This window comes from Ruminococcoides intestinihominis (genome assembly GCF_040096285.1).
Classification (GTDB): domain Bacteria; phylum Bacillota; class Clostridia; order Oscillospirales; family Acutalibacteraceae; genus Ruminococcoides; species Ruminococcoides intestinihominis.
Genome location: NZ_JBBMEY010000015.1, coordinates 1 through 51,194, shown reverse-complemented (window position 1 = coordinate 51,194; position 51,194 = coordinate 1). Strand labels below are relative to the sequence as shown.

The window sequence follows — 51,194 nt, the reverse complement described above, 5'->3', positions numbered from 1 at the left end:
TCATCCTAACAGGCACACAAAAAGAGAAGAAAGACAAATTAGAAATTCTTTCAAAAAGTGCTATGAAAGATATGGATTGGATGGAGTATACAGTGATTTAAAGAGAAAAGGATATACAAGAAGCTACTCAGGAATGATATATGCAGCTAAAAGAATGGGCTTAGTAAAATATAAAAAGGCCAAGAAAAAGAGCCGTAAGCATAGAAGATATCCGGAACTGTTAATACCTGGAGAAAAGGTGCAGATAGATGTAAAAGAAGTGCCATATAATTGCTTAAGAGGTAAGGCTTTAAGGGACGGAAAGCATTTTTATCAATAGATGAATGTACAAGGATGAGATTTGTATATGGGTTTGAAGAACACACACCTGAAAACTCAACCAAATTTTTGAAAATGTTATTGAAAGAATTTCCGTTTAAAATACAGACTATTTAAACAGATAACGGAAGAGAGTTCACATATAAATATCAGAGCAGTGAAGTGAAAAGTCCTTTTGAAATAGAATTAAACAAACTAGGTATAAATCATAAATTAATACCACCACGAACACCTTGGCACAACGGAAAGGTAGAAAAAAGTCATAGAAACGACCAAAGATATTTCTATGATTGGGAAACATTCAGAAATATTGAAGAATTAAACACAAAATTAAAAGGACATTTAGAATGGAGTAATAACAAAACAATGAGAACACTTGATTACAAGAGTCCAATGCAGTTATTGAGTGAAAAGTTAGAATTGAAATCCATTCATTAATTAATATTCATAATCAAAAGTCAGTAAAACAAGCGAAATATTAAATCGTATTTTATTTTTACCATAAAATGGGTTATATCTATTTACAACACAGAATTTAGTTCTTTAACATTTAGCAAAAGTGTTGACGAATTTAGAGGTGCGCCTTATAATTTAAACGAGTATAGCGCAATTATACAAACATTGAAAGATTTTGAGAAGTTATTTGAAATTTATTGGAGTGAGCGTTTATGATTCATGAAAAGGTGAATTTTGAACATTATTATAATGGTCATTATATTGATTCTGGCAAATCTCGAGAGCAAAGAGAAGAAGATTTAAAGTTATCACTTGAAGAAGATAAAAAATTGAAAAGTTGGTCAGAAGTAGATTGTTAACTGACATATTAGCACTAACAGAGATAATAGCTGAATTTTTTATATTTCTGAAAATGAATATGCAAAAGATTTAATCAAATTGGTTTGTGAAAAAATCTGATGATACTTCCTACAAAAGAAGAAGTTAAACTTTGTAATATAATTGATTCAAGTGATAGTACCGAAGAAGAAAAGAAAATAGCAGAAAAAAGTTCATTTGAAATAAGAAAAGAAAATCTAAAAGAAATGGATGAAGCTGGTCTTGAACTGTTCTCAAAACAGTATAATTTAGAATTTTCTTGGGAGGATAAAATATGAAAATAGATATTTCAACTATTCCGGAGAATAAAACTTTTGATGATTACCCAAAAGGTACGACTTTTGTTCATAAAGAGCATTCTCCTAGATATATTTTGGAACCATTTGAAATAATATCCCCAAAAGACCCAAGGTATGAAACTGCATTAACTAGAGGACAGGTTGAGAAATTGATTAGTAACGGTAAATAATTTAATATAATAGGCTCTATGTCAATAGTTGGGGTAAATCCACTAAAATGAAATAGATTAGATAGACAAGTGATAGTATTAAGGTAATTCTAAAAATTAATATTAAACAAACTAAAACGGCCGGTACTTATGTATCAGCCGTTTATTAGTTTAGTATTCATTTTAGTGTATTAATATTTATTTTGTACTGTTATCGGTAATGGAATTTGCGTTAGTGGTATCTTTGAAAAGCAAGGTAATGCACCAAATTGCACATAGACAAATAATGATGTAAATAATTCTACTGATAACACCGGTCTGACCACCACACAAAAAAGCTACAAGGTCAAATTTAAAAATGCCCACAAGACCCCAGTTAATACCACCAATAATTAAAAGGGTCAAAGCTATTTTATCAATCATATATATACCTCCATAAATGATTTCAAAATTAGTTTTGACCTAAAAATAAGAAATATTCAGTTTTATTGATTTTTAGAACATTACAAAAATGCCTATAATTGCAATTAAAATAAGTATCAATGCAAAAATTCTACACATAAGTATTGCTTTTTTGATTTGATGTTTTCTAATCATACTTTCTGTCGGGAAAGGAAGTAGCAGTAGCATAATTCCTAAACCACCAAAACCAATAACTATCAGACTGTCACCAATAGCACCAAAAAGTGAACCTGCCATAATTCCGATAGGAATTAAAAATACAAATATAGCATCTAAAAATGCAAATAGTTTGCCGTATTTATCTCTTAAATCATAAAATTTGTTGGCATTTTCTTGACATTCATCCTGACAGTACATATCAAAATAAGAAATTTCTTTGCCACAAAATTCACATTTCTTCATAATATCACCTATTTCCTTTAGAATACTATAACATTTTCACAATATAAAGTCAATCGACAAAAGATGTGTTGTGTGTATCAATTAATCCCCTACATATTCAATTATATCTTGAACATTGCAATGTAGTTCTTTACAAATGGACGCAAGAACATAAAGGTCAACTCTGCTAATATTACCGTTATAGTAACCTTGTACAGTTTCAAATCTTAAATTGCAGTTTACACATAGTTTGTTTTTTGAATAGCCTTTTTCTTTCATAACCTTGTCCAATTTAAATATAATTCCGGATTCATTTTGATTTGGTCTTTTATTCATTATTAACACCTCTATATTGAGAATAACAAAGAAAAAACCTCTTGACACTCTACATTAGAATGTAGTATATTATAGTAAAGACTACATTCTAATGTAGAATAGGAGGTACAATATATGAAAGAAAAAAGTGGTTGTAGTGGGGTATTATTTATTCTTGCCGGTATTGGAAGTTTTATTTGTGCTTATATTGCTCATCGTGGTGAGGAAAGTGCAAAACCATCTCGTGTAACTAGTTATATCAATGGTCAAATTAACGATGTTGGTGCTATTGGTGGTAATTCAAATGCAGTTGATTTTTATTCAATCGCTTTTTATGTTGCCATTGTTGTAGGTATTTTATTAATTATTATAGGTATTGCCTTGTTAAGTATTGGTGGAAAAGATACAAGTAATAATACTGAAAATAATGAAAATTCAATATTTATTATTTGCCCTAATTGTGGAGAACATAACGGAAAAAATAATGTGCGATGTTTTAAGTGTCATACTCCACTAACTAATAAAGCAAATAATCAAAATAAAACATATAACCAAACTTTAAATACAAATGAGTGGATATGTCCAAAGTGTGGGAGAACAAATCAAAATTATGTTGGTACTTGTGGATGTGGGGAGGTGAAACCAAAATGAAAAAATTAATAACTCTTACAATGATTTTAGCAATACTATTTTCTATTTGTGGTTGTTCAAGTAATGGTGATAATACAGAAAATGTTGAATTGTCCCAAGCAGATAAACAGAATATAGAATTAATAAACAATTCTATAAAGAAGTGGGATGTTACAGTTCGTGATGGCTCAGAAGATATTTCAATAAATAAAATTGGCTTTAATAAAGTTGAATTATCTGATATGGGTGTGTCCGGTGTAGGCTTTTTTGTGAACTATCCTATCGGTGGATATTATGGTAGTTGTATTATTATTGATTCATCAAATAAAAAAATTGAGAGATTGGATATTAATAAACTATCTACAAATGAAAAAACTTATATTGACGGATACTTTATGCAAACTTCAATTAACGGTATTGATTGGGATAGTAATGCTACTGATGAACAAAAACATTCTACTCTTGAAGAGGCTTACAAAAAGTATTTAGAAAGTGAAAATTCAGCAGAATAATAAAATTAATATTAAAGTTTTAAGGGTTGTCATTGTGTTATATGGCAACCCTTTTTATAGTAATACAAATTATTTATAAACAAGGGGATAATTCTTGACAAAATACTACTATAATCTTATAATAATTTAGTATGTGTAAGTATGATTTTTACTTAGGTTAGTAGAAATTTTACTTTGATTAGTTAGTAATTTAAAAAGAAAAATTTTAGAGTTTGTGGTGATAATATGGATTACAATAAGTTAGCTGAACTTTTACTACCTGATAGTAAAATGACTAGGGAAGAAGTTTTTGCAAAATTCCCTAAGAGAAATTTAAAGGAAGGTGCTCAGGTTACTCGTATAGCACCGTCACCAACAGGTTTTATTCACCTTGGTAACCTATATTCTGCAGTAGCAGATGAAAGAATTGCTCACCTATCAGATGGTGTGTTTTATTTAAGAATTGAAGATACTGACCTAAAGCGTAAAGTTGATGGTGCAGTTGATATTATTATCAATGTTATGAAGTATTTTGGCATTGAATTTGATGAGGGTGCAGGTCAAGAAGATAAGGGTAACAATAACTATGGTCCTTATTATCAGCGTCAGAGAGTAGAGTACTACCATGTATTTGCTAAAGAGCTTATTAAGAAAGGCTTAGCTTATCCTTGTTTCTGTACTGAAGAAGATAATGCACAACTTAGAGAGGCTCAACAGGCAGAAAATGCTACTCCGGGTTATTATGGTAAGTGGGCAAAGTGTCGTTCACTTACACTTGAAGAAATTGAAGAAAACCTAAAGGCAGGAAAGCCTTGGGTTCTAAGACTAAAGTCCCCAGGCAGTGAAGATAAAGAAATTACAATTGAAGATAAGATTATGGGCAAAATCTCATTCCCTGAAAATACTCATGATATTGTTATTCTAAAGAGTGACGGTGTTCCAACATACCACTTTGCTCATGTAGTTGACGATACATTAATGGGTACAACACTTGTAATTCGTGGTAATGAATGGCTAAGTTCAGTACCAACTCACTTCCAGCTAAATCAAGTATTAGGATTTAGACAGTTTAAGTATGCTCATACTGCTCACCTAATGAAGATTGATGAAGAAACAGGTAAGAAGAGAAAGCTATCTAAGAGAAAAGACCCTGAACTTTCTCTAGACTTCTACCGTCAAGACGGTTACCACCCATATACTGTTAAGATTTATCTACTAACACTACTTAACAGTAACTTTGAAGAATGGCATGACAAAAACCCTGATAAGGATATTAATGAATTCCCATTCTCAGTAAAGAAAATGTCACAGAGTGGTGCATTGTTTGATTTACAGAAGTTCCACGATATTTGTAAGAAAGAATTTGCAAAAATGTCACTTGAAGAAGTTTATTCTTTCCTAGAGCAATGGACTAAGGAATATGATGCTGAAAATTACGATATGTACTTTGGTGACAAAGAATATATGGAAAAGGTTCTAACTCTTTGTATGGGTCTTAACCAGAAGAGAAGAAGAAAAGACTTTGCCTATGCAAAACAGATTATGGAAAGCCTATCATACTTCTTTAAAGATAAGTTTGTTCCAAATAACGATTATGACTTTGATAATGAAACTGTAAAGGCTATCTTAGCAAAGTATCTTGAATCTTATGATGAAAATGATGACAACTCAACATGGTTCAATAAGGTAAAGACACTTTCAGAAGAACTTGGCTTTACTACTGATATGAAAGCATACAAGAAGTCACCTGAAAGTTTCAAGGGTAATGTTGCTCAGGTTTCCGAGGCAATTCGTGTTGCTATTACAGGACAGAGAAATACTCCTGACCTATGTACTATTTGCCAGATTATTGGTAAAGATAATGTTAAGGAAAGAATTGAAAACACTATAAATTCACTTTAAGCTGAATATAGCCACCAAGTAATTTGGTGGCTTGTTTTCCGTAATAATGAATAGATTGGATTGTGTTTTATGAAAAGTTTGTCTTATTTAAAGGATTATAAGGTGCAGTCGATTTTAGCACCTTTGTTTAAGCTATTGGAGGCTTCCTTTGAACTTTTAGTTCCACTTGTGGTAGCTGATATTATTGATAACGGTATCAATAGTGGTGACAAAGCCTATATTTTTCACCGTTGTTTACTGTTAGTTTTACTTGCAGTTGTAGGTCTTATCTCTGCTGTATCTGCTCAGTTTTTCGCAGCAAAGTCAGCTACAGGTGCTACAACTAAATTAAGAAGTGCATTGTTTAAGAAAATACAGTCACTTTCATTTAGTCAGCTTGATTCTATTGGTTCTGCAACACTTATTACAAGAATGACAAGTGATGTTAACCAAATTCAAACCGGTATTAATATGTTCCTAAGACTGTTACTTCGTTCACCGTTTATAGTTTTTGGTGCAACAATAATGGCATTTTATGTTGATGTTAAGGGTGCTTTGGTTTTTGCAGTAGTAGTACCGGTTCTTGCAATTATAGTTGCTGTGATTATGTCACTGACTATTCCTAGATTTAAGGGTGTACAGAATAAGCTGGATTCTGTTTTACTTAGAACAAAAGAAAATGTTAAAGGTGTAAGAGTTATCAGAGCCTTTACAAGAGAAGATAAAGAAATTGCTGAATTTGAAGAAGAAAATCAAAGCCTTGTAAAGTTGCAGAATGTTGCAAGTTGGATTTCTTCAATTATGAACCCTGCAACATTTGTTGTAATTAACCTTGGTGTAATTTTCCTAATTTATATCGGTGCAATCAGAGTTGATGTTGGTGTTATCAGTCAGGGTGCAGTTGTTGCCCTTTATAACTATATGTCACAGATTCTTGTTGAACTTATTAAACTAGCTAACCTAATTATCACAGAAATGAAAGCTATTGCAAGTAAGAACAGAGTTGATGCTATTCTTACTATGGAGGAATATAAGAAACCTAAGGGTAAAGACAAAAAGTGTGACCACTATATTACATTTGAAAATGTTTCTCTAAGCTACAACAAGAACAATGAATATAGCTTAAATAACATTAGCTTTACAGTTGATAAGGGCGATACTGTTGGTATTATCGGTGGTACAGGCAGTGGTAAAACAAGTGTTATGAACTTACTTTGTGGTTTCTATGAACCTACAAGTGGTGATATTATTCTTAATGACAAGAATATTCTTAATTATTCTGATGAAGAATTAAACGATAATATTTCTGTTGTAATGCAAAAGGCTACTATGTTTAGTGGTACTGTTAAAGACAATATTACTTTCGGTGCTAAGAATGCTACAGCAGAAGACATTGAAAAGGCTATTGAGATTTCTCAGTCAAAAGAAATTATCAGTAACAAAAGTAAAGGCCTTGATGAAGTTATCCTTGAACAAGGTAAGAACCTTTCAGGTGGTCAAAAGCAAAGACTTTCTATTGCAAGAGGTATTGTAAGAAATACTCCTATACTTATTCTTGATGACAGTTTCTCAGCACTTGACTATAAGACAGACAAAACTTTGCGTCAAGCCCTTGCTGACTCAAAGGGTGACAGAACAACATTTATTATTTCACAGAGAACATCAACTATTGAACATTGTGACAAAATCCTTGTACTAAATGACGGTGCTCTTGAGGGTGTAGGTACTCATGAAGAATTACTTAAAAGCTCAGAAACATATAAGGATATTTATGAGTCTTGTAACAAGGAGGCATCATAATGAAAAGTTCTTATGTAATTAAAAGAGTTTTAAAGTACATTGGTAAGTACAAGTTTTCTTTTATAATTTCACTTGTATTAACTTTATTTTCAACAGTATGTACACTATATATTCCTGTACTTGCCGGTGAAGCTATTGATATGATTGTTAGTAAAGGTAATGTTAACTTTGCCGGACTAACTAAGATTTTAATTCTTATTTTAGTGGCAATTATTATTGGTGGTATTTCTCAGTATTTTACAAATACCTTAAACAACAGAATGGCTAACAATACTGTTAAGGATATGCGTACCGATGCATTTAATAATTTGCAATATGTTCCTGTTTCTTATATCGACAGCAGAAATACCGGTGACATTGTAAGTAGAGTTATTGCAGATGCAGAACAGTTTTCTGACGGTTTAATTCTTGGTTTCCAAAACTTATTCTCAGGTGTTATTACTATTTTGGGTACACTGTTCTTTATGTTTACAATCAATATTTGGTTGGCACTTATTGTGTTGGTATTAACTCCACTTTCACTTTTTGTTTCTAAGTTTATTTCAAAGAAAACTTATAAATACTTTAAGAAACAAAGTGAACAAAGAGGTAAGGAAACTTCCTATATTGAAGAAATGTTAAGTAACATTAAGGTGGTAAAGTCCTATCATAGAGAAAATGAAAATTCTGAAAACTTTGATGTTATCAATGAAGAACTTGGTAAGGACTCACTAAATGCAACTTTCTTTTCATCACTGACTAACCCTTGTACAAGATTTGTTAACTCTATTGTATATGCAGTAGTTGGTTTAAGTGGCGCATTGTTTGCAATTAACGGCATTATTACAGTAGGTAACTTGTCAGCATCTTTAGCTTATGCAAACCAATACACAAAACCATTTAACGATATTACAGGTGTTATTACCGAACTACAAAACGCCATTGCTTGTGCAGGTAGATTGCTTGAAGTTATTGATGCTAAAAGAGAAAGTGATGCAAAAGGTCAATTGCCTAGTAATGTTAAAGGTGACTTTACTGTTAGTGATGTGGCGTTTTCTTATGATAAAAATAAAGAACTTATTAAGAACCTATCCTTTGAACTAAAGAGTGGTCAGCGACTTGCAGTAGTAGGTCCTACAGGTTGTGGTAAAACAACTTTAATCAACTTATTAATGCATTTCTACGATATTGACAGTGGTTCAATTAAGGTTGACAGTGTTGATATTAATACAGTTAGTAGAAAGTCACTAAGACAAAATGTTGGTATGGTGCTACAGGATACATGGCTGAAAAGTGGTACAATTAAAGAAAACATTGTTTTCGGCAATGAAAATGTAACTGATGAACAGGTTATTGAAGCAGCAAAGAAAAGCCATGCACATTCATTTATAAAGAAACTTCACAACGGTTATGATACATTTATCGGTGAAGACGGTGGTTCATTGTCAACAGGTCAAAAGCAGTTAATCTGTATTACAAGACTAATGCTTAACCCACCACCAATTCTGATTCTTGATGAAGCTACTTCATCAATTGACTTATTAACAGAACAGAGAATTACAAGGTCATTTATGAAACTTATGAAGGACAGAACAAGTTTTGTTGTTGCTCATAGATTAAAGACTATTGTGGAAAGTGACCTTATTCTTGTTATGAAAGACGGTAAAGTTATTGAAAGTGGTACTCATAAGTCACTTATGGAGCAAAACGGTTTCTACAAAGAACTATATCAAAGCCAGTTTGACTAAGTATATATTGCAAATTTAATGAAATATATTGCAATAAATAGGTTTTATATGATATAATCATATGCATACAGGAGGGTATGAAATGAATTTCTGTGGATTTTTAAATGAATTTTCTGATAAGAATGAGAAAGAGATTATAATTAAAGGCACAGTTTCTGCTGAGATTATAAGCTGTAGTTCTAATTCTATTACTATAAATGTGCCACAGCAAGATTCTAACTTGGATTCAATTATTGGCTTTGCAGCTTTGGATTATGATAATAAATTTCTTTGGTATAATGAAGCAGAAGTTACTGAAGGTAATAACACCATTGCTTTTGACGGGTTTGATTATTTTGTAGCAGAAAGAGCACCTATAAGATATAAGCTATATGCAGTTTTTGAAGAAGAGGGTGTTCTTCATTTTTGTAGATTCTACAATCAAGAAATCAAGGAAAAGTATAAAGCAACATATGACAGAAATTTACTTTATTATGATGTAATAGCTGAAGGTAGATTTGAAGATGAAGATTATTGTACTTGCTTAAGTGTTACCAGAGGTGGCTACTTTGCCTTATTAGTATTTAATAAAAAGGATATTTACAACTTTAGATTTACTAATACTGTTGATGATGTGGAAGTTGTTGATGGTAAATGGACTTTTGATGTTAAGGTTAACAAGGTTAAGGAAGCATCGGAATGGACACTTGTAGGTGTGGATAAATCAGGTGAAGAACCTGTTTATTATGATTTACCACCACAACCCTTTGATGATGAGGGTGACTGCTTTATCAGCCATTGCAGTTTAACAAGAGATTTTATTAAACTGCCTAAGCCAACTACACTAAGCCTTTACACAAAGTATGTTGTAGACGGCAAGCCTTATTACACAAGAGTAGCTGTATCATCTCCAAAGGTTTCTAAAAAAATTCGTAAAATTTCTTATGAAGAATTTTTACAGTTAAATGATGACCTAAAGGCTTTTACAATTCGTTCACTTGATAATGATATTCAGTTTGTTTCTGTAGCACCTTCTACCGGTTACGAACTTGTAAATAATAGTGTTAAGGATACTATTTTATCTGAGGACTTTAATGTTTCCAGAGTTTTATTCTGTACTCAAAGTGTGTCAGAAAAAGGTGAATATAAACTTCACCTAAACCCTGATATGAGTGAAGTTGAGGAAATGTGGGCTTATTGCTATTTCCCTAAAACAAAGGAAAAGGTTATTGTTGATGTAGTAAGTTGGGACAAAGATACAGGGGACTTGTCCCTTAATCTTTCAAACCTTAAGAAATCTTGTAAGGACTTTACTGCAAGGTCATATATGCTATGTATAGCATTTTTATATGAAGGTCTTGTATATCCTACTAAGCTTAAGAATCCTAACTACCACGGAAAGTTGACTGCTCCTGAACTTTTACCACTTGAAAAAAGATTATTTCCGGTTGTTGAGAGATTTGATATTAACGGTGTTGAAGTGTCACTTGCACCAATCTACTTTGTTTCCGGTAATATATATATTAGAATCAGAGAGAACTTACTTTCTCAAAAGGACCTTGTATTTGTTGATTACAAGAATTTGAATTTTCATGATAACTTTATGGATGTTACTGTAAAGATACCTAAGGAAGATAACCGTAAATATACAGGTTTTGCTTTCACATACAGATACAAGAAAAGTGATGATAGATGTGCTTATTTCATTGAAGGAAAAGTCACCAAGAAACTTTTTGGCACATATTTATCAGCAAGTATTGATATGTCAAAACTTGATTTAAAGAGAGTTATCTGGGACTTATATGCTACCTTTGAAGAAGATGGCAGAAGATATGGTGCCAGCATTTCTATTACAGATAAGCAGATAGAAAAGGTACTTTACGACAAAAAGAGAGCTAAAAAGCAAGTTGATTGTACAATCAAAACAGATGAAGGTGAGGATGTTATTTTCCCTTATCACACATCTATCAATACAGTTGCTTTTAATATGAGAGAAAAGTCAAACATTGACTCCAGTGAGTTTAGAGCTAAAGAGTTTGAGGCTCTAAAAATCTTTAAAAGAAATAAAAAGAAACTATTAAGTCAAAATATTATTCTTATTTATGAGAAGTTCTGTGCTTGTGCTCAAGATAACGGCTACTGTTTCTTTAAGCATTGTATGGAACATAATGTTGAAAAAATCTTAAATGCTAAGATTTATTATATTATCGACAAGAGTGTTTCTGACTATGAAAGAGTAAAGAAGTATGATGACCATGTACTTGATTTCCTTTCAATTGAGCATATGGTTTATTTGTTGGCATCAAAGTTACTAGTTTCTTCCGACTCAAAGCCACATAGCTATGCTTGGCGACCAAACAACTCATTTGTTTCAGAAATGCTAAAGCAAAAACAGATTTTCTTCTTGCAGCATGGTGTTATTGCACTAAAGAGAGTTGACGGTATCTTTGGCAAAAATGGTGGTAATCCAGTTAACAAGTTTGTTGTTTCTACTCCACTTGAAAGGTCAATTATCATTAACAAGTTTGGATATAAGAGTACAGAGGTTTGTATGACAGGCCTTGCAAGATGGGATGAACTTGTTGATAAATCTAAGGATTATAACGAAGTTTTGATTATGCCAACATGGCGTAATTGGCTGGATGAAGCTGAGAACAGCACTTTCTTGCACAGTGATTATTACAAGAATTACTCAAAACTTCTTGAAAGTAAAAGACTAAATAAGTTACTTGAAGATAATAACCTTATGGTTAACTTCTATATTCACCCTAAGTTTAAGGACTATATCGGTAACTTTGATGTTACAAGTAAGAGAATGAGACTTATTCCTTACGGTGAAGAACCTCTAAACGAACTTATGATGAGATGTAAACTTCTGATTACCGACTATAGCTCAGTATGTTGGGATGTTTACTATATGAATAAGCCTATTCTTTTCTATCAGTTTGACTATGATTTATATAACAAGGTTCATGGTTCATACATTAATATGGAGAAAGATTTGTTTGGTTATCGTAGCTTAACTATGGATAAGCTTCTTGATGACTTTGAAAATGCTATTAAAAATAATTTCAAACAACCTAAGGAATTTGATGAAATGAGAGAAAGCACTTTTGCTTTTACTGACAAAAATAATTCCTCAAGAATTGTTCTTGAAATTAAGAAAATGAAAATCTTTGACTAAAAGTTATAAGCACCTCAATAAGGTGCTTTTCTTTTTGGAAAAATTCACTTAAAATGCAAATTTTATATTGTATAAAAAGGTATTATAAATAAACTGCCTATTTATGTAGAATGTATAAAATTGCAAAAAACTAATTTATCCACTATATTTCATTATTTTTTTGTGCTATAATTTTCAAGAGAGGAGGCAAAAGCTGTGAAATATTTTGGTTTGCTGGATGAATTTTCTGATAAAGAAATAATAATACAAGATCGTATAAAGGCAGAGTTAATCGGTGAAGGAGAAAACAAGGTAACTATTAGATTTCCTCATCAAGATGTTAACTATAAAGATGCAGTTGCTTTTGCACTTCTTGATTCTCACAACAAATATTTATGGTATAAGGACATCAAGATAAACAGTGACCTTTGTACTATTAATTTTGATGGTTTTGATTATTTACAGATTGATTATGTACCACTAAGGTTTAAACTTTACCTTGTATTTCAGGGTAACGGTCATCTTACTTTTTGTAGATTGTATTCAAAGAGTATTAAGGACGAATATAGACTAACTAAAGATAAAAGATTATTATATTACAGTTCAATTTCTTCTGCTGAATATAGAAAAGAAGAAGTTAACTTGATTACAAATATTACAACATCAGGCTATTTCGGATTTATTTTAATTAATAAATCCAGCAGAGTTGATTATATTGTCAGCAATACTGTTGATAATTTTAAGATATTTCAAGATGACTTTTGCTTTGATGTTACATTAGAGAAAATTTCCAACTACACTAACTTTGGTGTCAGCTTTAAATCAGCCTTGCCAAATGTAAAGACTGTTTATGATTTTAAGCCATATTTAATTCGTGATATGGGTGATAAATATGTGTTGGAATGTAGATTGCCAAGAACATATTTTCAGGGAATAAAGCCTGATGTGTTTAACCTTCATACATATTATGATATTGACGGTGAAAGATATTATTCTTCTGTACAAATTAAGGATAAAGAAAATTATGAAAATATTCTTGAATTATCTGCTACAGATAAACTTCAGCATAGAACTTTAATTGATGAAATAACTTTTACAGCAACAGAAAGTTATAAGCTACAGTTCTCTACTATTTTACCTTACAATGGTGTTGAGATTACACCGGAAAATACTGCAAAGAGAATTTTATTCTCACCAAACTTTGTTGCTACAAGAGTATTTTACGGTGCACAGTCAGTTGACCAGTTAGGACAGTATCGTATTTCTCTATACACAGACCTTAGTGGCATAAGTGATTTAAGTGTATTTGCCCATTGTACTTCAATTAAAGAAAAAATTATTCTTGATGTTACAGAATTTAACCCTAAGAAAAATGAATTTATAGTTGACTTTTCAGCTTTTAAAGAAGCTATGGAGGATATAACTTCCCGTACATATTCAATTTGCGTTGCATTTTCCTATAACGGTTATATGTATTGTGGAAAAGTTTCTGCACCTGATTATAAAGAAGACGAAAGCAAAAAATACCTTCAAGAGGTAGAAACTTTAACTATCAAAGATACTATTGCAGTTGTTGAACCTATGTATGGCAGTAACGGTACTTTCTATGTTAGAGTAAAGGACAGACTTTCTTTATTTAAGGATAAAGTTTCTGTTTCTTACCAAAAGGCATATTTTAAGGATAAGTACCTTTATATTGTAACTGATATTACAAATAACAAAGAACATTTCACAGGCTATGCTTTGTCATATAGATTTAAAGACAGTGAAGACAGAAGAATTTACTATACAAGTGCAGAGCTTATTCCTAGTGGTGACAACACTCATCTTAAAGGTAGATTTGATTTATCTAAGATTGAATTACAAAAGTCTGTATGGGATGTTTATGCAGTATTTAATGATGGTAGAACTGCATATTTTGCCAATGTGTATGTAGATAAAAGACAAATGTATGACTATCTGTATCACAAGTCAATGAGTGAAAATTTCTACAGATTTTCTAATAAGAAAGATACCGATATTCTGTTCCCTTACTTTACTACAAGGGATACACTTGCCTTTATGATTAGACAGATTAGCCCTTGTGACTCAAGAAAATTTAAGATGAAAGAAATTTTAGCAGTATGTTGTCACAAGGTTCTTAAGTGGTACTATAACCACAAGAACATTACCTTAGTGTATGAAAGAAAGTCACAAACTGCTCAGGATAACGGTTACTATTTCTTTAAACATTGTATGGAACACAGAGTAGGAAAAAGGTTAAAGTCAAAGATTTGTTATGTTATTGACCCATCATCACCTGACTATAAAAATGTTGAACCATACAAGGGTAATGTGCTTAACTTTATGTCGTTTAAGCATATGATTTATTTGCTAGGTGCAAAGAACTTAGTATATACTCATTCCAAGAATGACTGTTATATTTGGCGACCAAACAACTCTGTAATTGCCGAGAGAATAAGATTTAAGAAACATATTTTTTTACAACACGGTGTAACCTCGCTAAAGAGAATTGATAAATTCTACGGTAAAGGTAAAGCCGGTGATACTGATGTATTTGTTGTTTCTTCTAAGAAAGAAAGAGAAATTGTAAACAAATGGTTAGGCTATTCAAAGGAACAAACTCCTATTACCGGTTTAGCAAGATGGGATGCATTAAAAGATAAGTCAAATGGTTCTAACGAAATTGCCTTAGTACCAACAACAAGAAATTGGCTTGATGATGTACCTAGTGAAAAGTTCCTTGACAGTGACTTCTATAATAGATATATTGAACTGCTAAACTCAGCAGAACTAAAGACAGTTTTGGCTAATAATGACCTAGAACTAAACTTCTGTATCAACAGTAAATATAAAGATTACTTTACAAGTGATAAGATTGATAACAAGAGAATCCACATTTCAGTTATTGGAGAAAAACCTCTGAATGAAATTCTAATGAAAAGCAAGTTGCTTATTACCGACTACAGTTCAGTATGTTACGATATGCTTTATATGTGTAAGCCTGTACTGTTCTATCAGTTCGACTATGAAAAGTTCATTAACTCAGTAGGCACATATATTAATATGGATAAAGACTTAATGGGTGACAGAAGTATCAGTGCAATTGACTTGTGTAATGATATAAATAAGATGGCAAAGAGTAATTTTAGACTTCCTTATGAATATAAATTAATGAGGGACAATAGTTTTACTTATTTTGACAGAAATAACTCTCTGAGAATTATTCAAGAACTTAAAAAGGTTATGGAATAATCCCGGAATATAAATAGTAAACATTAACATAAAACAGTATGTAAACTTGTGATATGTTACAATATTAATGTTTACTCGTTGACCATATATTTGTACTATGGTAATATATAAGCAACAATTATTAGGAGGTCTATGTTATGATAACTAAAAGAAATATAGGATTAGCAATCCTATTCACAGTTATTACTTGTGGTATCTACGGTATCTACTGGATGGTAGTTGTTACTGATGATACTAACAAATCAGTAAACGATATTAACGGTACTTCCGGTGGTATTGCTGTATTACTATCAATCGTTACTTGTGGTATTTACGGAATTTATTGGGCTTATAAAGAAGGTGAAAAGCTGGATAATGCAAAGAATATGCGTGGTATTCCATCATCAAATTCTAATATTCTATACTTAGTTCTTGATATTTTAGGTCTAAGCATTATCGCTATTGCATTAATGCAGGATTCTCTAAATAAAATTTCTGATTACGATAACTTTAACGGTCAGAATTTCTATAACGGTTATAACAATGGTTATAATAATGGCTACAACAACGGTTATACAAATCAGAACGGCCAAGGTTACAACAATGTTCATCAGAATAACACAGGTTATAATGGTGTTAACTATAACGGCAATGGTCAAGAAAATTCTCAGGCAAATTACAACAATAACCAGAATAACAACCAAAATAATAACGGACAGATGTAATTTTTATGAAAGAAAGATTGTATAAAACTCTAAAGCCTATATTTTTACTGCTAATTGTTGGTGGTATATATGTAGTGCTAATATACACAACAGGCTTCAAGATTCCTTGTCCAATTAAATTTGCAACAGGTTTTGATTGTCCCGGTTGTGGTATTAGTAGGGTTCTTCTTTCTTATCTGCGACTTGATTTCAAAACTGCATTTTTCACCAATCCGGTAATAACAGTTATTTTACCAATAATGTTTGGCGATTATGTTTATCACAAATATCATTATGTGGTTCATAATAACAAAAAGCCTTTTAACAAACTAGAGAATATTTCTATGTATGTTATGATAGGTTCATTAATCTTGTACGCAGTAATTAAAAATATTTATGTTCATATAAACTAAAAAATAGAGGATACTTGGTTTCAAGTATCCTCGTTTTTTATTATTTATTTTTAATGTTGTTTAGCATTACATTTACCATAAATTTATTATCATTATTGATAATCTCAGCAATGCCATTATATTTTTCTGCTACACTTTCCATTGAAAAAATTCCAACACCACTTTTTACTTTTTTAGTGGATATATATTTGTTATTTTCTTTTTCAATATAACCGTCAAAATTGTTGCTGGAAACTATGTACAATCTGTTGTTTAGAAAATCAACCTTTAGGTTAAAGTATTTTTCATTTTCTTCAGAATTACTGCCTCTTATTGCATTGTCACAAATATTACCCAGTAAATTACATAAATCAAAGTCAGATATTAAAATATCTTTAGGTATATTTATCTTCCAGTTAGTTTTAATGTTTTCGTTATTAGCAATATTGTTGTAGTAGTTTAGTAGTGCATTTATAGAACTTTGGAAACAATATTTTTTCGGTGATTGAATATTTAACTTTTCTTCATATAAACTAAGATGTTTTTTTATTTCATCAATATTGCCTTCATTTGCAAGTATGTTCATCATATGTATTGAATGTTTAAAGTCGTGTCTTAGTTTTGAGGTTTCTTCCATATAGTGCTGAAGATTTTTGTATTGGCTATTATGAATTTCAAGAATATGATTTTTTTCTTCAATCTTGTTTGTTTCCGTAATATTTTTACTGATGGTGTAGAATAGCCATAATATTGCTATGTACAATATAAATGCTACAATAAACATAGCAATTGCAATAGGAAACACCCTACCTACATGCATAGTTTTGTAATATTTAGGAACTGAATATATAGTTAATGCAGTCAATAGAATAGGAAATATAATTGCAGTATTCCATACTTTTGGAATGTCAATGTTGTCAATCATCCATGAATATTGATTAGACATAAAATATAGTAACATCAATCCAAATAAGAAGGTAAATCCCAGCTGAAACAAATCATATTCTATTGTGTTGTATTCAGGGGAAAGAGTAGGATTTAATACACAGTCACACATATAAGCAAAGAAACTTGCAAATGAACACAAACAACATATGCTTGTTACTACAAATATTTTTTTAGATAAACTTGTTGTAGTTGTAAAGTGGAAAATTATATAACACACTATTATTGCCGGAAGTAAAACAATATTTAAATTTGTTATGTTAAATAAACAAGTAACAATAGAAGAAAGAGTAATAATAATGAAATTTCCTAAAAGAACTATCAAAGTCGTTTCTTTAACCGAAAATTTAAGTTTATTTTTCATTGGCAAATAGCACATTATTGATGAAGGTAAAAGTATTATGTAATATAGTATTCCTCGTAAAAAAGATTCAATAGTCAAAGTACCACTCCTTATATATTTGATTGCTTTCGTAATTTACAGAAAATGTACTGATTTATTTTATTTTCAATACTTTTCTTTTCTCTGACTTTAATGGGAAAGACAGTACCATTTGTAAGGTGACAGTTTGAATTATCAATCTTGTCTAGATAATCAATATTGATTATAATACCTCTGTTAATTTGGATTAATTCTTCATAATTCTTTGTTTCTTCTATAAATTTATTTAGTGTCATTCTAACTCTTAGTTCAGCATTATCACTTGTTGTAAGCAGTAGATAGTGTGCATCGGACTCACAAGAAACAAGGTCTTTGATTTTTAATTTAATATTTTTCTTGTCACACACAATTTGTATATAGTGTGAAACATCAGGTAGTATAGCTATACTGTCAGTTAATACCTGAAAAATTTTTTCTTTTTCATATGGCTTTGTAATGTAGTGAAAAGCATGTACAGAAAAAGCCTCTGCCATAAAGTCACTGCTTGTTGTAACAAACACAATAACAATATCTTTGTTTATTTCTCTTAGCTTTTTTGCTAAGTCAATACCATTAATTGCAGACATATAAATATCAATAAAGCAGATACTGTAATTATTATTAAGATGATTTAAGAACACATTTCCATCTTCATAATAATCAGTATCTATTTTTATATTATTGTTATTGCCATACTCAGTACAAGTATCTTTAAGAATATCAAATTGATATTTTTCATCATCAATTATAGCAATTTTCATTTTTATCCCTCATACTTATTCCTAATATTATGTTTATAAGTTAATTGTATCATAAAAAAATACTTTTTTATAGTCCCCAAAATTGCGTTTATGCCAGAAATTTGACGATTATGCCATTATGTTGATTTATATATGATTGCTATGTATAATAAAAATATAAAATTAAAGGAGGCAAACAATATGTCAAAAACAGCAGCAATTTTACTTACATTTTTCCTAGGAGGACTTGGAGTACACAGATTTTTAGCCGGCAAAATTGGTACCGGTGTTTTATGGTTAATCACCGGTGGAGTATTCGGTATCGGCTGGTTAGTTGATTTTATTAAAGTTTGTATGGGTACTTTTCAGGATAAGAACGGAAATAATTGGGTTGTAGAAGATACAAATTATAATACAACTGCTAACTAATAGTGAGAGGTAACGCTTTATGAAAAAGAATATTAGTATTAAAGGTTTAGTTCTTTTATTAGCACTATGTCTTGTTGGTTCATTTGCAATGTACGGTTGTGGTAGTGATGATAAGTCTAGTTCAAAGGCAGATTCAAGTGCATCAGATACAGCAGATAAGAGTTCTGATGATTCAAAAAATAGTGATGAAAATAGTGATGATGATACACAGGTAGCAGATATTACAGGTGAATGGGTACTTGATCAAATTGTTGACGCAGATGGTAATTCTCAGACATTAGAAGAATATTGTGCAGCTCAGGGTGTAGATTCTTCAGGCGTTGATGTTACATATACATTTAGTGAAGACGGCACATTAGTTGGTGCTGTTGGTGGTGTAGGTGTAGAAGGTACATATGAATTTGACGGTTCAACTGTTTCTTGTACAATCAGCGATGCAACTTCTAATTTTGATTACAATGCCGATGATGATACAATCAGCTATTCTGATGAAAACACAGGACTTTCTAGCGTATTAGTAAGAAAGTAAATTACAGTTAGTAATTTTCCATTTTAATATTAAAGTTTTCAAACTAAATCCCTTTAATGTAGATAACACCACAGCCAAATGGTTGTGGTGTTTCTCTTTGTGTTTTATTGCAAGTAAAAGCTCATTTTGTCATCACTGATTATTACAACTATCTTTTTATCAATTTCACTAAAGAACTTTTTAATAGCTGTATAAACCTCATCACTTGGCTTTTCATCAAAATTAAAATATTGACCACCACAACTGTCGTGAAAATGTAAATAAAGGTCAAAATCATTAGAAACTATGTCCTTTATCCTTTTTGCAACATCATATGTTATTATCATAAAATCACCTCAGAAAAAATTTTTTTTAAAATTTTTATAAATTTATGTAACCTTTTTGACTTTTGAAAAGTGTTATATATGAAAGCAGTTAAATTATAAAAGAATTCTTTATAAACACTTTCTAATTATTATTATATGTTTGATAAAGATTATGTCAAACAAATTTTATTCGGAAGGGAATATTATTATGAAAAAGATAATCTCAATTTTAATGGCAATCCTTTGCCTAGTGTCAGCAAGTATCTGCACAACATCATGTTTTGCAGAAGAAAAAGAAGTAAAATCTACTTCATCAAAAAGTCAGTATCTACAAACCCGTAGATACAATGTAGGCAGTACAGTAGGTAGTTGGCTTGATGAAGAGGGCGTCACAAGACTTGTCTTTGGTTCAAGTTCTGTTGTAAAATCAAAGAAAGATAAGTACGGTGACAAAGTTTATTATGCAGCTAAGAAAGGCACTTGTATTGCTAAAGCATATCGAGGCGAAAAGTATGTTGGCAAGGTAAAGATTATTGTTGGTGACTTTAAGACAGTTCTAAAAAAAAATTCAAAGAAACTTAACCTTTCATACAATAAGTATGTATCATTCAACAATAGTGAGTATTATACTAAGTATCAGTCATACAAAAAGTTAAGAACTATGATTTCTTTCCCAAAGAAAGGTGCTATGTATTCTATCAAGACTACAGGTAAGTCAATCCTAAAAATGGCTAATAATGAAATTTATACTGTTGGTGTAGGTACTTCTACATACACTCTTTATCAAAAGGTTGGCAATAACAAGGCTACTAAGGTAGGTAACTTTACTGCAACAGTAAAGAATGTCAATATTAAAACTGCTACAGCAGTAAAGATAAATAATGTAACTAGTGGCTATGATAACTTTTATGTAGGCGACATTGAAGATTTATCTGTTAAAGAAAAGTATAACTTTACAAATAGAGTAGTTAAGGAAAAACTAACAAGCAAAAATTGTGGTGTTTATGTTGCTCCTAAGAACTACAAGGTTACTTATACTATTAAGAATACAAAGGTTGCTACTGTCAGCAAGTCAGGTGTTGTAACAGGTAAGAAGAAAGGTGTAACAAAGCTTACTTTCAAAATCACCTTTGCCGATAAGTCAGTTTACACAAATAGTGTAAATGTTTTAGTTATATAATTCCTAAAATTTCGATATAACCAAATCTCAATTTTCTCCCAAAAGGCTCTGACTTTTTAGTCAGAGTCTTTTACCTTTTGTATAGTTTTAAAAATGAAAATATTATTTTGTCTATTAGTTGTTATTTAAAGATATATTTGATATAATGAAATTAATTTACATAAAGGGTGATTTTATGCCAATTTTATATTGCAGAATAGGATATATGAAATACTATAAAGGTCAACAGATTGGTGTTGATGAAATTCGTGATGGTGGTTCATATAACGAGAAAAACATAGGACATGAAGTATATAATTTTGAAAATTATGATGGTAAGTACTATGGTTATGTGCAACATAAAGGGAATATGAATATAGAATATTATGGGGCAAATAAAAGTGATAAATATGCAGATGGTATAACTATTGTTTGGATTGCTAGAAAAAGAAAAAACGAAAATGTAATTGTAGGCTGGTATGAGAATGCTAGACTATTTAGAAAAATACAAAAAATCCCTGAAACTGTACTAGATAAAAGAGATGATAAAAGTAAATGTGAATTTTTTATTAGTACAGATAAAGCAGTACTTGTTTCTGAAAATAAGAGAACTTTTGTTATAAATAAAAAATTTCATAACACATGGCGTAATCCTAAAAATGAAAAATTACCTAATGGGAAATATTTAAATGATGAGGTTTTAGAATATATTAAAAACTATGATAGTGAACGAAATGATTTTATATCTAAAATTTCTTCTGATAATATTGAAGGTAAAGAAAAAGATGTACTTGTAAAAGCAAGAGTAAATCAAAGTGTATTTAGAGAAAAACTTCTTAAAAAGTATAATAATCAATGTTGTTTATGCCAATTATCAATACCTGATTTACTTGTTGCCAGTCATATTAAGCCTTGGAGTGTATCGGATAGTAATGAAAAGATAGATGTAAATAATGGATTATTGCTTTGTGCAAATCACGATAAATTATTTGATAAAGGTTTAATTTCTTTTGATGAAAATGGCAATATTATAATTTCTTCAAAGTTAAGTAATATGGATAAAATACTATCCAATATTCAAAATGATAACAAAATAGAATTAGATTATAATATGAATAATTTTATGAAATACCATAGAAGATATATATTTAAGAAATAGAAATATCATTTATGTTTTTGTGGTTTTTTATTGAATTATATAGATATTGTGATTATTAAGCCCGTTATCGCTTTGCTTGTTTGAATAATAGAAAAAGAGAAGTACGGTTGTACTTCTCTTTTTCTATGGTGCGAGTAACGGTGTTTGCACTAGCAAAAGTGCCTATCTCGCTTATTAAGCACAAATGCGAAAGTAAAGAGGCATCTACGCCCTCCCTAAAAACAGTCCACCGGACTGTTTTCTTAACTCCAAGTACAACATGGTCGTTTATCGTTGTGCATAAATGCACTTCCTCAAACTCCCTGTTGTAGCTCTTCCTCGAACTCCTTTCATCTGCCACCGGCAGCAGTCGTTCTCGTCACACCTCAAGTCCCGTTATCGCATTGCTTGTAGTGGTGTGAGTAACGGTGATTGTACTAGCCAAAGTACCTACCTCGCTTATTAAGCACAAATGCGTTAGGAAAGAGGCATCAACGCCCTCCCTAAAAACAGTCCACCGGACTGTTTTCTTAACTCCAAGTACAACATGGTCGTTTATCGTTGTGCATAAATGCACTTCCTCAAACTCCCTGTTGTAGCTCTTCCTCGAACTCCTTTCATCTGCCACCGGCAGCAGTCGTTCTCGTCACACCTCAAGTCCCGTTATCGCATTGCTTGTAGTGGTGTGAGTAACGGTGATTGTACTAGCCAAAGTACCTACCTCGCTTATTAAGCACAAATGCGTTAGGAAAGAGGCATCAACGCCCTCCCTAAAAACAGTCCACCGGACTGTTTTCTTAACGGTCGTCTTCAAGTCCCGTTATCGTTTGATTGTTTGAATAATAGAAAAAGAGAAGTACGGTTGTACTTCTCTTTTTCTATGGTGCGAGTAACGGGACTTGAACCCGTACGTCAAAGACACACGCCCCTCAAACGTGCCTGTCTGCCTATTCCAGCACACTCGCATATTAACTTTTTGCAACAGTAATTATAGCATTACATATTACATATGTCAACCTAAAATATATTTTCCCAAAATACTTTTATAATTCCTATCACTATGGTATAATAATCTTGATAATGTGTATTAGGAGGAATTATATGGATTCCATAAATAGATTAGAAATAGCTAAGGGTGTCTATTTCAATTCAATAAAGGACAATCGTTTCAAAACATCAAAGATTAGTGTGTCATTTATTGTTCCACTAAAGGAAGAAACTGCATCAGTCAATGCTTTACTTTCAGGGGTTATGACTCGTACAACTAGTAAGTATCCGGATTTTACTTTACTTTCTAAGAAACTTTCCGACCTATATGGTGCTCATTTAGGTGGTTTTGTTCGTAAAACCGGTGATAATCAGATTGTAACTTTCTCTATCAGTGGCATTGATGATAAATATGCCTTTGAGGGAGATAATATTTCAAAGGATATGACAGATTTACTTTGCAATATTATTTTCAATCCTAAGTTAGATGGAAATTCTTTCTGTGAAGAAGAAATTACTCAAGAAAAGCGTCAGCTAAAGGAAGTTATTGACTCTGAATTTAATGATAAGAGAACATATTCTATTAATCAAGCAGTTAAGATTATCTGTAAGTATGAACCTTATAGCCTATCAAGATTCGGTACAAAAGAAGATATTGACACGGTAACAGGTGAAGACCTATATAACGGTTGGGTGTCATTGCTAAATAATTCCAGAGTAGAAATTTTCTATGTAGGAGACAGTTCATCTGATGCAGTTATTGATGAACTAAAAGCTCAGTTTAGCAAGTATGACCGTACAGAATGTGAAATTAACAACATTGTTTCAGGTGAAGTTACAGAAGTTAAGACTGTAAAGGAAGAAATGGAACTTTCTCAAAGCAAAATGATTCTTGCTTTCCGTACAGATATTTCCGATAACAAGGACAACACAATGCCAATGCGTCTTGCAGTTGCAATGTTAGGTGGTACTGCTCACAGTAAGCTATTTAACAATGTTCGTGAAAAGCTTAGCCTATGTTACTACTGCTCATCAAGATTTATTAAGAACAAAGGCTTAATGTTTATTGAGTCAGGTGTAGAAAAGAAAAATATCGAGGAAGCTAAGAATGCTATCCTAAAGGAACTTGATGACCTAGCAAATGGCAATTTTACCGACTTTGAAATTAATGCCACAAAGTTATCAATGTGCAATAGCTTTATTACAATTGCCGATAATGAATTTGGACTGGAAACATGGTATTTTTCTCAGGTTCTTTCCAACAAAATTTCTTCTGTTGAAGATGCTTGTAAGGAAGTAAATTCTGTTACAAGAGAAGAAATTATTGAAATGGCTAAGAAACTAAAACTAGATACAGTTTATACATTGGAGAGTAAAGAATGAGTGTACAAGAAATAAAATCCCAACTGACAAGGGACAAGTATTATAAGGTTAAGCATAAATCTGGCCTTAACATTTATGTATATGAAAAAGAGGGCTACAACAGTACCTATGCAGTTTTTGGTACAAGATATGGCTCAATCAACACAACTTTCAGTTCAAATGGTGGAGAGAAAATGACAGTACCGGATGGTATTGCTCATTATCTTGAACATAAACTATTTGAATGTGAAGATGGAGATGCCTTTGCAAAGTACGCAAAGACAGGTGCAAACGCTAATGCATTTACAAGTTTTGATAAAACTTGCTACCTTTTCTCAACAACAGATAATTTTAAGGAAAGTCTGGAAATTCTTTTGGATTTTGTACAAAGACCTTATTTTACTGAAGAAACAGTAGCAAAGGAACAAGGTATTATCGGTCAAGAAATCAAAATGTATGATGATTCTCCTGAATGGAGAGTAATGTTCAATTTGCTTGAAGTTATGTACCATAATCATCCTGTAAAGATTGATATTGCAGGTACAGTTGAAAGTATTGCCAAAATCACACCTGAACTTTTGTACAAATGCTACAACACTTTCTATAACCTAAACAATATGGCACTTTGTGTTTGTGGTAAAGCAAAGTTAGATGAAGTTCTTGAAGTAGCAGATAGACTTCTAAAACCTGCTGAAGATGTTACAATTCAAAATTATTTTGAAGATGAACCATATGAAGTGGTTAAGGACTATGTAGAATGTAACCTACCTGTTGCAGTACCACTGTTTAATATCGGTTTCAAGAACAAATACACAGGTCTTTCTACTAGCAAGGATATGGCTTCAGTTGATGTGCTACTTGCAATGCTGTTTAGTTCAACAAGTAAAATCTATAGAGATATGCTTGACAAAGGCCTTATTAATCAGTCCTTTAGTTATGAATATTTTGAAACTGAGGGTTGTTCCTGTGTACTTCTTGACGGTGAAAGTCAAAAGCCTAAGGAAGTTTATGACACTATCATTGACTATATTAAAGAGTTAAGAGAAAAGGGCCTTTCTAAAGAAGACTATGAAATTTCTAAAAAGGCAGTTTATGGTGATGCAATTTCTTCACTAAATTCAGTAAATTCTATTGGTAACGGTTTGATGGAAAGCCACTTTACAAACAGAGAATTTTTCTCTTATGTTGATGAAATTTATAATTTACAGTTTAGTGATGTAGAAAGTAAGTTTAACGAAATTCTTGACTACAACAATTCTGCTTTGTCAGTAGTAAAGTAGGAGGTAGCTATGGAAGTAACCTTTCCGGGTTTAGGATTAGAGTTTAATATTAACAGAGAGGCTTTTAGCATAGGCAGTTTAAGTGTCTATTGGTATGGCATTATTATTGCATCAGGTCTTGTTTTGGCTTGTATCTATGCATTTGTAAGAGCTGATTATTTTAAGATTGATAAAAATAAATTATTAAATACAGTTATTGTAGGTATCATTTGTGCTATAATCGGTGCAAGACTTTACTATGTACTGTTTAGTTGGGACGATTACAAAAACAACCTTATGAATATTTTCTATATAAATAAGGGAGGACTTGCTATCTATGGTGGTCTTATCGGTGCTATCTTAGGTGGTGGCATTACTTGTAAACTTCAAAAGCAAGAACTGTTACCTGTACTTGATATTGCTTCAATCGGTTTCTTAATCGGTCAAGGTATCGGCAGATGGGGTAATTTCTTTAACCAAGAGGCCTTTGGTTCACAAACGGATTTACCATGGAGAATGGTAAGTGAAAACACAGGCAATGTTGGTGTTCATCCTTGCTTTTTGTATGAGTCAATATGGTGCTTATTAGGTGTACTTGTACTCCATATTTTAAGTAAAAAGTGGTATCACTTTAAAGGTCAAATCTTCCTATGCTATATGGTATGGTATGGATTTGAAAGAATGATTGTAGAGGGACTTCGTACAGACAGTCTTTATATGACCTTCTCAATTTTTGGATATACTCCAAGAGTAAGTCAGGTGCTTTCAGCTTGTATTTTTGTAACAGGCATTGTTCTGTTAATAATATTTAGAAAAAAGAGGAATGTAAAAAATGACGATAATAATTGACGGTAAAAAAGTTTCTGCCCAAGTAAAGGAACAAGTAAGAATTGAAACAGAAGAACTAGTTAAAAAAGGCATTAGGCCCGGTCTTGCAGTTATCATTGTCGGTGATGACCCAGCATCAAGAGTTTATGTAAACAACAAGAAAAAGGCTTGTGAAAAGGTAGGTTTCTTGTCAAAAGAATTTGCACTACCTGCAACAACTACTCAGGAAGAACTACTTTCATTAGTAAAAGAACTTAACGAAGATAAAGAAATCAACGGTATTCTTTGTCAATTACCTTTACCAAAGGGTCTTGATGAAAAGGCTGTTATTGAAGCAATTTCACCACTAAAAGATGTTGATGCTTTCCATGCATCAAATGTTGGTAAGATTATGATTGGTGACTATGACTTTTTACCATGTACACCTGCCGGTGTTATGGAAATGCTACATAGCTACAATATTCCGGTAGAAGGTAAGGAATGTGTAGTTATCGGCAGAAGTAATATTGTAGGTAAGCCTATGGCAATGCTACTACTTCACGAAAACGGTACAGTTACAATCACTCATAGCCGTACAAAGAACCTAAAAGAAGTTACTAAGAGAGCTGATATTCTTGTTGCTGCTATCGGTAAACCAAAGTTTGTTACTGCCGATATGGTTAAAGAAGGTGCAGTTGTAATTGATGTTGGTATGGACAGAGATGAAAACGGCAAACTTTGTGGTGATGTTGACTTTGAAAATGTAAAGGAAAAGTGTTCTGCAATCACTCCTGTACCGGGTGGTGTAGGTCCTATGACTATTGCAGTGTTAATGAAAAATACACTAAAGGCTTGTAAAATCCAAAATAACCTATAATTCAAGAATATTTCAAGATATTTTCAAATATACATTGACAAATACTATACTTTGTGATATAGTATAGAAACCGCATATTGTGGGTTATAAGTAAACTTAGGTTTCACCTAACGGTAGCGAGTCTAAATAAAGGAATGGTACTTAATTATGTACGCTATTATCAAAACAGGTGGTAAGCAGTATAAGGTTACTGAAGGTCAGGAAATCTTCATCGAAAAGCTTACAGCTGAAGAAAACGAAACAGTAGAAATCCCGGTAGTTGCAGTAGGTAACGAAGATGGTACTCTTGATTTTGCTGAAGGCAAGACAGTTTCAGCAAAGGTTCTAAAGAACGGCAAGGGCAAGAAGATCACAGTTTTCACTTATAAGCCAAAGAAGGGCGAAAAGAGAAAAATGGGTCATAGACAGCCATATACAAAGGTTACAATCGAAAAGATTAACTAATGACGAAAGTTGATTTCTTACTTCACGATGGCTTAATTACAGGTTTTACCATTACGGATCATGCTGAATATGGCGAAGAAGGTTCAGACATTCTTTGTGCTGCAATTAGTTCAGCAGCTTATATGACAGTAAATACTATTACAGATATTCTTGGTATAGTAGTTGGTGTTGAGGTCAAGGATGGTTATATGGAAGTTAAGCTGGAGGAAGAAGATGCACCGAAAGCTAAAGCAATTTTAGATGGCTTTCAACTTCATATTCAAGGACTTAAAGAAGAATATGATGAATTTATTAAGATAAAAATTTCGGAGGTATAACATGCTAAAGATTAACATTCAGTTATTTGCTCATAAAAAAGGTATGGGTTCTACAAAGAACGGTAGAGATAGCGAATCAAAGCGTCTAGGCGTTAAGAGAGCAGACGGTCAGTTTGTTCTTGCAGGTAATATCCTAGTAAAGCAGAGAGGCACACATATTCATCCAGGTGAAAATGTAGGCAGAGGTTCTGACGATACACTATTTGCTAAGATTGATGGTGTTGTTCGTTTTGAAAGAGTAGGCAAGGACAGAAAGCGTGCTTGCGTATATCCTGTTGAACAGTAATTAATGTATTTGGGTGGTATATAGTTACCACCCTTTTCTTTTATCCAAGGAGTCATTTTTATGAATTATGATGTAAACAAAGGCGATAAGAAGATAATGAACAATAACCCTACTGTTAAGAATGTCAATTTGGTCAACGACCTTATTGGTGACAGTGGCGACACTAAGGGTTATAAGAGAGTTATTATAGTTTTATCTGTTATTCTGTTTTTAATAGGCATTTTGTTCTTTGTTGGGGGCAAAATAGTATCAGGGGTATTCTTTTTTGTTATTGGTGGAATTCTTCTTATTACAACATTTAAAGTAAAAATGAACAAAAAGAAGTATCAAATTAGTAGAGAAGTAAAAAATATAGAACCATTATTTAAAGATAATAAGGAATAATATATGTTTGTAGATGTAGCAAAAATTAAAATCAAAGCCGGTGACGGTGGTGATGGTGCAGTTTCTTTCCACAGAGAAAAGTATGTTGCTGCCGGTGGACCTGATGGTGGTGACGGTGGTAAAGGTGGAGATATTCTCTTCCAAGCTGACAGTAACATTTCCACACTGGCTGACTTTAGATATAAAAGAAAGTATAATGCCGAAAAAGGTGAAAACGGCAGAAGTGGTCGCAAATTCGGTAAAAAAGCACCTGACCTAATTATCAGAGTACCAATCGGTACTGTAGTTAAAGAGGCTGAAACAGGCAGAATTCTTGCCGATGTATCAGGTAAAGAACCTGTTTTAGTTGCAAGAGGTGGTAAAGGTGGTTGGGGTAATGTTCATTTTGCCACACCAACTCGCCAAGTACCAAGATTTGCAAAGCCGGGTCTACCGGGCGAAGAATATGATGTTGTACTTGAACTAAAGTTACTGGCTGATGTAGGTCTAGTAGGTTTCCCAAATGTAGGCAAGAGTACACTTGTTTCTGTAGTAAGTCAGGCAAAACCTGAGATTGCTAACTATCACTTTACAACAATTACACCGGTTCTTGGTGTTGTATCAATGGGTGAAGGTAACTCATTTGTTATGGCAGATATTCCGGGACTTATTGAAGGTGCATGGGAAGGTACAGGCCTTGGTCATCAGTTCCTTCGTCATGTGGAAAGATGTAGAATGTTAATTCACATTGTTGATGTTAGTGGTAGTGAGGGCAGAGACCCTAAGGAGGACTTTGTCACCATCAACAATGAGCTTAGAAAGTTCAACCCTGAATTAGCAGAGAGAGAAATGTTGGTTGCCGGTAATAAGTGTGATATGGCAACAGATGAACAGATTGATGATTTTAGAAAGTTTGTAGAGGATCAAGGGTATTCATTCTTCCCAATTATGGCAGAAATTCATTATGGTGTAGATGCATTAATGAACAAAACCCTTGAAACATTAAGCAAACTACCTCCAATTCGTGAATTTGAAGCAGAACCTGCTCCAATTATCCCGGCAGAAGAAATCAACCCCCACGAAGTTAAAATCACAGTTCAGGATGATGTATACTTTGTTGAAGGTGAGTGGCTACTTCAGGTTATGAAGTCAGTTAACTTTGATGATTATGAAAGTATGAACTATTTTCAGAGAGTTCTTACAAATGGTGGAGTTATTGATGCACTTAGAAAAGCCGGTATCAGCGAAGGTGATACAGTTTCTATTTATGACCTTGAATTTGACTTTGTAGAATAAGGTAGCATATGAACTTAGAAAATAATAACCCAAAGCTGATTTCACCCTTAACATTAGCATTTGTAGGTGATGGTGTCTATGATTTACTTGTTAGAAAGTACCTTGTTAACCACCACGACCTACATGTCGGTGAATTAAATAAAATAAAAGTTAAGTTTGTAAACTGCAAAAGCCAAGCTGAGTTTGCAAAGATGCTAATGCCTATTTTAACAGAGGAAGAGATTTCTATTTATAAGCGTGGGAGAAACGCTTCTCCTAAATGTACACCAAAGCATGGCACAGTAGGGGATTATCACAGTGCAACAGGTTTTGAGGCACTATTCGGTTTCTTATATTTAAAGGGTGAAACTGATAGAATAGAAACTCTTTTCAATAAAATAGTAGAAAGCAGAGAAATTACAGAATAACAAAAAATATCTCATATTTTCTATTGACAATTTGAAATATTTTGTTATAATAATCTAGTGTGTGAATTAGTACACAATCCTTGCGTGTAGGAAATACACGCCAATATGTCCAGAAGGAGGTGCAGATAAATGGCAGAAATTACAGCTAAGTACGAAACAGTTATGGTACTTTCTATGAAATTAGGTGAAGAAGGTATCCAGAGCACAATCGCTAAGTTTAAGGATCTTGTTGAAAAGCATGCCACACTGCAGGAAGTTGATGAATGGGGTAAGCGTAAGCTTGCATACATAATCAACAAAGAAGCAGAAGGCTACTATGTTCTAATCAACTTTGAATCAACTGCAGAGTTCCCAGCAGAACTAGACAGAATCTACAAGATTACTGATGGCGTTCTACGCTCAATGATCATTAAGAAGGAAGACTAATCGAATAATCAAGAAGTAGGCTGAATAGCTGAACATGAAAGGATGTATGTTATGTTAAACAGAGTTATTTTAATGGGTAGAATTACTCAGGAATTGGAATTAAAGACAACAGCAAGTGGTATTTCTGTAACATCATTTTCTATCGCAGTAGATAGAAACTATGTAAAGCAAGGCGAACAGCGCCAGACAGACTTTATTAATATTGTATGTTGGCGTCAACAGGCTGAGTTTGTTTGTCGTTATTTTGGCAAAGGCTCAATGATTGCCATCGAAGGTCAGCTTCAGTCAAGAACTTACCAAGCAAAAGATGGCACAAACCGTTATGTAACAGAAGTAGTTGCTGATAATGTTTCATTTACAGGCGAAAGAAGAGAACAAAACAATAACGGTTATGGTAACAACAACGGTTATAACAATAACAATGGTTACGGTAACTATAACCAAGCTCCTCAGCAGTCTTATAATCAAGCTCCTGTTCAGCAGCAACAACCGGCATCTTATTCAAACGGTACTTCTTCAGATTTTGAAGAAATGCCACTTGATGACGATTTACCATTCTAATTAGTATTTTACTAAAACCTAATTTTATAAAGGAGATTAACTACAATGGCAGATAGACCAAACCGTGGCAGAAAGTCACGCAGAAAAGTTTGTGGCTTTTGCGTAGATAAGGTAGAAAAGATTGACTACAAAGACATCGCAAGACTTCGTCGTTATATGTCTGAAAGAGCTAAGATTCTTCCTAGAAGAGTTACAGGCACATGTGCAGCTCACCAGAGAGAACTAACAGTAGCAATCAAGAGAGCAAGACAGATCGCTCTTCTTCCTTACACAAGCGACTGATTATAAATTATTTTGCGACCTCATTATGGGGTCGCTTTTTTTATTGTTATTCTTGACTAACTAGGCTCACCATTGTATAATATCAATGAAAAGAGTTTATACAAATAAAACAATTATATGCAAAATTTTATATAATGTATTTATATGAAAAGGAGTATTGTATGCGAGGAGTAAAAACATCAAAGTCAAGAATAAGAAAGCAGATTTTCACCGAAATTGCAAAACTTGCTTTTGAAGGTTGGGATGCTGACAAATTCCAGAGACTACCTTACAAAATTATCAAAGGTGAAATTGCCCACTATAGAGATAGTGTTTTTGTAGAAAGAGCAGTAGTAGGGGAAAGGCTAAGAGCAGCAATGGGTTTTCCCCTAAGAGATTATAACGAATTTTCACCAATAACAGAGGGTATTGAGGAAGAACTTTTTAATGATAAGTATTATGAGCCTCCTCTAATTGATATTATTAAGTTTGCTTGTAATAAGTGTGCTGAGAACAGAGTATTCGTTACAAATGCTTGTCAAAATTGTCTTGAACACCCTTGTGTAGAGATTTGCCCTAAAAAAGCAGTTTCCATTGTAGATGGTCAGTCGCATATTGATGAAGATATATGCATAAAATGTGGTAGATGTGTTAATGTTTGTGAGTACCATGCAATAGTTCGCCACGAAAGACCTTGTGCCAAAGTTTGTGGTATGAAAGCTATTAAGTCCGATGAATATGGTAGAGCAGAAATCGACCATGATAAATGTGTATCTTGTGGTATGTGTCTTGTTAATTGCCCCTTTGGTGCAATTATTGACAAAAGTCAGATTTTCCAGACTATCTCTGCATTAAAGAGTGATACACCTGTTTATGCTGCGATTGCACCGGCTTTTTCAGGTCAGTTTGGCAATGTAACACAAGGTCAAATCCGTAATGCATTCAAAGCATTGGGCTTTACTGATGTAGTAGAAGTTGCAATTGGTGCTGACCTTTGTACAATTGAAGAGGCTAATGACTTTATTAAAGAAGTACCCGATAAGCAACCATTTATGGCAACATCATGTTGTCCTGCGTGGTCAGTTATGGCGAAAAAGTTATTCCCTGATTTTGCACCATATATTTCAATGGCACTAACTCCAATGGTGCTAACCGGTAGATTAATTAAGAAAAAATACCCTGATTGTAAGGTTGTTTTTGTTGGTCCTTGTGCTGCTAAAAAGCTAGAAGCTAGAAGAAAGTCAATCCGTAGTGATGTTGATTTTGTACTTACATTTGAAGAATTTAGTGCAATTCTTGATGCAAAAGGAATTGATATTTCTAAATGTGAAGACGGCGAACCATTTAAAGAAGGCAGTGGAGATGGCAACGGCTTTGCAGTAAGTGGTGGTGTAGCAAAAGCAGTTGAAAATATTATTAAAGAGATTGACCCTAATCGGGAGGTCTTAACTGCTAGGGCAGAGGGACTGCCTGAATGTCGCAAAATGCTCCAAATTGCCAAAGCCGGTAAGTATGACGGTTACCTACTAGAGGGTATGGGATGTCCCGGTGGTTGTGTTGCAGGTGCCGGTACAATTGCACCGGTTAACAAAACCACTCAAGCAGTCAATAAAAAGGTGAAAGACTCAGAACACCTAACACCTTCAATGTCAAAATATAAGGAGTATTTGCCACTTCTTGAAGAAAATTGATTTACAACATTGTAACAAACAGATATTATATATGTAAAATGTTATACAAGGTAACTAATAACTAAGTTAATTATTTTAATGAATTGCACAAATTTTATTAATTTGCTGATAAAACCTTGAATATTTCAGTGTTTAGTGATATATTTATAAAGTGCAACAATTGTTTTTAGTTGTGTATCTACAGAATTATCGTCCAATATATTGATTTTTGTATCTAAATATGTTATAATAACCTTAGTTATTTTCGGTAGGCGTAGAGGAGGATAAGTATGAAAAAAGTTTATGAAACTCCAACAATAGAATATGATGATTTTGAACTTGATTCACTTGTATGCGCAAACCTCTATGGATCAAACCATAATAAAAGAAGTACGGAGTTTTATGCCATTGGTGGAGGTACCGGCTTGTCAAGTTCAGATGAAAGAACAATGAAAGATGCCTACGGTTCCTTCGATAATTTGGGTTGACAGTGGTATAGTTTATCAGTATTTTTGCAGACCTCTTATGAGGTCTGTTTTTTTATATTTACCACTCTTTGTGCAATATGTACAAAAATATTTCTATGTTAGTTATTATAATTCTATAAAATAATTAAGCTTAGTAAACATATACAAATCAAAGATATTTTGCGAAAACAGTTGATTTTACTGTATAAAAATGTTATTATGATAATAAATAATTGTGGGTTTTTGCACCCTTTTTTCGGTTGCAAACTATTGATGGTCAGACAGTAGAATCGTAATAAATGAGCAAATATTCACAACTTCTTATGCAATTATTTGTAATGGAGGTATAAAAAATGAAAGAAAAAATTAAACGCATCAGTTCTAGCACTTGGGCGTTGATTCTTGCCCTTATGATGGTAGTTTCTTCTTTTTCAGTTCTTGCTGCTACAACTAATGTGAACAAGACCGGTGCTAGTTTAAATTCCGGTGAAACTATTTATCTTAAACCTAGTGAAAACTGGTTACAGAAGGACGCTAAGTTTGGTCTTTATGTTTGGAATGATGGACAAACTGCTCAATGGGTTGTTATGAATGATGATGACAATGATGGTTATTATTCTGCCAGTGTTCCTTCTGGTGGACCATATGCTAATGTTATCTTCTTGAGATTAAATGCGAATACATCTGAACCATCAGGTACTGGTTGGCCTTCTTCTTACATTTGGAACCAAACTGCTGACTTGATTAGAGAAGACGGTAAAAACTGCTATGCTGTTACTGAAGGTACATGGGATAAAGGTGGCGGTACTTGGTCAACATATTCAGCATCTAAAGACCCAGTAGCAACTTCAGTTTCACTAACTTCAAATGCAACTGATGGCAAGATTGCTCAAGGTAAAGATTTAATACTATCTGCAACTGCTACAGGTAAGGTTTCAGGTGATGTTACTTATATATTCTATAAAGGTAACACACAAGTCGGTGATGCACAGACTGCATCCGAAAGTACTGCAACTACTACTGTTAGTGGTCTTTCAGCCGGTGATTATACTTTTACAGTAAAAGTTACTAAGGATGGTTATACAGAAGTAGCCAGTGACCCAATCAATGTTACAGTAACTGGTGGTGACGGTTATTTCCTATATAATGACAATGGTGGGAAATCTTTTAAAACATCTACAAGTTTAGGTGAATTTTCTAGTAATGTATTATCACTTGATTTGGATGCTGGAAAAACTTACTATTTATATGTTGTAAAGAATAATGATGTAAAAAACTCATATTTTAGTAGCGAAAAAGCATTTGATGATTCTAATAAGTCTGTTACTCTTTATGATTATGGTACTAATAATTTTAGTGATGAAATTGTATTCACACCTGAAACAAGTGGTAAATATAAATTCACTTGGACACCGGGTAATGGACAAGGTACACTAAAATATGAATTGGAATCTACACCTGTAGCAAAATCAGTTAATCTTACTGCTAATCCGGAAAATGTAGTTGTTGGTGGTTCAACAACTTTAACTGCTAATGTTACTGAGTTGAATAGTGGAGCAGCAAGTAATGTAAAATATACTTTCACAGAAGTTAAGGAAGATGGCACAACAGTTGGTACTCCACAGGAACTTTCAACTGATACTGCTACTTTCACTGATTTAACAAATGGTAAACATTACTATAAGGTAACTGTTTCTGCTGATGGTTATACTAGTGTTACAGCTACAGTTGAAGTAAATGTAAATCAACCTTACAACGTTACTGCAAAATATAAAATTACTGAGAATGGCGTTACATATGAAGATAAAGATTCCAATAAGGATATTGTATCTGTTAATGGTGAAGTAACATCAAATACTTCTTCCGGTACGGTTGTTGCAAAGAATACTATCACAAACGGTAGTTCAACATATGTTTTTGCTGGTTGGGAATCTAAAAATGGTAGTTTTACTGATGCATCTAAGGCATCAACAACATTCTCTCCATCAGCTGACGCAGATGTATATGCTAAGTATAAGAAACAATATACTGTTTCAGCATCAGCACCCGGTGGTAACGGTACAATCAATGTTGAAAAAGACAAATACCTAGCCGGTGATAAAGTTACAATTAATATTAATCCAAATCCCGGTTATCAATTAAAATCACTTAAGAGAACTACAGGTATATCAGGTGAAACTACAGATGTAAAAGTCGGTGTATCTAACAACAAATATGTGGTTGATAATATTTCCTCAGATGAAACATTTGTAGCCGAATTTGAGGGAAATCCATTAGATTGTTCTATGTATCAGTTATTAGGTGATTTTGATGGTGGTTCATGGGCAGGTGGTTCAGGTTTAGCATTTACTTCAGATGGTAAAGCTGTCATTACCTTAACATCAAGTCGTAAACAGTTCAAATTCTATAACACTGTTGCTAAAACTCAGTACGGTTCTAAAAATACAAGCAACGAAGTAGTTACAATGGGTACAGAATATACAACTACTAAAGGCGATGGTAGTACATATAGAATTGATGATACAGGTACTTTTATTATTGAAATTGTTGATATTGATTCTAACGGTGTTCCTAAGTTTAAAGTTACTAAGGATGATACAATTTCAAATTATCAGCTATATATTTCAGAAGGTAGAAATAAAGAAGGTACATTGTTAGGTAACTTCACTAAGGCTAAAGATGGTACTTATCAGCGCATTATAACTGTTAAAGAAGGTACTCATTACTTCTACATCAAAGATTCTACAAGTACAGACTCTACTTTACAGTATAGTGATGGTATGGAGAATTGTGAACTTGGTAAACCATATCTGATGAATCGTAGATATGATATTATGAATATTCAATATAAGCTATCTGCCGGTTCTTATAAAGTAACATATGGTGACATTGATACTAATGGTCAAGGTAAGTTCAAAATTGACTCTCTATCTAAGCCTCTAGCTGAAAGTGTTGCTCTTTCTTCAAGTGCAACTGCCGTAAAGATTGGCAATAAAGTTACCCTAAAAGCACAAATCAATAATAATAATGTTGAAAAGGGTGCGACATACACTTATACTTTCTATGATGGAGAGGGTAAAGAAGTAGGAAAAAAAGTTACAACAGAGCTTACTGCTTCTTGCGAAACAACAAGCAATACAAAAGGTGTGGTTTCTTATAAGGTAGTTGTTTCTACAAATGCAACATATATTGATCCTGATTACCCTACTGTTAGTCTAACTTATACAGATGTATCTAGTGAAACTATTCAAGTTGACTATCGTGAAAAAATTCTTTATATTGCTAAAGTTAATAACGATGGCACACTGGGTACACTTTATCCGCTAACTGCAGATTCATTCAAACCTGCTGATGGTGTTCAATCTGTTACTATCGCAGTATTTTCAGATAAAACAATTTCTGATGATACAGTTTGTAACTTAACTGTTTCTGAAAGCAAAAATAAATATGCAACTATCACAAGTAGTACAATTGATACTGATGATGTTGCAGGTATTCCAACTTATACAATTAATTGTAATGAAGGTGCTTCATCACCAACTATTTACATTGTTGATGACAATATTTATGCAGTAGCTACTTTTGATATGGGTACGACAAATACTTTTGATAATAGTAATAAAGTGGATTATTACTTTGCTGAACCTACAGATGATACCGATATTTCAAAACCAACTACTGGTGATGGTCTAGGTCTAAGAATTTACTATTGGAATAACTCTGTTGCAGACAAAAAAGGTTATGCTGATGTTACAACTAAAGTTGATAAAGATGGTAAAGATTCCGGTTCTAATACAATTACCGTAAATATGAAGGACTTGTATAGTTCCGGTGTTACAGATTCAAAGACATTTAATGTTTACAAGGTATCTCTACCTGTATGGGCAACATCATTTAAATTTGTAAGTAGTGGTACAACTGAAATTGATACACTTAGTACATTTGTACCGAATAAAGCCGGTGACGCTTCAATCGGTCTAAACCCTAACAGAATTTATTTGTTATACAAAAAGGGTTCTTCTTGCTATTCTCGTGGTGTTGTTCTTGATAGTTCATTCTGGACAAAAACACCAAGTGAGAACAATGATGTTCCTACAAAGAACTTTAAAGCAAATGCAGTTAATTATAATACACAATATGATGCAGGTGGTAATGTTACAAACACATTTAACACTTATTTAAATGCTTTGTATGATACTGCTTATGCTAACCCTCTATTCTTTGGTTATGTTAAGCCTACAACAACAGAAGTTGCAGGAAACCAAAACTTTAGAATTCAGGATAACTTGGCTATGCGTCATGATGATAATCATGCTTATTATGCTTCAGTTCAAGGTTTGGCAGGAAATACACTTTCTTCTACAAGCAAAAATGAAAATGGTTGTGGTTATCTGTTGACTGCTGACGGTTCAGGCAATATGCCATTGTTTGATTATGATAAATTAAAGAATAATACCTATGTTGCATCAAGTGTTAATGAAGGCTTGAACTTTCCATTTAACGAATCAACATTTAATGGTATCACAACCTACTCCTATGATTCATTTACTGATAAGAACAGAGTAATTGATGGCGATTTCAAGGTAGATACATATTCAAACGCTACTGTTGGTAATGATAAGGGTGTTGGTTTCTTCCCATTTGATAATTCTGATAGTACTAAGAATGCTAATAAATATGGTTTTGGTACCGAATTTGATATTGACTTCTATATGTCAGAAACAGGTAAATTAACTGCTGCTGATGGTACACAGAAAGACATTACATTTAACTTCTCCGGTGACGATGACGTTTGGGTATATGTTGATGGTGTATTGGTTCTTGACCTTGGTGGTGCTCATAAGGTTTCATCCGGTTCAATCAACTTCTCTGATATGAAGGTTATTTATAAGGCAGCAGTTGATTCATCAGATAACATTAATAGCCGTACTGCTGACCCTAAGACAGACGATAAATATGCTACTGACGAAAAATATGTTACAACCGTTGACCTAGCAAAAATATTCAAGGCTAACGGTGCAGAATTTAACAACAAAAACTCTTCCAAGAAACATACTCTTCAGATGTTCTATATGGAAAGAGGTAGCTTTGATTCTAACTGTTCAATCAGCTTTAACTTACCTCAGAACACAGGTCTACTTGTTCGTAACGATGTAAACTTTGATTCAGTTAACCCTGGCCTAAAGGATGCCACTATGGGTGTTGCAAACAAAGATTACTTTAGCTATATGATTGAAAATAAATATGCCAGTGCTGCTGATTTTACTACACTAACAAATAAGTATGGCACTCTTCCAAACAAGACCACATCCGATAACATAACCAACGCTAACTTTACATTTGGTAGTTCTAATCCACTATATCCTATTGTAACTACTGACAACATTATCCGTAGAGTAGTTAACGGTACAACCTACTATTTGGCTGTTAAGAATGATAGTGGTAAAGGATGTGAATCTTATTGGTCTACGCATTTGAAAGATGCTTATACAGGATTACCTTCTATTAACTTTAGTTTACCAGATGATTTTGCAAAATTGGAAAATTCTACTGATGAAAACAATTCAACAGCAGTTTCCGGTCAAACTGATGCTAATGGTGGTTTCAACTTACTGTTTAATCAGTCTGCTAAGTTTAATTCGAAAATTCCTAGTAATACAATGGTAAAGGTAGTTCAAAACGAAACTTTGTATGAAGTAAATGCCGGAAATTCAAACACAGCAATGAGTGTTGCAAGTGATGCTAATGGAAAAGTCACTAGAAGAAATGTTTCTAATTTCTACTCAACTTCTTACAAAATCACTGATGATAAGAGCCAAAAGATTATAACTGAGGCAAAGGGTAATAAAAATTCCAATGTTTTCAGTAATGATACAAGTGCCGGAACTGATGGTTTCTACTTTGCAGATTATTCCGAAAACCATTCTGATTCAAGTGCTATGACAGTTAACTTTACTAACACTGTTTCAACAAGTGATATTAAAATTATAAAGAAGGTTACTACTGATAATAGTGATAATAAGGTTGATCCAAAGAGTGGTGACCGTTTCACCTTTACTGTTAAATTGTCAAATATCTTTGGTGACAAAGATGATATAATGCTAAATGAATATGAAAACCTAACATATAAAGTTTATGATTCTTCTACCGGTAAGCTAGAAGGTACTCGTACTTATGGTAAGTCCGGTGTTAGCATTACAGCTAATGAATATGCTGTTATCACCGGTATCCCTGTTGGAACTCACTATGAAGTAACTGAAAAGCAAAGAACAGGTTATCAGTTTGATAATGTAACCGGTGAATTTGTTGCCACCACTTTAAATTCTACTAAAGCCGGAACTCAAACTAATGGAATCAAGGATACTGATTTTATACCTTGTAAAGATTCTGTAGATAGCACAATCAATACAGAGGCTGAAACTGTTACAGGTAATATGCCAATCGCAAATGACGCTAATAATGCAGGTAAGACAGTACAACTTACTTACACTAATAAGGAAGCCGGATTCACTATTTCATTTAAGTATTATGATAGAGAAGTGACAACAGGTTCTGTTGCTCACATTAACACAAAACCTACTGTAGTGAACTACGTATTCTCTGTTGGTGAACTTGCACAATATCAAAATCAAGATGGCACATATGATTATGCTGGAATGATTACTAAGGCTGTTACTGCTGGTGGAATTAACCCGGACAATGTTATTGACTCTTATAAGTACTTCACAAGTCAGTCTGATGCTGAAACAGGTATTAAGAAGGAGTTTTCATACAGAAATTATGATAAAACAAATTCTAAGTATCTAACATATGGTGAAGCTTATACTAATGGTAACTTTAAAAATCACACTGACTGCTACGGTAGACTTCAAGGTTCTGACGGTGCTGCAGTAAGAGATGGTGAAGATTGGGTTTCTTACTACAATGGTAAAACAAAGTACGCAACAGAAGAAGATGCTAAAATGGCAGATAAAACGGTTACTTCAATTACAGTTTGGTTCTTTAATAATCTAAAGCCTTATAGTCCAACATTCCATTATGCAACAGCTAAAAACGAACTATCTCCGATTGATGGTACAAGCAAGTTTGTTGGTACACAGCTTAATACTATTAAGCCTGTATTCTATAACGTTCGTTTAGGTGTAGCTAATGGTGTTGATTCTATCGATGAAGAAGGTCTTTACTTAAAGGAATATGGTGTTACAGGTTACACAGGTACTTATTCCGGCACAGCAATGTCTATCCAGAATGGTGAGAAAGAGCTTAAGTTCTTGTATTGGTCATATGATAAGGCCGGTAAGTCTATTGCATCTAACTCTTACAAGTATGGTTATCGTGTAACTAACAACATTCACCTATATGCTATTTATGGTGAGGCTAAGGATAATACCGAACCCGGTTTAACTGTTTCTATGAATAATCCTGATTACCATACAGATAGTAACGGTATCAATAGAGTTCGTCTAAACACTGTTATGAATGTTTATAATTGTCCTGATGATGACCCTAATATCAAAAATGTTGCAGTTATCTATATTCTAGACCCTAACAACTACATTCAAGATTATATTAATAAGGATAACAAAACTGCACTAAGTAATATTCGTAAAAATGTTTATAATTTGATTAAAGAAAATGGTAGTAAAGCTCAGTTCTCCGGTGTCACAATTAAGATTGACGGCACAAACGATAACAAGGCTTTGGGCTTAACTTACACAGCTAGTAAGGATTTACTAACTAACAAGAACAGAGTTCAGTTTACTACTGATTTTAAACAATCAGCACTTGCTGTTCAAAAGGTCATTTATACATTTAGTGCTATGAATTATTCTAAGGAAAGTGCAACTGATTGGATTGTTAGTGACAACTGCATTAAATACATATTTGATAAAGATGGTAAGGTAACTGGTGATTCAACACAAGTAAACTGTTTACAGTAAAATTTATGCAACACATAGCATTATGCTATGTGTTGCTATTTAAATAGGAGGACAAAATGAAAAAATCTAAAAAGATAATTTCTTTAGCATTTGTTGTACTTCTCTTAATAAGTATTGTTCCTATGTCAGCTAGTGCTGCTGAAGTTGTGTACGGTAATTTTTCTTTTGAACTTAATGGTACTACAAATCAGGCAACTTTGTCTGAATATAATGGCAACAGTTCTTCTGTTAAAGTTCCTGACACTGTTTATGGTTATACTGTAACTAAAATTGATGATTTAGTGTTTTATAAACATGATGAAATTCAGTCAGTTTCCTTGCCAAACACGATTAAAAGTATCGGTTTCAGTGCATTTTCTTCTTGTACTAAGCTAAAGAAAATTATTTTACCGGTTACGGTTACTTCAATGGGTGAATATACTTTTAACAATTGTACTTCATTAACTGAGGCTTATGTAAACTCAGCAATTGAAACTTTACCTAATTATATGTTTAAGAACTGTACTAGCCTAACTAAGGTTAATGTTAACTTTTATACTGAAAAAATCGGTACCAGAGCTTTTGACGGTTGTACTTCTCTAAAGTCTTTGCCTAACGGTGTTGCAATTACAGAAATTGGTGATGAGGCTTTCTTTAATTCAGGCCTAGAGTCAATTAAAATTAATGATACAGTAACAACTATTGCAAATGGTGCTTTTAGTAATTGTTCTAAACTTACTAAGGTTAATGTTCCTTCATCTGTAACTTCGATTTTCGATAATGCTTTCAGCAATTGTGGTGAAAATCTTACAATTATAGGTGACTATGGTTCATATGCCGAGAAATATGCTAAGGACAACAATATAACTTTTGAAGAAAATCCACTTTTAATTGGTGATGTTAATAATGATGGTGATATCAATGTTAGAGATTCAGTTTATATTTTGAGATACATTGCTTTACAATCAGGATATGAAATTCCTGAGGGTACACTAATCTTTAAGAGAGCTGATGTAAATGGTGATGGAAAAGTTGATGTTACCGATGCAACACTTATTCAGAAGTATGCATTGCATATGATTGATAAATTCTAAGTGAATATTTTAGAGCTGCCTTTATGGTAGCTCTTTTTTTGTTACTTTTTGCGATTCCTTGATTTATTCACATTTTTCAACTATAATTAAATAGTACATATAACATCATTTTTGTTATTAGTTGTGCTATTAGATAGATTGTTTTGGAGGGTAATATGCTTTGTAAATTTGCTAACTTTTTTGTTGAGATTAACCCTCTTTATGATTATACAAAAGATATGATTAAGTTTTTTGAAACTGATGAAACACCTACTTCAGATGTGATAAAAGTAGGGGATAAGTTTACTGTTGATGACTACAAAAAATACATTTCACTTCATCCTGAAGTCCCTATTTATGAAACAGAATATGTATATTTATCTTTTGATTTTTTTGAAAAAATCTTAAAGTACAATGCAATTATGGTACATTCATCAGCTATAAAATATAATGATAAGTGCTATCTTTTTTCTGCTGATAGTGGTGTAGGTAAGTCAACCCATACTGCATTGTGGCATAAAGTTTATGGGGATAAGGTACAAATTATAAATGATGATAAACCTATAATTCGTCTAGAGAATAATGAACTGGTAGTATATGGCTCGCCATTTGCTGGTGGAACAATGAAATTCCAAAATGACAGTGCTGTTTTAGGTGCAATTGTATTTTTGGAAAGAAGTGAAAATAATTCTATTGAAGAATTATCACCTCAAAAAGCAATGCGATATTTGTTTAAAGAAACTATGAGAAGAATTGGCAAAAATAAAATGAACGATTCTTTAAATATGATTAATGCAATTTTAGAGAATTGCAAATTCTATAAGCTAAAGTGCAATATGGATAAAAGTTCAGCAATACTTTCTCATGATACTATAGTAAAGGAAGATTAATATGAAAATTAAGGAAGATTTTTTACTGCGAAAAGTAGCAGATTGTTATGTAGTTGTTCCTGTAGGCAAGGCAACTGTTGACTTTAACGGTATGATGAATCTTAACGAAACCGGTGCTTTCCTATGGGAAAAGTTAGAAAATGATACAACAAAAGAAGAACTGCTAAAGGCTATGCTTGATGAATATGAAGTAACTGAAGATATAGCAAAGAAGGATATAGACAACTTTATTACAAAGCTAAAGGACGGTAACTTACTTGAATAAACAAGTGCCTATTAGTGAACTTGTACCGATTTTTAAGGAAATTCTCAATAGTGGTAGCAATGTGAATTTCACACCCAAAGGTGTGTCAATGTTGCCAATGCTAAGGGATAACTGCGATACAGTAACCTTAACTAAGCCAACAAAACTAAAAAAATATGATGTGGTATTTTTCTACCATAAACCAACTAATTCCTATGTACTTCATAGAATCATAAAAGTCAATAATGACGGTACATATAACATTTGTGGTGATAACAGAATGGTTTGTGAAGTGAATGTGCCTAAGAAAGATATTTTTGCAGTTGTAACAACCTTTACTAAGGACAATGTTACTCATAAAATCACTGACCTTAATTATAAGATTTATTCCAGAAAATGTGTTGCAAAGAAGAAATTAAGATGGAAATATTATTCTTTTAAAGAAAAACTATATCCATATTATAGAAAGATAAAAAGAAAATGAACAGTTCAACTTACAAGAAAAAAGTGAATAAAACTGCATTAAGATGGATATTGCAGAAAAGCAAATCTCAGCTACCATCAATAATTTTGCTTGTTGTAATCTACGGTATTCTTGCAGTAATCGGTGTATATGTTGCTATAGCCAGTAAGTACCTTGTAAATGCTGCAACCGGTAATGACCCAAGTTATGCAAATGACCCTTTAGGTGGTGTTGCACATTACGGTATGATTTTTGGTGGTATCGTTTGTGCAGATATTTTCTTTAGTGTGTTACAGAGGATTTTTGTGTTTAGAATTAGTGCAAAGTTGGAAATCAGCTACAAAACAGACTTATTTCAACAAATATTAGAAAAAGAATTTGCTGATGTTTCAGCTTATCATTCAGGTGAATTGTTAAACAGACTTACAAGCGACATTGGTACAATAACAGGTGCAATTGTTACAATCATTCCTCAACTAACATATATGATTGTAAAACTTGCAGGTGTGTTTATTGTTTTGGTGCAAATCAGTATTCCTTTTACAATGGTGTTTGTAGTTGGTGGTGCATTGGCTCTTTTTGTGGCATCTTTGTATAGAACTAAGATGAAGAACTTTCACAAGAAAGGTCAAGAAACAGATGGCAAAGTGAGAAGCTTTTTGCAAGAAATTATTGCAAGTTTACTTCTTGTTAAGTCTTTCGATATTGAAGATGAAGTGCTAAAAGATGCAAAAAATTTGCAACAAAATAACTATGTAATCCGTAGAAAGAGAAACACACTTTCTGTTATCAGCTCCTCAGCATTTTCATTTGTATTTATGCTTGGATATGCTTTTGGATTAATTTGGGGTGCTTATAATATTGTTCATGGCAATATTACATATGGTGTGCTAACAGAAATTATTGCTTTGGTTTCTCAAATTCAAGGTCCAATCTCAGGACTTACAGGAATTTTTCCTACTTATTTTGCTGCTACTGCATCAGCAGAAAGAATTATGGAAATTGAGTCACTTCCACAGGAAAGAAAGTTTAACAAAAGTGAAATTAATGTGGAAAACATTTATAATAACCTAAAGTCCATCAACTTTGACAATATTACCTTTAGCTATGGCAGAGATGAAGTTTTGTCAAATACAAGCCTAAAAATTAACAAAGGCGACTTTGTTGCCATTATGGGTATTACCGGTATAGGCAAAAGCACACTTATGAAACTTCTAATGTCAGTTTTTAATGTTTCAAGTGGTGAAATTTATCTTGATTTAAAGGATAACAAAAAGCTTTATATTGATAAAAATTCAAGAAAAATGTTTGCTTATGTTCCACAAGGTAACTTCCTGCTTTCCGGTACAATTAGGGACAATTTGCTGATTGTATCACCAAATGCTACTGATGAAGAAATCCACACTTCACTAAAAATTGCTTGTGCTGATTTTGTAGATACTTTGCCTAGTGGACTTGATACAATTTTAGGTGAGAGAGGTATAGGACTTTCAGAAGGACAAGTTCAGAGACTTGCTATTGCCAGAGCAATCCTTACTAAGTCACCGATTCTTTTACTTGATGAATGCACCTCTGCACTTGATGAAGAAACAGAAAAAAGATTACTTCAAAATCTTGTAAATCTGCAAAACAAAACTTGTATGATTATCACTCATAAAAAAGCTGCACTTTCAATTTGCAACAAAGAAGTTTGTATTGAAGATAAGAAAATTATTGTAAAGGAAAATTAATGTGAAAAAGGAAATTTCTCCAAAAGAAAAAACTCAGTATAAATTTCTCCTTAATGTACTGGGTTCTCTGTTTTCTAATATTCCTTTAGAGAATAATAATGAGATTGATTTTAGAGATTTGTACTTTACCTCAGCAAAAAGCAGAGTTGCAAATATGGTTTCCTATGCCTTAGAAAAAAGCAAAATCAATGTACCTAAAGAAATTATGGATATGTTTGTTAGGTGCAGAAAGTTTATGCTGATGAAGGATGCATCTCAGTTTTCAGCAACAAAAAAGTTAATTTCTGAATTTGAAAATCAGGGAATAGACAACCTTCTTGTGAAAGGTCAGTTTATTAAAGACACCTACCCTCAACCTGATTTTAGGGTAACAAATGATGTTGATGTTCATATTAAAAGTGAAGATATTGAAAAAGCTAGAACTATGCTTTCCAGCCTAGACTATAGAATAATTGAGTCAACTGATGATTTAATTGTTGCAGTGCAAGACCCATTTGTACAGTTTGAAATTCATTGTGATAACGGTAACTTTAGAAATTCAGTATTTTCAGAAAATTTGTTCAGTAATGCAAAGCTGATTAATAATACAAATCACACCTATAAATTTACTGATGAATACCACTATATTTATATTGTTGAACATTTTGCTAAGCATTATCGTGACTTAGGTGGTATGGGCGTTAGAATGATAATTGATGTTTATTTCTTAAATAAATATCTAAAGAATAATAATGCTGACTTTAACTTTATAAATGAAAAGCTAAAAGAAAATAACCTTACAAAATTTTATAATATGCTACTTGAAAAAGCTGATTTATATTTCAATAAAGGAATTAAAAATTTTGATGATGTTGATGTTTATATTCTTTCAAATATGACTTTCGGTACAGAAGAAAATAGAATTTTAAACGAAAGAAGAAAATACAATGAAGAATATAATAATTCTACAGAAGAAAATTATATTAAATCAAGAATTTTCCCACCATACAAAAGAATGGTAGAGGAATATCCAAGTTTAAAAAATAAAAAATTGCTTTTACCTTTATATTGGCTACATAGAGATTTCAAAATTTTAACTTCAAAGAACCTAAAACAGTATCAAGAGAATTTGTCAGAATACAAAAAGTATGACAATAAAGAAGAAATTGATTTCCTTGATAATGTTATGAAAAAGTCAGGTTTCTGATTTTTATAACAATTTTTTACAAACATTGATTTTTAGTTAACTAGGTGGTATAATAGATAAGATAGAGAAATAATTAAGGGTGATTTGATGATTACTATGTTAAAAAGCAAACTACATAGAGCAGTTGTAACAGAAGCTGATGTTAACTATGTAGGTAGTATAACTATTGATAAAGATTTAATGGAAAAGTCAGGCATCTATGAATATGAAAAAGTTAGTGTTGTAGATGTTGAAAATGGTCAACGCTTTGATACATATGTTATTGCCGGTGAAAGAGGTAGCCGTATCATTTGTGTAAACGGTGCAGCAGCAAGACTGGTTGCAGTTGGTGACCATGTTATCATTATGGCTTATAGATTAATTGAAGAAAAAGACGCCAATTTCCATAAACCAACTGTTGTTTTTCTTGACAGTGACAACAATCCTTGTGAAGAAAAAGAATGTAAGAGAACTGTCGGCAAATAAAAGTTTTACCCCATTGCAAAAAGCGTTTATTGCATTGGGGTTAATTTATGTAATAAAAGGCTTAGTCTTTTAAATAAATGTTAGGGAGTATGAGTATGAACAAACAACAAATTAACAATGAAGCAATTTACGATGCCCGTAAATTGGGTAAAGGCAAAATGGTTGTCCTTGGTTTGCAACATATGTTTGCAATGTTTGGTGCAACAGTAGTTGTACCACTGATTACAGGTCTTTCTGTATCATCAACATTGCTTTTTGCAGGTCTGGGAACATTACTGTTTCACCTAGTAACAAAGGGTAAAGTACCGGCATTCCTAGGTTCTTCATTTGCATTCCTTGCAGGGTATGCAACAATTGCACCTAAGGGTGAAGCAAACCTACTACCATATGCTTGTTTTGGTGTAGCTTGTGCATCAGTTCTTTACTTTATTTTGTCAGCATTATTTAAAGCATTCGGTGCTCACCGAGTAATGAAGTTTTTCCCACCTATTGTAACAGGACCGATTATCATTGCTATCGGTTTAACACTTGCACCATCAGCTATCAACAACTGCGAAAGTTCAGGTGACAATGCCGGTTTATCTTGGATAGTTGCTATTGTGGCAATTGCAATTATCATTATTTGTAACATCTTCGGTAAAGGTATGATTAAGATTATCCCTATTATCTGTGGTGTTCTTGGTTCATATGTTGTAGCAGTTTGCTTAGGTTTAGTTGACTTCACTTCAGTTGCAAAGGCTGATTGGATTGGTCTACCATTTACATATGACGAAACAGTATTTAGCGTCTTTACAGGTGACACTGATTGGGGCTTAATTACAACATCAATTATCACAATTGTTCCTATTGCTCTTGCAACAATGGTTGAACATATCGGTGATATTTCTGCTATTTCATCAACAATCGGTAAGAACTGTATTGCTGATCCGGGTTTACACAGAACACTTCTTGGTGATGGTGCAGCAACACTTCTAGCATCACTATTCGGTGCACCTGCTAATACAACATATGGTGAAAACACAGGTGTTCTTAACCTTACAAAGGTATTTGACTCAAGAGTTATCAGAATTGCAGCATTCTTTGCAATCCTTTTCTCATTCTCACCAAAGTTTGCAGCTATTGTTACATCAATTCCATCAGCTACAGTTGGTGGTGTTTCACTAGTTCTATATGGTATGATTTCTTCAGTTGGTGTTAGAAACATTGTTGAAAACAAAATCGACTTTACAAATATGAGAAATGTTCTTATTATGGCTATTATCCTTGTATTAGCTTTAGGTATTACTTTCTCAACTGCCGGTAATATTTCTTTCACAATCGGTTCTGTAACAATTCAACTATCAGGTCTTGCAGTAGGTTCTCTAGTTGGTATTATCCTAAATGCTATCATCCCGGGTAATGACTATAAGTTCCAAACTGATGAAGACTTAGGTGCTAACGAAATTCAAAAAGATACCAGAGAAATGTAACTTTAGTATTACAATATAAACTCAATACTAATCTATTAAACCTCCCTTAATGGGAGGTTTTTTGTTTGTAATTTTAATATTCATGATTTAAAAATAAAAAAAGTTAATGTAATATATTATACAGTGTTGACAAAAATTACAATATAAATTATAATTTTATATATAAGATAGTGTATTTATAAAATAGTTTTTGCTACTTAGAAGGTGATTTTATGAAAAAATTATTTAGCTTATTTTTAGTATTTATGTTATTGGTTACTGTTATCCCATTTAATGCATTAGCTGATACTGATAGTGCAGGCATAACAGTTGGTTATGACTTAGGTAAGAATTTTCAAATTACTTATGATAAAACTTCAAAGACATTAACAGTTCAAGGTAAAGGATGTTTTGGCAAGTTAGGTTTTTCAGAGCTTTACAATTATAATTTAGGTAATCCATTGTATTGGGATTGGAAAGAGGATTACTTTCCACCAACAACTTATGCAGAAAACATTGTAATAGGTGAAGGAATAACTGCAATTGGTGACTATATGTTTATTAATTCCTATAACGTAAAAAAAATTACTTTACCTAAAAGTCTGAAAAGAATCGGCAAAGCCTCATTTTTGAATTGTTTAAGTTTGCAAAAAATCATTGGTGGACAGAATGTTAGCCAAATTGACGGTGGAGCTTTTTTATCTTGTTCAGATATTAAGCATATTTCTTTCCCAAATCTTGTGAAAATTGATAATTCAAGGGTTCGTGTATTTACCGTTAGTGATGAAGCTGATGAATATTTGTGGTTATTAGAAAAGAGTTTTAGTGTAGGACCATTTGTGCATTGTAGAAATCTTGAAAGCATTTATATTCCAAAGGTAAAAAAACTTGCTGACAGAACATTTTTTGATTGTCCAAAACTAAAGACAATTAACAAGAATAATAATTTGAATAATATTACAGATATGGGTGTATCTGTGTTTTATAATTGCAAAAGCCTAAAGAATATTTCTTTGCCGAAGATAAAGGCAGTAAAAAGCAGTGCATTGATAAAAAAAGGTGATGATGGTGGAATTATACTTCCTAGTGGTGACTTGCATTGCGAAGGGGCTTTTGAAAATTGTTCATCATTAGAAAAAATTAATATTCCAAATGTAGAAGTCATTGGTAATAACTCATTTTACAATTGTAAAAACTTAAAAAGTATAAATAAAAATAACAGCCTTTCTAAACTGACTTATCTAGGTTCAGGTGTATTTGCAAAATGTGAAAAGTTAGAGAAGATTTCTTTGCCAAAGGTTCAGCAACTAAAAATGACAAAGTATAAAGCAAGTGATTTACGGTTCTATAATGAACAACCAGATGACTTTTACTATGAGTGTGTTAGTGATTTGCGTTCCTGTGACAGAGTTTATGGTACATTTGAAGGTTGTACAAGGTTAAAGAGCATTTCAGCTCCTAATGTAAAAACTGTAGGAGCAAGGACTTTTTATAGTTGTAAAAGCTTAAAGAAAATATCATTGCCAAAGGTAACTACTCTAGGTTCATCTGCATTCTTTAA

The 51,194-nt window shown here is 32.7% G+C and carries 51 protein-coding genes, 1 tRNA gene and 1 other annotated feature; of the genes, 43 read left to right on the top strand and 9 right to left on the bottom strand.

Going from position 1 to position 51,194, the window contains the following annotated elements; translation table 11 throughout:
- The 5 genes from WMO18_RS05615 to WMO18_RS05595 all read left to right on the top strand — a co-directional run.
- A partial coding sequence (locus WMO18_RS05615) for a hypothetical protein (RefSeq protein ID WP_437127962.1) occupies positions 1–319 on the top strand: 319 nt, incomplete at its 5' end.
- A gap of 161 nt (positions 320–480) precedes the next feature.
- Positions 481–756, top strand: a complete 276-nt coding sequence (locus WMO18_RS05610; protein ID WP_367286417.1) for an integrase core domain-containing protein — start codon at positions 481–483, stop codon at positions 754–756.
- Positions 757–986: 230 nt separating this feature from the next.
- A complete protein-coding gene (locus WMO18_RS05605; RefSeq protein WP_329978994.1) occupies positions 987–1,133 on the top strand; it encodes a hypothetical protein in 147 nt (48 codons plus the stop codon).
- 99 nt (positions 1,134–1,232) lie between these two features.
- Entirely contained in the window at positions 1,233–1,430 is a 198-nt protein-coding gene (locus WMO18_RS05600) for a hypothetical protein (protein WP_367286416.1), read from the top strand.
- The gene (locus WMO18_RS05595; RefSeq protein WP_211148618.1) at positions 1,427–1,621 is read left to right on the top strand and encodes a hypothetical protein; all 195 of its coding nucleotides are present in this window, start codon (positions 1,427–1,429) and stop codon (positions 1,619–1,621) included. The genes WMO18_RS05600 and WMO18_RS05595 overlap by 4 nt, the downstream gene beginning before the upstream one ends.
- A gap of 177 nt (positions 1,622–1,798) precedes the next feature.
- Here the strand turns inward: WMO18_RS05595 and WMO18_RS05590 are convergent, their stop codons facing one another.
- The 3 genes from WMO18_RS05590 to WMO18_RS05580 form a co-directional block, all read right to left on the bottom strand.
- Entirely contained in the window at positions 1,799–2,023 is a 225-nt protein-coding gene (locus tag WMO18_RS05590) for a DUF378 domain-containing protein (RefSeq protein ID WP_022506265.1), read from the bottom strand.
- Positions 2,024–2,095: 72 nt separating this feature from the next.
- Positions 2,096–2,464 carry a hypothetical protein gene (locus WMO18_RS05585; RefSeq protein WP_022506266.1) on the bottom strand — a complete coding sequence of 123 codons (369 nt, stop codon included), beginning with the start codon at positions 2,462–2,464 and terminating at the stop codon, positions 2,096–2,098.
- Between the two features lie 81 nt (positions 2,465–2,545).
- On the bottom strand, positions 2,546–2,779 hold the full coding sequence (locus tag WMO18_RS05580) for a helix-turn-helix domain-containing protein (protein ID WP_138157431.1): 234 nt from the start codon (positions 2,777–2,779) through the stop codon (positions 2,546–2,548).
- Positions 2,780–2,893: 114 nt separating this feature from the next.
- Here WMO18_RS05580 and WMO18_RS05575 point away from each other — a divergent pair, with 114 nt between their 5' ends.
- The 9 genes from WMO18_RS05575 (at position 2,894) to WMO18_RS05535 (ending at position 16,780) form a co-directional block, all read left to right on the top strand.
- Complete coding sequence (locus tag WMO18_RS05575; RefSeq protein ID WP_211148619.1) at positions 2,894–3,409, top strand: hypothetical protein; 516 nt, start codon at positions 2,894–2,896, stop codon at positions 3,407–3,409.
- Positions 3,406–3,900, top strand: coding sequence for a hypothetical protein (locus WMO18_RS05570; RefSeq protein WP_287925865.1), 495 nt, complete (start codon positions 3,406–3,408; stop codon positions 3,898–3,900). The genes WMO18_RS05575 and WMO18_RS05570 overlap by 4 nt, the downstream gene beginning before the upstream one ends.
- Positions 3,901–4,125: 225 nt before the next feature.
- The gene (gene gltX / locus WMO18_RS05565; protein WP_211148221.1) at positions 4,126–5,781 is read left to right on the top strand and encodes a glutamate--tRNA ligase; all 1,656 of its coding nucleotides are present in this window, start codon (positions 4,126–4,128) and stop codon (positions 5,779–5,781) included.
- Positions 5,782–5,850: 69 nt separating this feature from the next.
- Entirely contained in the window at positions 5,851–7,560 is a 1,710-nt protein-coding gene (locus WMO18_RS05560) for an ABC transporter ATP-binding protein (protein WP_211148222.1), read from the top strand.
- On the top strand, positions 7,560–9,287 hold the full coding sequence (locus tag WMO18_RS05555) for an ABC transporter ATP-binding protein (protein ID WP_211148223.1): 1,728 nt from the start codon (positions 7,560–7,562) through the stop codon (positions 9,285–9,287). The genes WMO18_RS05560 and WMO18_RS05555 overlap by 1 nt, the downstream gene beginning before the upstream one ends.
- Before the next feature lie 82 nt (positions 9,288–9,369).
- A complete protein-coding gene (locus tag WMO18_RS05550; RefSeq protein WP_211148224.1) occupies positions 9,370–12,450 on the top strand; it encodes a CDP-glycerol glycerophosphotransferase family protein in 3,081 nt (1,026 codons plus the stop codon).
- A gap of 195 nt (positions 12,451–12,645) precedes the next feature.
- Positions 12,646–15,684, top strand: coding sequence for a CDP-glycerol glycerophosphotransferase family protein (locus WMO18_RS05545; RefSeq protein WP_367286415.1), 3,039 nt, complete (start codon positions 12,646–12,648; stop codon positions 15,682–15,684).
- A 137-nt stretch (positions 15,685–15,821) separates the two neighbouring features.
- Positions 15,822–16,388 carry a DUF4234 domain-containing protein gene (locus tag WMO18_RS05540; protein WP_348982040.1) on the top strand — a complete coding sequence of 189 codons (567 nt, stop codon included), beginning with the start codon at positions 15,822–15,824 and terminating at the stop codon, positions 16,386–16,388.
- A gap of 5 nt (positions 16,389–16,393) precedes the next feature.
- A complete protein-coding gene (locus tag WMO18_RS05535; RefSeq protein ID WP_211148668.1) occupies positions 16,394–16,780 on the top strand; it encodes a DUF2752 domain-containing protein in 387 nt (128 codons plus the stop codon).
- 40 nt (positions 16,781–16,820) lie between these two features.
- Here WMO18_RS05535 and WMO18_RS05530 read toward each other — a convergent pair whose 3' ends face one another.
- Both WMO18_RS05530 and WMO18_RS05525 read right to left on the bottom strand, forming a co-directional pair.
- Complete coding sequence (locus tag WMO18_RS05530) at positions 16,821–17,705, bottom strand: ATP-binding protein (protein ID WP_367286414.1); 885 nt, start codon at positions 17,703–17,705, stop codon at positions 16,821–16,823.
- A 452-nt stretch (positions 17,706–18,157) separates the two neighbouring features.
- Complete coding sequence (locus WMO18_RS05525; protein ID WP_294669724.1) at positions 18,158–18,886, bottom strand: LytR/AlgR family response regulator transcription factor; 729 nt, start codon at positions 18,884–18,886, stop codon at positions 18,158–18,160.
- Positions 18,887–19,066: 180 nt separating this feature from the next.
- On the opposite strand from WMO18_RS05525, the gene WMO18_RS05520 reads away from it, so the two are divergent.
- Positions 19,067–19,294, top strand: coding sequence for a TM2 domain-containing protein (locus WMO18_RS05520; protein ID WP_211148560.1), 228 nt, complete (start codon positions 19,067–19,069; stop codon positions 19,292–19,294).
- Positions 19,295–19,313: 19 nt separating this feature from the next.
- Positions 19,314–19,823, top strand: a complete 510-nt coding sequence (locus tag WMO18_RS05515) for a lipocalin-like domain-containing protein (protein WP_211148561.1) — start codon at positions 19,314–19,316, stop codon at positions 19,821–19,823.
- A gap of 104 nt (positions 19,824–19,927) precedes the next feature.
- On the opposite strand, the gene WMO18_RS05510 is transcribed toward WMO18_RS05515, so the two are convergent.
- A complete protein-coding gene (locus tag WMO18_RS05510; protein WP_211148562.1) occupies positions 19,928–20,149 on the bottom strand; it encodes an RDAC family protein in 222 nt (73 codons plus the stop codon).
- 187 nt (positions 20,150–20,336) lie between these two features.
- On the opposite strand from WMO18_RS05510, the gene WMO18_RS05505 reads away from it, so the two are divergent.
- Positions 20,337–21,308: an Ig-like domain-containing protein gene (locus tag WMO18_RS05505; RefSeq protein ID WP_367286413.1), complete on the top strand. Its 972-nt coding sequence runs from the start codon at positions 20,337–20,339 to the stop codon at positions 21,306–21,308.
- Between the two features lie 175 nt (positions 21,309–21,483).
- Positions 21,484–22,446 (top strand): HNH endonuclease, encoded by a 963-nt coding sequence (locus WMO18_RS05500; RefSeq protein ID WP_367286412.1) that lies wholly within the window; start codon positions 21,484–21,486, stop codon positions 22,444–22,446.
- Between the two features lie 64 nt (positions 22,447–22,510).
- Here the strand turns inward: WMO18_RS05500 and WMO18_RS05495 are convergent, their stop codons facing one another.
- The 3 genes from WMO18_RS05495 to WMO18_RS05485 all read right to left on the bottom strand — a co-directional run bounded on the left by WMO18_RS05495 (position 22,511) and on the right by WMO18_RS05485 (position 23,390).
- Positions 22,511–22,786: a hypothetical protein gene (locus tag WMO18_RS05495; RefSeq protein WP_367286411.1), complete on the bottom strand. Its 276-nt coding sequence runs from the start codon at positions 22,784–22,786 to the stop codon at positions 22,511–22,513.
- Positions 22,787–22,804: 18 nt separating this feature from the next.
- The gene (locus WMO18_RS05490) at positions 22,805–23,002 is read right to left on the bottom strand and encodes a hypothetical protein (RefSeq protein WP_367286410.1); all 198 of its coding nucleotides are present in this window, start codon (positions 23,000–23,002) and stop codon (positions 22,805–22,807) included.
- Between the two features lie 304 nt (positions 23,003–23,306).
- Positions 23,307–23,390: transfer RNA gene (locus WMO18_RS05485), tRNA-Leu, on the bottom strand.
- A 136-nt stretch (positions 23,391–23,526) separates the two neighbouring features.
- Here WMO18_RS05485 and yfmF point away from each other — a divergent pair.
- The 25 genes from yfmF to WMO18_RS05360 form a co-directional block, all read left to right on the top strand.
- On the top strand, positions 23,527–24,795 hold the full coding sequence (yfmF, locus tag WMO18_RS05480) for an EF-P 5-aminopentanol modification-associated protein YfmF (protein WP_211147640.1): 1,269 nt from the start codon (positions 23,527–23,529) through the stop codon (positions 24,793–24,795).
- Positions 24,792–26,054 carry an EF-P 5-aminopentanol modification-associated protein YfmH gene (gene yfmH / locus WMO18_RS05475; protein ID WP_211147641.1) on the top strand — a complete coding sequence of 421 codons (1,263 nt, stop codon included), beginning with the start codon at positions 24,792–24,794 and terminating at the stop codon, positions 26,052–26,054. The genes yfmF and yfmH overlap by 4 nt, the downstream gene beginning before the upstream one ends.
- Positions 26,055–26,063: 9 nt before the next feature.
- Positions 26,064–26,882 (top strand): prolipoprotein diacylglyceryl transferase, encoded by an 819-nt coding sequence (gene lgt / locus WMO18_RS05470; RefSeq protein WP_211147642.1) that lies wholly within the window; start codon positions 26,064–26,066, stop codon positions 26,880–26,882.
- Positions 26,866–27,717: a bifunctional methylenetetrahydrofolate dehydrogenase/methenyltetrahydrofolate cyclohydrolase FolD gene (gene folD / locus WMO18_RS05465; RefSeq protein WP_211147643.1), complete on the top strand. Its 852-nt coding sequence runs from the start codon at positions 26,866–26,868 to the stop codon at positions 27,715–27,717. Before lgt ends, folD begins: the two co-directional genes overlap by 17 nt.
- 58 nt (positions 27,718–27,775) lie before the next feature.
- Positions 27,776–27,851: a sequence feature (ribosomal protein L21 leader region), on the top strand.
- 13 nt (positions 27,852–27,864) lie between these two features.
- Entirely contained in the window at positions 27,865–28,161 is a 297-nt protein-coding gene (gene rplU / locus WMO18_RS05460) for a 50S ribosomal protein L21 (protein WP_022504996.1), read from the top strand.
- Positions 28,161–28,478, top strand: coding sequence for a ribosomal-processing cysteine protease Prp (locus WMO18_RS05455; protein ID WP_022504997.1), 318 nt, complete (start codon positions 28,161–28,163; stop codon positions 28,476–28,478). Before rplU ends, WMO18_RS05455 begins: the two co-directional genes overlap by 1 nt.
- 1 nt (position 28,479) lies before the next feature.
- Positions 28,480–28,764, top strand: a complete 285-nt coding sequence (rpmA, locus tag WMO18_RS05450; RefSeq protein ID WP_022504998.1) for a 50S ribosomal protein L27 — start codon at positions 28,480–28,482, stop codon at positions 28,762–28,764.
- Between the two features lie 60 nt (positions 28,765–28,824).
- The gene (locus tag WMO18_RS05445) at positions 28,825–29,148 is read left to right on the top strand and encodes a hypothetical protein (protein WP_211147644.1); all 324 of its coding nucleotides are present in this window, start codon (positions 28,825–28,827) and stop codon (positions 29,146–29,148) included.
- A gap of 3 nt (positions 29,149–29,151) precedes the next feature.
- Positions 29,152–30,423, top strand: coding sequence for a GTPase ObgE (obgE, locus tag WMO18_RS05440; protein WP_022505000.1), 1,272 nt, complete (start codon positions 29,152–29,154; stop codon positions 30,421–30,423).
- Between the two features lie 8 nt (positions 30,424–30,431).
- A complete protein-coding gene (locus tag WMO18_RS05435; protein WP_211147645.1) occupies positions 30,432–30,830 on the top strand; it encodes a Mini-ribonuclease 3 in 399 nt (132 codons plus the stop codon).
- A 129-nt stretch (positions 30,831–30,959) separates the two neighbouring features.
- Positions 30,960–31,256 (top strand): 30S ribosomal protein S6, encoded by a 297-nt coding sequence (gene rpsF / locus WMO18_RS05430; protein ID WP_211147646.1) that lies wholly within the window; start codon positions 30,960–30,962, stop codon positions 31,254–31,256.
- A gap of 51 nt (positions 31,257–31,307) precedes the next feature.
- Positions 31,308–31,817: a single-stranded DNA-binding protein gene (locus WMO18_RS05425; protein ID WP_022505003.1), complete on the top strand. Its 510-nt coding sequence runs from the start codon at positions 31,308–31,310 to the stop codon at positions 31,815–31,817.
- Positions 31,818–31,862: 45 nt separating this feature from the next.
- Complete coding sequence (gene rpsR / locus WMO18_RS05420) at positions 31,863–32,099, top strand: 30S ribosomal protein S18 (protein WP_022505004.1); 237 nt, start codon at positions 31,863–31,865, stop codon at positions 32,097–32,099.
- A 161-nt stretch (positions 32,100–32,260) separates the two neighbouring features.
- A complete protein-coding gene (locus WMO18_RS05415; RefSeq protein WP_211147647.1) occupies positions 32,261–33,769 on the top strand; it encodes a 4Fe-4S dicluster domain-containing protein in 1,509 nt (502 codons plus the stop codon).
- A 269-nt stretch (positions 33,770–34,038) separates the two neighbouring features.
- A complete protein-coding gene (locus WMO18_RS05410) occupies positions 34,039–34,236 on the top strand; it encodes a hypothetical protein (protein ID WP_211147648.1) in 198 nt (65 codons plus the stop codon).
- Positions 34,237–34,568: 332 nt separating this feature from the next.
- The gene (locus WMO18_RS05405) at positions 34,569–42,155 is read left to right on the top strand and encodes a DUF7601 domain-containing protein (protein WP_211147649.1); all 7,587 of its coding nucleotides are present in this window, start codon (positions 34,569–34,571) and stop codon (positions 42,153–42,155) included.
- Positions 42,156–42,211: 56 nt separating this feature from the next.
- On the top strand, positions 42,212–43,228 hold the full coding sequence (locus tag WMO18_RS05400; protein ID WP_211147650.1) for a leucine-rich repeat protein: 1,017 nt from the start codon (positions 42,212–42,214) through the stop codon (positions 43,226–43,228).
- Positions 43,229–43,383: 155 nt separating this feature from the next.
- Complete coding sequence (locus tag WMO18_RS05395) at positions 43,384–44,097, top strand: hypothetical protein (protein ID WP_022506074.1); 714 nt, start codon at positions 43,384–43,386, stop codon at positions 44,095–44,097.
- A 1-nt stretch (position 44,098) separates the two neighbouring features.
- Positions 44,099–44,362, top strand: a complete 264-nt coding sequence (locus WMO18_RS05390) for a PqqD family protein (protein ID WP_022506073.1) — start codon at positions 44,099–44,101, stop codon at positions 44,360–44,362.
- The gene (locus WMO18_RS05385) at positions 44,355–44,825 is read left to right on the top strand and encodes a S24/S26 family peptidase (protein ID WP_211147651.1); all 471 of its coding nucleotides are present in this window, start codon (positions 44,355–44,357) and stop codon (positions 44,823–44,825) included. Before WMO18_RS05390 ends, WMO18_RS05385 begins: the two co-directional genes overlap by 8 nt.
- Positions 44,822–46,534: an ABC transporter ATP-binding protein gene (locus tag WMO18_RS05380; RefSeq protein WP_211147652.1), complete on the top strand. Its 1,713-nt coding sequence runs from the start codon at positions 44,822–44,824 to the stop codon at positions 46,532–46,534. The genes WMO18_RS05385 and WMO18_RS05380 overlap by 4 nt, the downstream gene beginning before the upstream one ends.
- A gap of 1 nt (position 46,535) precedes the next feature.
- Positions 46,536–47,720 carry a nucleotidyltransferase family protein gene (locus WMO18_RS05375; protein ID WP_367286409.1) on the top strand — a complete coding sequence of 395 codons (1,185 nt, stop codon included), beginning with the start codon at positions 46,536–46,538 and terminating at the stop codon, positions 47,718–47,720.
- Between the two features lie 84 nt (positions 47,721–47,804).
- Positions 47,805–48,185 carry an aspartate 1-decarboxylase gene (gene panD / locus WMO18_RS05370; RefSeq protein ID WP_211148507.1) on the top strand — a complete coding sequence of 127 codons (381 nt, stop codon included), beginning with the start codon at positions 47,805–47,807 and terminating at the stop codon, positions 48,183–48,185.
- A 95-nt stretch (positions 48,186–48,280) separates the two neighbouring features.
- Positions 48,281–49,654, top strand: a complete 1,374-nt coding sequence (locus tag WMO18_RS05365) for a uracil-xanthine permease family protein (RefSeq protein ID WP_211148508.1) — start codon at positions 48,281–48,283, stop codon at positions 49,652–49,654.
- Between the two features lie 212 nt (positions 49,655–49,866).
- Positions 49,867–51,194 (top strand): leucine-rich repeat domain-containing protein (locus WMO18_RS05360; RefSeq protein WP_367286408.1); only part of this gene is annotated, 1,328 nt, incomplete at its 3' end.

Bases quoted from the DNA above. Each gene is read 5' to 3' on its own strand.
- WMO18_RS05605 (WP_329978994.1), top strand. From the start codon at position 987: ATGATTCATGAAAAGGTGAATTTTGAACATTATTATAATGGTCATTAT.
- WMO18_RS05600 (WP_367286416.1), top strand. From the start codon at position 1,233: ATGATACTTCCTACAAAAGAAGAAGTTAAACTTTGTAATATAATTGAT.
- WMO18_RS05595 (WP_211148618.1), top strand. From the start codon at position 1,427: ATGAAAATAGATATTTCAACTATTCCGGAGAATAAAACTTTTGATGAT.
- WMO18_RS05590 (WP_022506265.1), bottom strand. From the start codon at position 2,023: ATGATTGATAAAATAGCTTTGACCCTTTTAATTATTGGTGGTATTAAC.
- WMO18_RS05585 (WP_022506266.1), bottom strand. From the start codon at position 2,464: ATGAAGAAATGTGAATTTTGTGGCAAAGAAATTTCTTATTTTGATATG.
- WMO18_RS05580 (WP_138157431.1), bottom strand. From the start codon at position 2,779: ATGAATAAAAGACCAAATCAAAATGAATCCGGAATTATATTTAAATTG.
- WMO18_RS05575 (WP_211148619.1), top strand. From the start codon at position 2,894: ATGAAAGAAAAAAGTGGTTGTAGTGGGGTATTATTTATTCTTGCCGGT.
- WMO18_RS05570 (WP_287925865.1), top strand. From the start codon at position 3,406: ATGAAAAAATTAATAACTCTTACAATGATTTTAGCAATACTATTTTCT.
- gltX (WP_211148221.1), top strand. From the start codon at position 4,126: ATGGATTACAATAAGTTAGCTGAACTTTTACTACCTGATAGTAAAATG.
- WMO18_RS05560 (WP_211148222.1), top strand. From the start codon at position 5,851: ATGAAAAGTTTGTCTTATTTAAAGGATTATAAGGTGCAGTCGATTTTA.
- WMO18_RS05555 (WP_211148223.1), top strand. From the start codon at position 7,560: ATGAAAAGTTCTTATGTAATTAAAAGAGTTTTAAAGTACATTGGTAAG.
- WMO18_RS05550 (WP_211148224.1), top strand. From the start codon at position 9,370: ATGAATTTCTGTGGATTTTTAAATGAATTTTCTGATAAGAATGAGAAA.
- WMO18_RS05540 (WP_348982040.1), top strand. From the start codon at position 15,822: ATGATAACTAAAAGAAATATAGGATTAGCAATCCTATTCACAGTTATT.
- WMO18_RS05535 (WP_211148668.1), top strand. From the start codon at position 16,394: ATGAAAGAAAGATTGTATAAAACTCTAAAGCCTATATTTTTACTGCTA.
- WMO18_RS05530 (WP_367286414.1), bottom strand. From the start codon at position 17,705: ATGTCTAATCAATATTCATGGATGATTGACAACATTGACATTCCAAAA.
- WMO18_RS05525 (WP_294669724.1), bottom strand. From the start codon at position 18,886: ATGAAAATTGCTATAATTGATGATGAAAAATATCAATTTGATATTCTT.
- WMO18_RS05520 (WP_211148560.1), top strand. From the start codon at position 19,067: ATGTCAAAAACAGCAGCAATTTTACTTACATTTTTCCTAGGAGGACTT.
- WMO18_RS05515 (WP_211148561.1), top strand. From the start codon at position 19,314: ATGAAAAAGAATATTAGTATTAAAGGTTTAGTTCTTTTATTAGCACTA.
- WMO18_RS05510 (WP_211148562.1), bottom strand. From the start codon at position 20,149: ATGATAATAACATATGATGTTGCAAAAAGGATAAAGGACATAGTTTCT.
- WMO18_RS05505 (WP_367286413.1), top strand. From the start codon at position 20,337: ATGAAAAAGATAATCTCAATTTTAATGGCAATCCTTTGCCTAGTGTCA.
- WMO18_RS05500 (WP_367286412.1), top strand. From the start codon at position 21,484: ATGCCAATTTTATATTGCAGAATAGGATATATGAAATACTATAAAGGT.
- yfmF (WP_211147640.1), top strand. From the start codon at position 23,527: ATGGATTCCATAAATAGATTAGAAATAGCTAAGGGTGTCTATTTCAAT.
- yfmH (WP_211147641.1), top strand. From the start codon at position 24,792: ATGAGTGTACAAGAAATAAAATCCCAACTGACAAGGGACAAGTATTAT.
- lgt (WP_211147642.1), top strand. From the start codon at position 26,064: ATGGAAGTAACCTTTCCGGGTTTAGGATTAGAGTTTAATATTAACAGA.
- folD (WP_211147643.1), top strand. From the start codon at position 26,866: ATGACGATAATAATTGACGGTAAAAAAGTTTCTGCCCAAGTAAAGGAA.
- rplU (WP_022504996.1), top strand. From the start codon at position 27,865: ATGTACGCTATTATCAAAACAGGTGGTAAGCAGTATAAGGTTACTGAA.
- WMO18_RS05455 (WP_022504997.1), top strand. From the start codon at position 28,161: ATGACGAAAGTTGATTTCTTACTTCACGATGGCTTAATTACAGGTTTT.
- rpmA (WP_022504998.1), top strand. From the start codon at position 28,480: ATGCTAAAGATTAACATTCAGTTATTTGCTCATAAAAAAGGTATGGGT.
- WMO18_RS05445 (WP_211147644.1), top strand. From the start codon at position 28,825: ATGAATTATGATGTAAACAAAGGCGATAAGAAGATAATGAACAATAAC.
- obgE (WP_022505000.1), top strand. From the start codon at position 29,152: ATGTTTGTAGATGTAGCAAAAATTAAAATCAAAGCCGGTGACGGTGGT.
- WMO18_RS05435 (WP_211147645.1), top strand. From the start codon at position 30,432: ATGAACTTAGAAAATAATAACCCAAAGCTGATTTCACCCTTAACATTA.
- rpsF (WP_211147646.1), top strand. From the start codon at position 30,960: ATGGCAGAAATTACAGCTAAGTACGAAACAGTTATGGTACTTTCTATG.
- WMO18_RS05425 (WP_022505003.1), top strand. From the start codon at position 31,308: ATGTTAAACAGAGTTATTTTAATGGGTAGAATTACTCAGGAATTGGAA.
- rpsR (WP_022505004.1), top strand. From the start codon at position 31,863: ATGGCAGATAGACCAAACCGTGGCAGAAAGTCACGCAGAAAAGTTTGT.
- WMO18_RS05415 (WP_211147647.1), top strand. From the start codon at position 32,261: ATGCGAGGAGTAAAAACATCAAAGTCAAGAATAAGAAAGCAGATTTTC.
- WMO18_RS05410 (WP_211147648.1), top strand. From the start codon at position 34,039: ATGAAAAAAGTTTATGAAACTCCAACAATAGAATATGATGATTTTGAA.
- WMO18_RS05405 (WP_211147649.1), top strand. From the start codon at position 34,569: ATGAAAGAAAAAATTAAACGCATCAGTTCTAGCACTTGGGCGTTGATT.
- WMO18_RS05400 (WP_211147650.1), top strand. From the start codon at position 42,212: ATGAAAAAATCTAAAAAGATAATTTCTTTAGCATTTGTTGTACTTCTC.
- WMO18_RS05395 (WP_022506074.1), top strand. From the start codon at position 43,384: ATGCTTTGTAAATTTGCTAACTTTTTTGTTGAGATTAACCCTCTTTAT.
- WMO18_RS05390 (WP_022506073.1), top strand. From the start codon at position 44,099: ATGAAAATTAAGGAAGATTTTTTACTGCGAAAAGTAGCAGATTGTTAT.
- WMO18_RS05380 (WP_211147652.1), top strand. From the start codon at position 44,822: ATGAACAGTTCAACTTACAAGAAAAAAGTGAATAAAACTGCATTAAGA.
- WMO18_RS05365 (WP_211148508.1), top strand. From the start codon at position 48,281: ATGAACAAACAACAAATTAACAATGAAGCAATTTACGATGCCCGTAAA.